The 57671-nt window shown below is 63.9% G+C and carries 48 protein-coding genes, 1 pseudogene and 1 riboswitch (1 of these 50 running past the window's edge); of the genes and pseudogenes, 26 read left to right on the forward strand and 23 right to left on the reverse strand.

The features are described 5' to 3' along the window. Window positions 1–94 precede the first annotated feature (94 nt). Together HV773_RS25280 and HV773_RS25285 are read left to right on the forward strand one after the other, a co-directional pair. Window positions 95–1135: pseudogene (locus tag HV773_RS25280) on the forward strand (helix-turn-helix transcriptional regulator); the annotation flags it as partial. Between the two features lie 197 nt (window positions 1136–1332). Beyond that, complete coding sequence (locus HV773_RS25285) at window positions 1333–2634, forward strand: tyrosine-type recombinase/integrase (protein ID WP_175197033.1); 1302 nt, start codon at window positions 1333–1335, stop codon at window positions 2632–2634. 115 nt (window positions 2635–2749) lie between these two features. Here HV773_RS25285 and HV773_RS25290 read toward each other — a convergent pair whose 3' ends face one another. Then, on the reverse strand, window positions 2750–3532 hold the full coding sequence (locus HV773_RS25290; RefSeq protein ID WP_175197034.1) for an ABC transporter substrate-binding protein: 783 nt from the start codon (window positions 3530–3532) through the stop codon (window positions 2750–2752). A 121-nt stretch (window positions 3533–3653) separates the two neighbouring features. Further along, on the reverse strand, window positions 3654–4457 hold the full coding sequence (locus HV773_RS25295; protein WP_175197035.1) for an aspartate/glutamate racemase family protein: 804 nt from the start codon (window positions 4455–4457) through the stop codon (window positions 3654–3656). A gap of 115 nt (window positions 4458–4572) precedes the next feature. Here HV773_RS25295 and HV773_RS25300 point away from each other — a divergent pair, with 115 nt between their 5' ends. From HV773_RS25300 to HV773_RS25340, 9 genes are all read left to right on the forward strand, one after another. Further along, a complete protein-coding gene (locus tag HV773_RS25300) occupies window positions 4573–5448 on the forward strand; it encodes a MurR/RpiR family transcriptional regulator (RefSeq protein WP_175197101.1) in 876 nt (291 codons plus the stop codon). Beyond that, the gene (locus HV773_RS25305) at window positions 5445–6458 is read left to right on the forward strand and encodes an isoaspartyl peptidase/L-asparaginase family protein (protein ID WP_175197036.1); all 1014 of its coding nucleotides are present in this window, start codon (window positions 5445–5447) and stop codon (window positions 6456–6458) included. The genes HV773_RS25300 and HV773_RS25305 overlap by 4 nt, the downstream gene beginning before the upstream one ends. A gap of 49 nt (window positions 6459–6507) precedes the next feature. Beyond that, complete coding sequence (locus HV773_RS25310; protein WP_175197037.1) at window positions 6508–8397, forward strand: dipeptide ABC transporter ATP-binding protein; 1890 nt, start codon at window positions 6508–6510, stop codon at window positions 8395–8397. A 30-nt stretch (window positions 8398–8427) separates the two neighbouring features. Then, window positions 8428–9975, forward strand: a complete 1548-nt coding sequence (gene gsiB, locus HV773_RS25315) for a glutathione ABC transporter substrate-binding protein GsiB (protein ID WP_175197038.1) — start codon at window positions 8428–8430, stop codon at window positions 9973–9975. A 70-nt stretch (window positions 9976–10045) separates the two neighbouring features. Then, on the forward strand, window positions 10046–10966 hold the full coding sequence (gsiC, locus tag HV773_RS25320; protein ID WP_175197039.1) for a glutathione ABC transporter permease GsiC: 921 nt from the start codon (window positions 10046–10048) through the stop codon (window positions 10964–10966). Between the two features lie 11 nt (window positions 10967–10977). Then, the gene (gsiD, locus tag HV773_RS25325) at window positions 10978–11877 is read left to right on the forward strand and encodes a glutathione ABC transporter permease GsiD (protein WP_175197040.1); all 900 of its coding nucleotides are present in this window, start codon (window positions 10978–10980) and stop codon (window positions 11875–11877) included. Between the two features lie 41 nt (window positions 11878–11918). Continuing rightward, complete coding sequence (locus HV773_RS25330; protein WP_217481937.1) at window positions 11919–13055, forward strand: DmpA family aminopeptidase; 1137 nt, start codon at window positions 11919–11921, stop codon at window positions 13053–13055. Between the two features lie 3 nt (window positions 13056–13058). After that, window positions 13059–13877 carry a M55 family metallopeptidase gene (locus HV773_RS25335; protein WP_175197042.1) on the forward strand — a complete coding sequence of 273 codons (819 nt, stop codon included), beginning with the start codon at window positions 13059–13061 and terminating at the stop codon, window positions 13875–13877. A 72-nt stretch (window positions 13878–13949) separates the two neighbouring features. Beyond that, a complete protein-coding gene (locus HV773_RS25340) occupies window positions 13950–15215 on the forward strand; it encodes a serine hydrolase domain-containing protein (RefSeq protein WP_175197043.1) in 1266 nt (421 codons plus the stop codon). A 112-nt stretch (window positions 15216–15327) separates the two neighbouring features. On the opposite strand, the gene HV773_RS25345 is transcribed toward HV773_RS25340, so the two are convergent. From HV773_RS25345 to HV773_RS25355, 3 genes are all read right to left on the reverse strand, one after another. Continuing rightward, entirely contained in the window at window positions 15328–16581 is a 1254-nt protein-coding gene (locus HV773_RS25345; protein WP_175197044.1) for a porin, read from the reverse strand. Window positions 16582–16662: 81 nt separating this feature from the next. Continuing rightward, the gene (locus HV773_RS25350) at window positions 16663–18174 is read right to left on the reverse strand and encodes a sodium:solute symporter family protein (RefSeq protein WP_175197045.1); all 1512 of its coding nucleotides are present in this window, start codon (window positions 18172–18174) and stop codon (window positions 16663–16665) included. Further along, window positions 18171–18455 carry a DUF3311 domain-containing protein gene (locus tag HV773_RS25355; RefSeq protein ID WP_217481938.1) on the reverse strand — a complete coding sequence of 95 codons (285 nt, stop codon included), beginning with the start codon at window positions 18453–18455 and terminating at the stop codon, window positions 18171–18173. Before HV773_RS25355 ends, HV773_RS25350 begins: the two co-directional genes overlap by 4 nt. Window positions 18456–18689: 234 nt before the next feature. Here HV773_RS25355 and HV773_RS25360 point away from each other — a divergent pair, with 234 nt between their 5' ends. From HV773_RS25360 to HV773_RS25375, 4 genes are all read left to right on the forward strand, one after another. After that, the gene (locus tag HV773_RS25360) at window positions 18690–19226 is read left to right on the forward strand and encodes a cupin domain-containing protein (RefSeq protein ID WP_175197046.1); all 537 of its coding nucleotides are present in this window, start codon (window positions 18690–18692) and stop codon (window positions 19224–19226) included. Between the two features lie 18 nt (window positions 19227–19244). After that, complete coding sequence (locus HV773_RS25365; RefSeq protein WP_175197047.1) at window positions 19245–19610, forward strand: TIGR04076 family protein; 366 nt, start codon at window positions 19245–19247, stop codon at window positions 19608–19610. Beyond that, window positions 19607–20656: an aldo/keto reductase gene (locus HV773_RS25370; RefSeq protein ID WP_175197048.1), complete on the forward strand. Its 1050-nt coding sequence runs from the start codon at window positions 19607–19609 to the stop codon at window positions 20654–20656. The genes HV773_RS25365 and HV773_RS25370 overlap by 4 nt, the downstream gene beginning before the upstream one ends. Window positions 20657–20853: 197 nt before the next feature. After that, window positions 20854–21678 carry a GntR family transcriptional regulator gene (locus HV773_RS25375; protein ID WP_175197049.1) on the forward strand — a complete coding sequence of 275 codons (825 nt, stop codon included), beginning with the start codon at window positions 20854–20856 and terminating at the stop codon, window positions 21676–21678. A gap of 26 nt (window positions 21679–21704) precedes the next feature. Here HV773_RS25375 and HV773_RS25380 read toward each other — a convergent pair whose 3' ends face one another. The 6 genes from HV773_RS25380 to HV773_RS25405 form a co-directional block, all read right to left on the reverse strand. Further along, window positions 21705–23051: an MFS transporter gene (locus HV773_RS25380; protein WP_175197050.1), complete on the reverse strand. Its 1347-nt coding sequence runs from the start codon at window positions 23049–23051 to the stop codon at window positions 21705–21707. Between the two features lie 34 nt (window positions 23052–23085). Continuing rightward, on the reverse strand, window positions 23086–24381 hold the full coding sequence (locus tag HV773_RS25385; protein WP_217481939.1) for an MFS transporter: 1296 nt from the start codon (window positions 24379–24381) through the stop codon (window positions 23086–23088). Between the two features lie 36 nt (window positions 24382–24417). Further along, complete coding sequence (locus HV773_RS25390) at window positions 24418–25176, reverse strand: GntR family transcriptional regulator (RefSeq protein WP_246282391.1); 759 nt, start codon at window positions 25174–25176, stop codon at window positions 24418–24420. An 88-nt stretch (window positions 25177–25264) separates the two neighbouring features. Beyond that, window positions 25265–26110 (reverse strand): TauD/TfdA dioxygenase family protein, encoded by an 846-nt coding sequence (locus HV773_RS25395; RefSeq protein ID WP_377729161.1) that lies wholly within the window; start codon window positions 26108–26110, stop codon window positions 25265–25267. A gap of 196 nt (window positions 26111–26306) precedes the next feature. Further along, a complete protein-coding gene (locus HV773_RS25400) occupies window positions 26307–26681 on the reverse strand; it encodes a BON domain-containing protein (protein ID WP_377729159.1) in 375 nt (124 codons plus the stop codon). A 28-nt stretch (window positions 26682–26709) separates the two neighbouring features. Next, window positions 26710–27831 (reverse strand): porin, encoded by a 1122-nt coding sequence (locus HV773_RS25405; RefSeq protein ID WP_175197052.1) that lies wholly within the window; start codon window positions 27829–27831, stop codon window positions 26710–26712. Between the two features lie 286 nt (window positions 27832–28117). On the opposite strand from HV773_RS25405, the gene HV773_RS25410 reads away from it, so the two are divergent. Next, entirely contained in the window at window positions 28118–29176 is a 1059-nt protein-coding gene (locus HV773_RS25410) for a beta-keto acid cleavage family enzyme (RefSeq protein ID WP_175197053.1), read from the forward strand. A 32-nt stretch (window positions 29177–29208) separates the two neighbouring features. Beyond that, a complete protein-coding gene (locus HV773_RS25415) occupies window positions 29209–30192 on the forward strand; it encodes a quinone oxidoreductase family protein (protein ID WP_175197054.1) in 984 nt (327 codons plus the stop codon). 106 nt (window positions 30193–30298) lie between these two features. Here the strand turns inward: HV773_RS25415 and betA are convergent, their stop codons facing one another. The 4 genes from betA to speB form a co-directional block, all read right to left on the reverse strand. After that, window positions 30299–32011: a choline dehydrogenase gene (betA, locus tag HV773_RS25420; RefSeq protein ID WP_175197055.1), complete on the reverse strand. Its 1713-nt coding sequence runs from the start codon at window positions 32009–32011 to the stop codon at window positions 30299–30301. A 35-nt stretch (window positions 32012–32046) separates the two neighbouring features. Continuing rightward, on the reverse strand, window positions 32047–33579 hold the full coding sequence (locus HV773_RS25425) for a purine-cytosine permease family protein (RefSeq protein WP_175197056.1): 1533 nt from the start codon (window positions 33577–33579) through the stop codon (window positions 32047–32049). 72 nt (window positions 33580–33651) lie between these two features. After that, window positions 33652–35166 (reverse strand): aldehyde dehydrogenase family protein, encoded by a 1515-nt coding sequence (locus HV773_RS25430; protein WP_175197057.1) that lies wholly within the window; start codon window positions 35164–35166, stop codon window positions 33652–33654. A 96-nt stretch (window positions 35167–35262) separates the two neighbouring features. After that, window positions 35263–36237, reverse strand: a complete 975-nt coding sequence (speB, locus tag HV773_RS25435; protein WP_175197058.1) for an agmatinase — start codon at window positions 36235–36237, stop codon at window positions 35263–35265. Between the two features lie 175 nt (window positions 36238–36412). On the opposite strand from speB, the gene HV773_RS25440 reads away from it, so the two are divergent. After that, window positions 36413–37363, forward strand: coding sequence for a LysR family transcriptional regulator (locus HV773_RS25440; protein WP_175197059.1), 951 nt, complete (start codon window positions 36413–36415; stop codon window positions 37361–37363). Between the two features lie 68 nt (window positions 37364–37431). On the opposite strand, the gene HV773_RS25445 is transcribed toward HV773_RS25440, so the two are convergent. The 4 genes from HV773_RS25445 to HV773_RS25460 all read right to left on the reverse strand — a co-directional run bounded on the left by HV773_RS25445 (window position 37432) and on the right by HV773_RS25460 (window position 41664). Next, window positions 37432–38685, reverse strand: a complete 1254-nt coding sequence (locus HV773_RS25445) for a D-amino acid dehydrogenase (protein WP_175197060.1) — start codon at window positions 38683–38685, stop codon at window positions 37432–37434. Between the two features lie 42 nt (window positions 38686–38727). After that, a riboswitch (glycine riboswitch) is annotated at window positions 38728–38840 on the reverse strand. Window positions 38841–38991: 151 nt separating this feature from the next. Continuing rightward, window positions 38992–39729 (reverse strand): ABC transporter ATP-binding protein, encoded by a 738-nt coding sequence (locus HV773_RS25450; protein ID WP_175197061.1) that lies wholly within the window; start codon window positions 39727–39729, stop codon window positions 38992–38994. A gap of 36 nt (window positions 39730–39765) precedes the next feature. Continuing rightward, the gene (locus HV773_RS25455) at window positions 39766–40785 is read right to left on the reverse strand and encodes a taurine ABC transporter substrate-binding protein (RefSeq protein WP_175197062.1); all 1020 of its coding nucleotides are present in this window, start codon (window positions 40783–40785) and stop codon (window positions 39766–39768) included. Window positions 40786–40809: 24 nt separating this feature from the next. Further along, on the reverse strand, window positions 40810–41664 hold the full coding sequence (locus tag HV773_RS25460) for an ABC transporter permease (RefSeq protein WP_175197063.1): 855 nt from the start codon (window positions 41662–41664) through the stop codon (window positions 40810–40812). A 478-nt stretch (window positions 41665–42142) separates the two neighbouring features. Here HV773_RS25460 and pdxR point away from each other — a divergent pair, with 478 nt between their 5' ends. From pdxR to HV773_RS25485, 5 genes are all read left to right on the forward strand, one after another. Beyond that, window positions 42143–43729: a MocR-like pyridoxine biosynthesis transcription factor PdxR gene (gene pdxR / locus HV773_RS25465; protein ID WP_175197064.1), complete on the forward strand. Its 1587-nt coding sequence runs from the start codon at window positions 42143–42145 to the stop codon at window positions 43727–43729. Between the two features lie 145 nt (window positions 43730–43874). Continuing rightward, complete coding sequence (locus HV773_RS25470; RefSeq protein ID WP_175197065.1) at window positions 43875–44279, forward strand: nuclear transport factor 2 family protein; 405 nt, start codon at window positions 43875–43877, stop codon at window positions 44277–44279. A gap of 158 nt (window positions 44280–44437) precedes the next feature. Then, window positions 44438–46249, forward strand: coding sequence for a sulfoacetaldehyde acetyltransferase (gene xsc / locus HV773_RS25475; protein WP_175197066.1), 1812 nt, complete (start codon window positions 44438–44440; stop codon window positions 46247–46249). 127 nt (window positions 46250–46376) lie between these two features. Further along, window positions 46377–47426 (forward strand): phosphate acetyltransferase, encoded by a 1050-nt coding sequence (gene pta, locus HV773_RS25480; RefSeq protein ID WP_175197067.1) that lies wholly within the window; start codon window positions 46377–46379, stop codon window positions 47424–47426. Continuing rightward, window positions 47423–48184, forward strand: a complete 762-nt coding sequence (locus HV773_RS25485; protein ID WP_175197068.1) for a sulfite exporter TauE/SafE family protein — start codon at window positions 47423–47425, stop codon at window positions 48182–48184. Before pta ends, HV773_RS25485 begins: the two co-directional genes overlap by 4 nt. A 25-nt stretch (window positions 48185–48209) precedes the next feature. On the opposite strand, the gene HV773_RS25490 is transcribed toward HV773_RS25485, so the two are convergent. The 4 genes from HV773_RS25490 to HV773_RS25505 all read right to left on the reverse strand — a co-directional run bounded on the left by HV773_RS25490 (window position 48210) and on the right by HV773_RS25505 (window position 53995). Further along, the gene (locus tag HV773_RS25490; protein ID WP_377729151.1) at window positions 48210–49964 is read right to left on the reverse strand and encodes a cobaltochelatase CobT-related protein; all 1755 of its coding nucleotides are present in this window, start codon (window positions 49962–49964) and stop codon (window positions 48210–48212) included. After that, window positions 49961–50929, reverse strand: coding sequence for an AAA family ATPase (locus HV773_RS25495; protein ID WP_175197107.1), 969 nt, complete (start codon window positions 50927–50929; stop codon window positions 49961–49963). The genes HV773_RS25490 and HV773_RS25495 overlap by 4 nt, the downstream gene beginning before the upstream one ends. Window positions 50930–50987: 58 nt before the next feature. Beyond that, the gene (locus tag HV773_RS25500; protein ID WP_175197069.1) at window positions 50988–52427 is read right to left on the reverse strand and encodes an amino acid permease; all 1440 of its coding nucleotides are present in this window, start codon (window positions 52425–52427) and stop codon (window positions 50988–50990) included. Between the two features lie 152 nt (window positions 52428–52579). After that, complete coding sequence (locus HV773_RS25505) at window positions 52580–53995, reverse strand: NAD(P)/FAD-dependent oxidoreductase (RefSeq protein ID WP_175197070.1); 1416 nt, start codon at window positions 53993–53995, stop codon at window positions 52580–52582. Window positions 53996–54308: 313 nt separating this feature from the next. Here HV773_RS25505 and HV773_RS25510 point away from each other — a divergent pair, with 313 nt between their 5' ends. From HV773_RS25510 to HV773_RS25520, 3 genes are all read left to right on the forward strand, one after another. Next, window positions 54309–55160, forward strand: a complete 852-nt coding sequence (locus HV773_RS25510) for an IclR family transcriptional regulator (protein WP_175197071.1) — start codon at window positions 54309–54311, stop codon at window positions 55158–55160. 198 nt (window positions 55161–55358) lie between these two features. Next, window positions 55359–57008, forward strand: a complete 1650-nt coding sequence (locus tag HV773_RS25515; protein WP_175197072.1) for a GMC family oxidoreductase — start codon at window positions 55359–55361, stop codon at window positions 57006–57008. Between the two features lie 118 nt (window positions 57009–57126). Then, a protein-coding gene (locus tag HV773_RS25520) for an MFS transporter (protein WP_175197073.1) crosses the window boundary here: on the forward strand, window positions 57127–57671 show its start. The gene runs 775 nt beyond the window's last position; only the first 545 of its 1320 coding nucleotides appear in the window; it begins with the start codon at window positions 57127–57129; the stop codon falls past the right edge of the window.

The following is a 57671-nucleotide window of genomic DNA, read 5'->3' on the forward strand; positions in this document are numbered from 1 at the left end:
ACCACGAGCTTTCTCAGGTGGGCTTGGGTGGCTCCATCCAGTTTTCGGGCATCAGGTTTTGTCTTCATGCCCATATAACGCACCACGCACTATTTGGTGCACACGTCAGTATGTCACGCTGATTCTGCGCGTGGCCGCGGACGACCGCCGCGCGCCGCTGTCGATCCATGCGTCGGAATTCGGCTCCGCGATGCCGCTCGGCGGCCCCGAGTCCTATAACAATTACTATTACTCGCTCGATCCGTTCATCGGCTTGCCGTCCGACCGGGTTGTGACCGTCGACGAAGTGTTCGGCAGCACCGGTTGGCAGTCGAGCGAGTTGTACAAGCAGTTCCTGAAGCCGCACGACGTCCGGTACATCCTTGGCGCGGACCTGCGCACGTCGTCAATGGTCGAATGCCGTTTCCGCGTGTGCCGCAACCACGCATCGACGCAATTCTCCGAGCACGACAAGGCGTTTTGCGGGCTGTTGCTGTCGCACCTGAAGCGTGCGATCGAATTGCATTCGCGGCTCGACAGCGTCGAAGTCGAACGGTCGATCTACGCGAACGCTGTTAACCGCATGGAGATCGGCACGATCACGCTGGATGAGAGCGGCGTGATCATCGACGCCAATGCGGTCGGCAACGAAATCCTGGGCGATGGCGACGGTCTGCGCATGGCACGCGGCATGATCGAGGCGACAGACGGACAGGAGAACCGCAAACTGCAGAGGCTGATCCGCATGGCGGTGATGGGACATCACGCCGCTGCGGCTGCAATCGTCGAGGCGATGCCGATCACGCGCAGCCATGATCGGCCTCGTCTTGGGCTGCTCGTGCGCACCGTGCTGCTGTCGGACTGGTCGGAAGACAACAAGCGGCGGCCGGCCGTTACGCTGTTTCTGCGCGATCCGGATCGCAAGCCGCAAGGCGCACAGGAAATGCTGCGCAAGCTGTTCGATCTGACGCCCGCGGAGAGTGCAATCGCGTTGCTTTTGATGAACGGACTCACGCTCGAGGAAGCGGCCGAGGAATCGGCGATCAGCAAAAACACCGCACGCTCCCATTTGCGTTCGATCTTCGCGAAGACGGGCGCCACTCGGCAGGCGACGCTCATACGAATCCTGCTAGGCAGCATCGTGCCGCTCGGCTGATGCTTGCCGCGTGATCGTCAGAAATACAACGTAATACGAAAATAATCCAACTTATTCGTTTTTATAATTCACATTATGCATATAATGGGGAATTGACTGGATGGGAGTGAGCGATACACTATCCAGACCGCAGCGCCGCGTGAGGCACCACCAGGCGCATCCCAAAACGCGACCCAAAACACCCATCAGGAAGCTCGATGAGCACGGAAATCTCCCTGCCGGCCCGGTATGCCTCAGCGCTCCAGCTACGCGCAGCCCAGACAGGCGGCGTCGGCGCGAACCAGGGCGACACCGCGCGCCGGCAGATCCGCGCGGAAACCGACCTGGAAGCCGTTTCCCTGTGGCTGGCCAACTATGTCGACAGCCCGGCCACGCACGCGAACTACCGCAAGGAAGCCGACCGTCTGCTGCTCTGGGCACTCGCGGAGGCCCTCAGCGGACCGGGCATGATCGTGCAGGAGGACCTGCGTCTGTTCCGGGCCTTCCTGGCGGCGCCCGACCGGAGCAATCCGATCTGGACGGTGATCGCCGAGCTCAAGCCGGTATCGTCCCTGACGCACGAGGACCTGGCGCGCTACCGGCAATTCCTCGCCGATCCCCAGCCGGCCTCAACGTGGGTCACGGAAGGTGGCGCCCGATACGCCACGGACGATCCGCGCTGGCGCCCGTTCGCGGGCAGGCTCGAGCCGGCCAGCATCAAGCAGGCCGTCGTGATACTCGACAGTATGTTCGGCTGGCTGGTCGAGGCCGGCTACCTGCGCGGCAATCCGCTCGGCCTGCTGCGGCAGCGCCGGCGCCGGCCGGCCCAGCGGGTCACGCGCTATCTGCCGGCCGTCATGTGGCAGCACGTCAAGGACTATGTGGCCGCCATGCCGGAGGAGGATCCGCGGCAACAGCGCGAGAAGGCGCGTGCGCGGTGGCTCACCACCCTGTTCTATCTGCTCGGTCTGCGGATCTCGGAGGTCGCGGCGGGCACGATGGGCAACTTTGTGCGCGAGCTCGGCACCGACGGCACGCCGCGCTGGTGGCTGGAGGTCGTGGGCAAAGGCCTGAAGTACCGGCGTATCCCGGTTTCCCAGGAACTGCTCGCCGAGCTGATGCGTTATCGCCAGGCGCATGGCCTGGGGGCGCTGCCGGCCCGCAATGAACTGACGCCCCTGCTGCTGCCGTTTCGCCAGCGCGCGGGCAATGCCTCAGGCGAAGGCGTCGACCGCAAGACCGTGCATAACGCGATCAAGGCGGTGTTCGCCAAAGCGGCGGACTGGACTGAGGCCCGGGGCGGCGAGTATGCGGATCACGCGGACCACATTCGCCAGGCGTCCGCGCACTGGCTTCGGCATACGGCCGCGTCGCACATGCTGGACAACGATCTGGATCTGCGCACGGTGCGCGACAACCTCGGGCACGATTCGATCAACACCACCAGCCAGTACGCGCATGAAGAGGATGATCGCCGCCACGATGAGACGACCGGAAGTCATCGGATGAACTGGCGTTGATTCCCGGTGAGCGGACAGTCCGGCTCGGCCAGGTACCGGGCGCAGCCGTCACGCGCACGGCGCCCCACTACCCCAGGGTGCGCCGCGCGACAGCAGGACATCGAAAACGCGGAACTTATTTTCCGTAGATGTCGAAATCAAAATACTTTCGGGCGACCTTGTCGTACGTGCCGTCCTTGTGCATGTCGGCAAGCGCCTGATCGATCTTCTCCTGCAGATCGGCATCGTCCTTGCGCATGCCGATGGCTGTGCCGTTGCCAAGAATCTTCGGGTCGTCAAGCGCCGTGCCGACGAACGCGAAGTCCTTGCCACGCGGCGTGTTCAGGAAGCCGAGATTGGCATGCACCTGGTCCTGCACGGACGCGTCGAGCCGGCCCGAAATCAAGTCTGCATAGACCAGATCCTGGTTCTGGTAAGGGACGATCGTAGCGCCAGCCGGCTCCCAGTGCGCACGCGCGTAGGTCTCTTGAATCGAGCCTTGCTCCACGCCAATCCGCTTGCCCTTCACGCCTTCCGGCGTGGGCAGAATCGTTGCGCCCTTTCTCGCGACCATGCGGTCAGGCGAATGTGCGACTTTTGTCGAGAAAGCGATTTGTTGCTCACGTGCGGCGGTTTTCGACATCGTTGACAGAATGGCGTCGAATTTTCGCGCCTTCAGCGCAGGGATCATGCTGTCGAAATCTTGCTCGACCCACACGCACTTTGCGTGCAAATGCTGACAAATTTCGTTGCCGAGATCGATGTCGAAGCCAACGAGTTGGCCATCGGGCGCTTTTGATTCGTAGGGCGGATAGCTCGCGTCAACGCCGAAGCGGATCGTAGACCAGGTTTTCGCCTGTACACCCGTTGCCGACGCAGCGAACAGGGCAACAATCAGGGCTGCAGAAATTCTTTTCACTTCAACTCCTCGTGGAAATAGGGAAATTTAATTTTGTTGTGTGCGCATCGTACGGCGATGCGCGCAAGACTATATAAGTTACTTCGATATCCTTATCAAGCATGGATTATACCAACGGCGCTTATCCATCGAGTCCATAGGCGCGCTGCGCCAGCGCGCGTGCCAGCACGTCAGCCGGATCGACCAGTGTCCACGCTCGCGCCTCCTCCACGAACGGCAGCGCGAGCGGGATTTCCGTGCAGGCCATGACGAGGGGCAGCGCGCCATGCCGCCGATGCAGCGCGCTCGCCACCGCGCCAAAGCGCTCACGGGCGATATCGGGCCTGCCGGCCTTCACGCCTTCGTAGATCCCTTCCATCAGCGCCTGTCGTTCCTCGGGCCGCGGCAGCACGCACTGGATACCGCTTTCATCGAAGGCATCCTGATACAGCCCCATCCGGTAAGTACCCTGGGTAGCCAGCAAGACCGCCGCGTCCACGCCGCCGGCCCGCAGATGGGCGGCCGTTTCCTTCGCGATATGCAGCAGCTCCACGCCACCCCGCCCGCGCTGCAACGCGGCGTGCCAGGCGTGCGCGGTATTGCAGGCAATCGCGATCGTTTGCGCACCCACGGCGGCGAGTTGCGCGATTGCGCGCTCCATGCCTTCGAGGGGCTGCGGCGCGTCGCGCTCCAGCAAGGCGCGGCTGCGGTCCACCACCGGGACCTGCACGAGCCAGTGCTCCGGAAATGCCTGGTCGACGATTGGCGCACCGGCCGCGCGCAGATGCCTTTCGCAAGCCTCGAGGAAAAGCCTGACGAAATCGACGCCGGCAGCAGGCCCCATGCCGCCGAGAATGCCGACCGGATGGCCTTGCGGCCGTGGCGGGTCTTGGCCCGCCGCGGTTGCGGGACAATGGCCTCCGGGTGAAAAGGGAGCGGTATTCATCGGTTGTCTCCGGCTCTGCTCCAGGGTTAGCCCTAGTGAAAATCAATTTTCTATATATATATTCTGGCGAAAATCTACTTACATGCGCAAGCCCCAAACCGAATCATTGCCGCCGATGAGCCAGTCCGACCTTTCCGTAGTCGAGCGCATTTCCGAGATGCTGCCGGTCTTGAGCGACGCTCACCGGCGCCTCGCCGACTATGTGCTCGCCAAGCCGTTCAAGGTCGCCGTCATGACGATCGACGAGTTCGCGAGCGCGTGCGAGGTGTCCAACGCGACGGCGAACCGCTTCGTGCGCCGGCTGGGCCTGCCGGGCTATCCGCAGTTCCGGGCGTTGCTCGCGCAAGGCTTCGAGGACGCGCTCGCGCCCGTCGAGCGTCTGCGCCTGGAGCGTTCCCGAACCGCGTCGGCCGCGGACATTTTTGCGGCTTCGCTGTACGAGGACCAGCGCAATTTCGAGCTCACCCGCATGTCGCTCAGTGCTGAGCAGTGCGAAAGAGCCGTGCAGGCGGTGATTGACGCGCAACGAATCTTCATCATTGGCTTTGGTTCGAGCGGCTATCTCGCGGGCCTCCTGCAGCGCAACCTCGCGGTGCACTGCAATCTGGTCCAGAGCCTGGCCACGCTCGGCGGCGTATCGGAAGCGGCGCGCCAGGCGTCGCGGCTGCGCAAGGGCGATCTCGTCATCGCCATCTGCTTTCCGCGCTATCTGGCCGACACGGTCACGCTGGTGAAAACCGTGCGCGCCAACGGCATCGGCGTGCTTGCGCTGACCGACAAGCCCACCTCGCCGCTCGCCACGCACGCGGACATCTGCCTGTACGCGCGCAGCGAGCGCCAATACCTGTCGAACTCGGAAACGGCCGTGCTCGGCCTGATCGAGGCCTTGTCGGCGGCTGTCGCGCACCGCTGCGCCGATTCACTCAAGGACGTGGCTCAACTGACCGAATCGGTCATGCCATGGCTCACTCATAGGGACGACAAAGCATGACTCATGCGGCACAAGCGGCACAAGCGGTACTCGCGATTCATGGCGGCGCCGGAGCAATGGCGCGCGCCGAAGCCTCGGACGAGGCGCGCAAGGCTTACGAAACGGCGCTGGCCGAGATCCTCACGAATGCCGGACGCATTCTGGAGCAAGGCGGCAGCGCGCTCGATGCGGTGACCGAAGCGGTGCGGCTGCTCGAGGAATGCCCGCTCTTTAACGCTGGCCACGGCGCGGTGTTGACGAGCGCCGGCACGCATGAACTCGACGCCGCGATCATGGACGGCCGCGACCTGAAAAGCGGCGCCGTCGCGGGCCTGAAGACCGTGCGTAATCCGGTGCTCGCCGCGCGCGCGGTCATGGAGCACAGCCAGCACGTGATGTTCGTCGCCGATGGCGCCGAGGCGTTCGCCCAGGCTCAAGGGCTCGAGCGCGTGGCGCCGGAATTCTTCTCGACGCCGCTGCGCCGCGAACAGCTCGAACGCGTGCAACGCGCGGAGTCCGGCCAAACCGCGCTCGATCACGACGCCGGCGCAAGCGGCGGCGTGCCGCTCTCGTTCCCCGCCGACGGCCAGAAGGACGCGCCGCTCGACGAAGACCGCAAGCTCGGCACGGTGGGCGCCGTGGCGCTCGACGCGCACGGCAATCTGGCCGCCGCCACCTCGACCGGCGGCATGACCAACAAGCAGCCCGGCCGCGTGGGCGACTCGCCCATCATCGGCGCGGGCTGTTATGCGAATAACCGCACCTGCGCGGTTTCCACCACCGGCACCGGCGAAATGTTCATCCGCATGGTCGTGGCGCACGACATCTCGGCGCGCATGGAGTACGCGGGCGCCTCGCTCGAAGAAGCCGCACATACGGTGGTACACGAAAAACTCCTGCAAATCGATGGACGCGGCGGCCTCGTCGCGGTCGATGCACAGGGCAATGTCGCCATGCCCTTCAACACCGAGGGCATGTATCGCGGTTTCATCCGCGCCGGGCACGCCCCCGTCGTCGCGATTTACGCATAAATCGAACGCCGACTTTCCTCGATCCCCAGCTTTCCGGCAGAAGCCTACGATGAGACACACAGTCGCCCCATTCGCGGACATGCCGCAAAACCGCGTCGTTCAGGTGAACGAACTGAACGTCGAATTTCGGGGATCCGAACGCACGGTCCACGCGGTCAAGCAACTTTCTTTCCATGTCGATCGCGGCGAGACGCTTGCCGTCGTCGGCGAGTCGGGCTCGGGAAAGTCGGTCACGTCGCTGGCGCTCATGCGGCTCGTGGAATATGGCGGCGGCAGCATCACCGGCGGCCAGATGGCGCTGCGCCGGCGCAACGGCGAGATTGTCGATCTCGCACAATGCCCGGCGCAGCAGATGCGCTCGCTGCGCGGGGCCGATCTCGCGATGATCTTCCAGGAGCCGATGACGTCGCTGAACCCGGTGTTTCCGGTCGGCGAGCAGATTGCCGAGTCGATCCGCCTGCACCAGGGCCGCTCCAGCCGCGAGGCGCGCGCCGAAGCCCTGCGCATGCTCGACCAGGTGCGTATTCCCGACGCGGGCAACGTGCTCGGGCGCTTTCCGCATCAGTTGTCGGGCGGCATGCGCCAGCGCGTGATGATCGCCATGGCGCTGGCCTGCAAGCCCGCGCTGCTGATTGCGGACGAGCCCACCACGGCGCTCGACGTGACGGTGCAGGCGCAGATTCTCCAGCTGATTCGCGAATTGCAGCGCGAGATGAACATGGGCGTGATGTTCATCACGCACGACATGGGCGTCGTGGCCGAGATGGCCGACCGCGTGCTGGTGATGCTGCGCGGCGAACCCGTGGAAGCGGGCGAGGCGCAGCAAGTGTTCGACCAGCCCGCGCACCCCTACACGCGCGCCCTGCTGGCCGCCGTGCCGCGTCTTGGCTCAATGCGCGGCACGGACCAGCCCGCGCGCTTCACCCTGCTCGACAGCGGCAATCCCGCGAGCGAGACGGCGCAGCCCTCCCCCGCGGCCCCTGCGGCCAGCGACGCCCAAGCCGCCGAACCGATTCTGAGCGTGCGCGACCTGACTACGCGCTTCGATATCCGCACCGGCCTGCTCAGCCGCGTGACGCGCCGCGTGCACGCCGTTGAAAAAGTCAGCTTCGATCTGTATCGCGGCGAAACGCTCTCGCTGGTTGGCGAGTCGGGTTGCGGCAAGTCCACCACGGGCCGCTCGCTGCTCCAGCTCGTGCAAAGCCAGGCCGGCCGCATCGTCTTCGAGGGGCAGGAAATCAGCGGCCTGCGCGGCACGCAACTGCGCAACCTGCGCCGCAACATCCAGTTCGTTTTCCAGGACCCGCTGGCCTCGCTGGACCCGCGCCTGAGCGTCGGCTACTCGATCATGGAGCCGATGCGCATCCACGGCGTGTATCCAGGCGACGAGGCCGAAAAGCGCATGCGCTACCTGCTCGAACGCGTGGGCCTGCCCGCGGACTCGGCGCAACGCTATCCGCACGAGTTCTCGGGCGGCCAGCGCCAGCGCATCTGCATCGCGCGCGCGCTCGCCACCCATCCGAAAGTCGTGATCGCCGACGAATCGGTTTCGGCACTTGACGTGTCGATCCAGGCGCAGATCGTGAACCTGCTGATCGACCTGCAACGCGAAATGGGCATGGCCCTGCTCTTCATCTCGCACGATATGGCCGTGGTCGAGCGCATCAGCCACCGCGTGGCCGTCATGTATCTGGGGCAGATCGTCGAAATCGGCTCGCGCCGCGACATCTTCGAAAATCCTCAGCATGCCTACACGAAACGGCTGATGAGCGCCGTGCCGGTTGCGGACCCGCGCCGCCGCCATCTCGATCGCAAGCTGTCGTCGGGCGAGATTCCGAGCCCCATCCGCAAGGTGGGCGACGAGCCCGTCGTCGCGCCGCTCTTGCAGGTCGGCGAGAACCACTATGTCGCGCAGCACGCGATTGCCGCGCAGTTTTGATACACCATCCGGTTACGAGGAGCAAAAACGATGCGAACCTTTCGCGCGAAACAATGGGTCGGGGCCGCTGCGCTGGCCTTCGGTGTTTTCACGGCGCCGCTGGCGATGGCTGCGAAGGACGTGACGGTCGCCGTGCCGATCACCATCGATTCGCTGGACCCCTACAACACCAACTCGACGCTCGCCCAGGCGGTGGGCAAGGCCTACTACGAAGGGCTGTTCGCATTCGACAAGGATCTCAAGGCCCAGCCGCTGCTCGCCGAAAGCTATACCACCAGCCCCGATGGGCTCGTGTACACGTTCAAGCTGCGCCATGACGTGAAGTTCCAGGACGGCACCGATTTCAACGCCGAGGCGGTGAAGGTCAACCTCGACCGGGTGCTCAACAAGTCCAACGGCCTCGCGCGCTATAACCAGTTCAACCGCATCAAGTCCGTGGACGTGGTGGACCCGTACACGGTCAAGATCACGCTGACCGAGCCGTTCTCGGCGCTCATCAACGCGCTCGCGCATCCTTCGGCGATGATGATCTCGCCGGCCGCGCTCAAAAAGTGGGGCAAGGACATTGCCTTCCACCCGGTGGGCACGGGACCGTTCGAGTTCGTCGAGTGGAAGCCTGCTGAATACCTGAAGGTCAAGAAGTTCGCCGGCTACTGGCGCAAGGGCTACCCGAAGGTCGATACGCTCACCTTCCGCACGGTGACCGACAACAATACGCGCGCCGTGGTCGTGCAAACGGGCGAGGCGCAGTTCGCCTTTCCCGTTCCGTATGAGCAGGCCCCGATCCTGAAGGCGAACGCGAAGCTCAATCTGATCGTCAATCCGTCGATCTTTGCGAACTACGTGTCGCTGAACGTGCAGCAAAAGCCGTTCAACGACGTGCGCGTGCGCCAGGCCATCAACTATGCGATCAACAAGGACGCGCTCTCGAAGGTGGCCTTCTCCGGTTACGCATTCCCCTCGCAGGGCGTGGTGCCGCAGGGTGTTGCGTTCGCCGACAAGATGGCGCCGTGGTCCTACGATCCCGCCAAGGCGCGCGCCTTGCTGAAGGAAGCCGGCTACCCGGACGGCTTCACCACCACGCTGTGGTCGGGCTATAACGACGGCACCTCCGCCAAGGTCGTGCAGTTCCTGCAGCAACAGCTCGCGCAGGTCGGCATCAAGACATCGATTGAAATGCTGGAGTCGGGTCAGCGCGTGCAGCGCGTGCAACAGGTGCAGGACGCGAAAACCGCGCCCGTGCGCATGTACTACGGCGCCTGGTCGGCGTCGACGGGCGAGGCCGACTGGGCGCTGCGTCCGCTCCTCACGACCAATGCCTGGCCGCCCGTTTTCTACAACACGGCCTACTACTCCAACCCCGCCGTGGATAAAGACGTGGCCGATGCGTTGCTGACGACCGATACCGGCAAGCGCCAGCAACTCTACGCGGATGCGCAGCAGCGCATCTGGAAGGACGCGCCGTGGGTGTTCCTGACCACCCAGCGCAACCTGTCCGTGGAGAACAAGAACCTGAGCGGCTTCTACGTGATGCCCGACGGCTCGTTCAATTTCGGCGACGTCGATCTGAAGCAATAAGCCGCTCGCCTCCCCTGTCGCGAAGCGCCGCCGGCTCAAACCGCCTGCGCTTCGCCCATACGGTCTTCCCATGCTTGCCTATATCGTCAAACGGACCCTGGGCGCCATCCCCACGCTGGTGCTCGTCACGATCGCCGTTTTCCTGTTCGTCCACGTGCTGCCCGGCGACCCCGCGCGTCTCGCAGCAGGGGCGGAAGCGGACGAAGCGACCGTGACCCTCGTGCGCCATCAGCTCGGCCTGGACCTGCCGCTGCCCGAGCAGTTCGTGCGCTATTTCGACAACATGCTGCATGGCGACCTCGGCGAATCGCTGCGCACCCGGCGCCCCGTGTCGCGCGAAATCGCCGAGCGCTTCATGCCGACCTTCGTGCTCACGCTGACCAGCATGGTGTGGTCCGTGCTGGTTGGACTCGTGATCGGCGTGATCTCGGCGGTCTGGCGCAATCGCCCGCCCGACGCGATCGGCATGACGCTCGCGGTGTCCGGCATTTCGTTTCCGGCGTTCGCGCTCGGCATGGTGCTGATGCAGATCTTCTCGGTGCAGCTCGGCTGGCTGCCTTCGATCGGCGCGGGTTCCTGGCGCAACTACATCCTGCCCTCGATCACGCTCGGCGCCGGCGTGGCGGCCGTGATGGCGCGCTTCACGCGGGCCGCGTTCGTCGAGGTGATGAAAGAAGACTACGTGCGCACCGCGCGGGCCAAGGGGCTTTCGGAGCGCATCGTCGTCGTCAAGCACACCTTCCGCAACGCGCTGATTCCCGTTGTCACGATGATGGGGCTGCAGTTCGGCTTTCTGCTCGGCGGCTCGATTGTCGTCGAATCGGTGTTTGCCTGGCCGGGCATGGGCAGCCTGCTGGTCGACTCCGTGAACATGCGCGATTACCCCGTGATTCAAGGGCTGATCCTGCTCTTCTCGGTCGAATTCATCGTGATCAATATCGTGGTGGATGTGCTGTACGGACTGATCAATCCGGCCATCCATTACAAGTGAAGGATGCGAACATGAGTCAAGTCCAAACCCCGGCGCTTGCCGCGAACGCCGCGCCGGCCGGCCGCGTGCGCACCCCGGCACGCGAATTCTGGCGCAAGTTCCGCAAGCAGAAGCTCGCCCTCCTTGCAGGCGCCTTCGTGTTGTTGCTGCTCGCCATCGCGATCCTCGCGCCCTGGATCGTGCCGTTCGATCCGGAGAACTACTTCGACTACGATGCGCTGAACGCGGCGCCTTCGTGGGTCCACTGGATGGGCGTGGATGCGCTCGGGCGCGACGAGCTGAGCCGCATCATCATGGGCTCGCGCATCTCGCTCGCGGCGGGCTTCGTGTCGGTCGCGCTGGGCGCGGTGGCCGGCACCGTCATGGGTCTGCTGGCCGGCTACTACGAGGGCTGGTGGGACCGCATCGCCATGCGCATCTGCGACGTGCTGCTCGCCTTCCCCGGCATCCTGCTCGCGATCGGGGTGGTGGCCGTGCTGGGCTCCAGCATGGCCAACGTGATCATCGCCGTGGCGGTGTTCAGCGTGCCCGCCTTCGCGCGGCTCGTGCGCGCGAGCACCCTCTCGATCAAGCACATGACCTATATCGAGGCCATGCGCAGTGTGGGCGCGTCCGACTGGGTCATCCTGTTCCGCCACATTCTTCCGGGCACGATCTCGCCGATCGTGGTGTACGGGACCATGCGCATCGGCACGTCGATCATCACGGCGGCGAGCCTCTCGTTTCTCGGCATGGGCGCGCAGCCGCCCACGCCGGAGTGGGGCGCGATGCTCAACGACGCGCGCGCGGATATGATGCTCGCGCCACACGTGGCGATTTTTCCGGCGCTCGCGATTTTCCTGACCGTGCTCGCGTTCAACCTGCTCGGCGACGGCCTGCGCGACGCGCTCGACCCGAAACTCGATCGATGATTCCCCACGACTCCGGCGCGAGTCATCCGCATAACCAACCCATGTCCGTACAACAACCGCCGGCCCACGCGGCTGGCTTTTCCTCCCCTGGCTCCGGCGACGCGCCGCGAGTGGGCGTGCTTCCTTCGGGGCCGCGCGATTCGATCGGCGACGTGGCGGGCGTGCGCGTGGGCCACGCGACACTCCAGGACGGCGCGCATCAGACCGGCGTGACGGTGGTCGTGCCACACGAGCACGACGCCTTCCTCCACAAGACGCCGGCCGCCGCCGCGATCATCAACGGCTTTGGCAAGAGTGTCGGGCTCGTGCAGCTGGACGAGCTTGGCGTGCTCGAAACGCCCATTGCGCTGACCAACACGTTCTCCGTCGGCACGCTGGCCACCGCACAAATCCGCGCCGCCGTGAGCCGCCATGGCGAGATCGGTCGCAGTTGGCCGACGTTGAACCCGCTCGTGTTCGAGTGCAACGACGGCTACCTCAACGACATTCAGGCGATGGCGGTCGGCGCGGAGCACTACGCACAGGCCTGCGACGCCGCCGCGCCGGAGTTCGCGCAAGGCTCGGTGGGCGCGGGGCGCGGCATGAGCTGCTTCGGCCACAAAGGCGGCATAGGCTCGGCGTCGCGCGTCGCCACGCTCGCAGACGGGCGCGCCTTCGTTCTTGGCGCACTCGTGCTCGCCAACTTCGGCCGCCTGGAAAACCTCACCATTGCCGGTCAGCCGCTGGGCCGCAAACTCGCCGCCCTCGAAAGCGAAACCAAGGGCGAAACCGAGGGCGATCACCGCGGGCCGGAGAAAGGCTCGATCATCATGATCCTCGCCACCGATGCGCCGCTCGATGTGCGCCAGCTTGCTCGCGTGGCGAAGCGCAGCGCCGCCGGGCTGGCCCGCATGGGCTCGGTCTACGGCCACGGCAGCGGGGACATCGCGCTTGCCTTCAGTACGGCCTACCAGATTCCGCATTTTCCCGACACGCCGATGCCGGCGATGAGCATGCTCCACGAAACGCACCTGGACGCGCTGTTCGAGGCGTGCGCCGAGGCCGTGGAGCAGGCCATCGTGCATGCCATGTGGCGCGCCGCTTCGGTGACGGGCCGCGACGGCCACCACCGCCGCTCAATAACGGAGGCCGTGCCCGACTGGCGCCGCCTCTTCGACACGAACTCCAGCGAGAACTGAGCTTTGAAGATTCTGATTTCCACCGATATCGAAGGCGTGGCGGGCGTCACGCACGCCGAGCAAACGCACAGCGGCAACCCCGAATACGAACGCGCGCGCGCGTGGATGACCGAAGAAGCCAACGCCGCCATCCGCGGCGCGTTCGAGGGCGGCGCGACGCAGGTGCTCGTCAACGACTCGCACGGCAGCTTTCGCAACCTGCTGCTGGACCGGCTCGATGCCCGCGCGCAAACCATCACCGGCAAGCCGCGTTATCTCAGCATGATGACCGGCGTGGATCTCGGTTGCGACGCCGTCTACATGGTTGGCTATCATTCGCGCGCGCAAACGCAGGGCGTGCTCGCACACACGATCAATAGCTTTGCATTCCGAAATGTATCGGTGAACGGCCAGGCATTCAGCGAGGCGCATCTGTATGGCGCACTGGCCGGCGAATTCGGCGTGCCGGTGGCGCTGCTCAGCGGCGACGACGTATTCCTCGCGGAGACGGCCCCGGCGTTTCCCGGCGCAATCGGCGTGCAGACCAAGCGCGCGCTGGGCAACGGCGTGTGCCTGAGTCTCGCGCCGGAACGCGCCTGCACCCTGATCCACGAGGCCGCGAAGGCAGCCGTCGCGAACATCGCGAACCTGCGGCCGTTCAAAGTCGCGGGCCCGATCGAGTGCGAGCTGACGACGCAAACGCCGGCGTTGGCTGACCTGTTCTGTCAATGGCCGCAGTTGCAGCGCACCGAGGCCAGCGCACTGCGCTTTAGCGCCGAGAGCATGCAGTCCGCGGTGCGGATGCTCAACTCCCTCTCGGCCATGTCGTTCATGTTGCGATAAGACCGCCCTCACCCATTGCGCAACGCCTCAAAAGGCGCAACCATTGCACATACACTCGGCAATGGAGGGGATATGGGTTGGGAGGGCAAGGAAATTCAAGGGCTGTCGTGTGAACGTCTCGCGCGAATCGAGCGTTTCCTCGACGACAACTACGTTGCCGCCGGCAAGCTGGCCGGCACCGTTACGCAGGTGTGGCGGCGTGGCGAGCTTGCCGTGAACTCGGTGCTGGGCCTCGCAGACCGCGAGCGGCAGACGCCGATGGCCGAAGATTCGATCTTTCGCATCTACTCGATGACCAAGCCCATCACGTCGGTGGCAGTCATGATGCTGGTCGAGGAGTGCAAGATCGCGCTCGACGATCCCGTTAGCAAGTACATCCCCGCTTGGGAAAAGCTAGGCGTTCACGCGGGCGGTTTCATGGAGAGTTTCCAGACCCGTGCCCCCGCGCGCCCGATGCGCGTGGTCGATCTGCTGCGCCATACCTCCGGCTTGACCTATGGGTTCCAGCAAAACACCAACGTCGACGCCGCCTATCGCAAGTTGAAGCTGGGCGATATTGCGACGGCAGGCACGCTGGAAGACATGATCGAGAAACTGGCCACGTTGCCGCTCGAGTTTTCGCCGGGCGAAGCGTGGAACTATTCTGTTTCTACGGACGTGCTCGGCTATATCGTCGGCAAAGTCAGTGGTATCGCGTTCGAGGATTTTTTGAAAACGCGCATATTCGATCCGCTCGGCATGGTCGACACGGCCTTTTACGTTCCGCCGGAGAAGCTGTCCCGCTTCTGCGCCTGCTACGCCATTGGCACGCTCGGCTCGAAGGTCGTATCGGCGCAAGCTCCGACGCTGCAGGACGATCCACGCACCAGTTCGTATCGCGAGCCGCCGGCCTTTGTGTCGGGCGGTGGCGGCCTCGTTTCGACGGCGGCGGACTACATGCGTTTTTCGCGCATGCTGCTGCGGGGTGGCGAGCTCGACGGCGTGCGGCTGCTCGGACCGAAGACCGTGGAATTGATGACCGCCAACCACCTGCCAGGCGATGTCGATCTGCCGCGCCTGTCGCGCTCGATGTTCAGCGAAGCCAACTACGAAGGCGTGGGCTTTGGCCTGGGTTTCGCTACGACCCTCAAGCCGGCGTCCACGCTGACGCCAGGCAGCGCGGGCGACTTCTTCTGGGGCGGCGCGGCCAGCACGTTCTTCTGGGTCGACCCGCGCGAAGACCTGATCGTGCTGTTCCTTACGCAACTCTTGCCGTCGTCTGCGTACCCGGTGCGGCGGCAATTGCGCACGCTGGTCTATAGCGCGATTACCGAGTGCGGCGCGAGGGGTGCGCGATAAATCATCGGACCGTGCAACGTGGCGCAACGCCAGGTTTGACTCTGTGCTCGTCGAGCGGTCGTACGAGGCAGACTGGCCGAAGAGAGCATGTGCGGTCCCCGGCCGCGCTTGCTCAGAATGAGTGATACATCCCCACCGTAATCAGCAGTTGCCGCGACGAACTTGAATCGACCCCGGCGCCGGGAATCTCCGCAATCGCCGTACGCCCCACCACCTGGCCGCTCGCGTTCAGCACCGGCGCGATACCGTCTCCACCCGCCTTCTGAAAAACCGCCACGCCGTACAGACTCGTGCGCTTCGACAGCGAATAGGTCAGCCCGAGATTGATCTGCTGGAAATTCGGTTTGAGGTCCTGATAATCTGCTTTGCCCGCGTTATAGATATAGGCGGCGCCGCCGAGCAATGCCGGCGTGAACTGATACGTGACGCTCGCCTCGTAGCTGTTCATCGTGAAGTCGCTGCCGGTGCCCGCATTCGCGAAGCCGTTGGCCACAAAGTACTGGCTCTGGTCGAGCGCCGTGTGTGCGAAGTTCAGTGCGAGCGTTGCATGACCGAGCGCGTACGAGCCGCCGGCCGTAAACGACTTCATCGATTTCGCGTCCTGTAGCGCAACGTAGCGTCCGAGCGAGCCGACGTAATTGCCGTTCGACGTGTACACGCCGCCGGTTCCGTCGGGCGAGGTCGCCGGGTTGCGGATGTCCAGGTAGCCTGCCGCCAACGCGAACGGCCCATGCGTGTACATCGCCGCGAGCGACCACACCTGGTTGGTCGACATGCTGCCCGGAACGCCGCCGAAGCTGTACAGGCCCGACACCTGCAAGCCGCTCCACGTCGGGCTCACGTACTTGACCGAGTTGTTGATGCGGATCGACTGGTTCAGGTTGTCGAGATCGCCGAAGTGGGAGCCGTAGCCCGTCGCGAAGTTATTGCTGGACGGGAAATAGCCGACCGTCTCGGACGGCGTATCGTATTGACGCCCGAGCGTCAGCGTGCCCCATTGCGGGTTCGTCAGACCGGCAAACGCTTGCCGGCCGAACATCACGCCGCCCTGCCCCAGATGGCCGTTCTGGATGTTGAAACCGTTCTCCAGGGTAAAGATCGCCGCGCTGCCGCCACCCAGATCCTCGCGCCCTTTCAAACCCCACATATTGCAGCCCGGCGGCCCGCAGGTATCGCCTTCCCACACGTGACCGTTGCCGGTGTTGTTGACCATCGTGATGCCGGCGTCCACGCGGCCATACAACGTGACGCTGCTTTGTGCGTGGGCGGAAATGGACAACGCGGGCAACGCGGCCAGCACGGCAGCGCAGAGTCCGGTTAGCTTGATGGCTTTTCCAGGGCGGTGACGTTTAATGCTTTTTCCCACGGATATCTCCACTGTGTCGTTGTTGGTTCTGTGCGACTGTTTGAGCCGGATCCATTCCGGTGACGCGCCGTTCCAGCCTGCTCACGGTTGCGTTGCGTTGAGCCCGTTCACGGCCTGGGCGGACGAGCCGGCGGACGGGAACGCCACCCGCACCGCGCTGTGCGACGGCTGCGGCGTCAGCAAGCTCACACCGAAGGTCACCACAGCATTGATCGCCATCGCGATCAGCCCTGGCTCCCATTGCGGCACGGCGCTGGACCAGAACTGCGCGGCGAACGGCGCGAGCAGTGCGACGAAGCCGGCGACGAGCCCCGCGAGTACGCCCAGCGCCGTCGTGCGCCGCCACAGGAAGCCGAGGAACACACCGGGCGCCAGCATGCCGATTGCCGAATAGGCATCGAGCAGGATCTTCACGAGCGAGCCCTTCTGGCTGATCGACAGCCACACCGCGATCGCCGCGAATGCCACTAGCGAGAAGCGCGACAGGCGCAGGGACGTCCGCTCGTCGAGCCGCTCGCGAAACGGCCCGACCACGTTGCGGGTGAAGATCGAACCGGCGGTCAGCAACAGCAACGCGCCGGGGGCCAGCGCGAGCAGAAAGCCGGTGCCCGCGACAAAGCCGACGACGGGCGCCGAATAGTGATCGGAAACGAATTGCAGCAAGGCGGCGTTCAGGTTGTTGCCAGGCGGCTTGGTACCGGCAAGCAGCGCCGCGAAGCCGAGCAGGATGATGCAGAAGTACGCGAGCGAATAAAGCGGTTGCCAGATCGCGTTGCGGCGGATCGCGGTGCCGCTCGCCGAGGTATAGGAGATCTGGAACAAGTGCGGGAACACCCAGTTGCCAAGCGCGATGTTCAGCGACGACGTCAGCAGCCAGATGGCGGTGGTCGGCGAAGTGTGATCGAGTCCCGGCAGCCGGCCGATGCCCGGATGCAACTGCTCCGCGCGCCTGAAGATATCGGCGATCGACAACGCACCGACTTTGCTCGCCACCGTCGCGCACAACAGCACCACGACCGCGATCATCAGCACGTCCTTGACGCCGGCCGCGAACGCCGCCGAGCGCACGCCGGCAACGAACACGAAGGCCACCATCAGCAGGCCGGCGATGATGGTCGCGGTCTGCGTCGAGACGAGTCCGTCGAGCGTCAACTGCACGATCAGCCCGAGGCTGACGAGCTGGATTTGCACATAGACGATGAGCGACGCAATGCCAATCACGCCAGTCAGGACGCCGAGCCAGCGCGCGTCGTAGCGTGCCGCAAAGAAGTCCGCCTGGGTCACGAGCCGCCGTGCGCGCCCGGCCCGCCAGATCTTCGGCATCAGCCAATAGCCGAGCGCGTAACTGAGCGACACCGAACAGAACGCGAGATACGCGGGTGCGCCAAGCGCCCACGCATAGCCCGAAATGCCGAGCACCGCAAAGGTCGTGTAGACCTCGCCGGCATTCATGAACCAGAAAATCAGGGTGCCGAGGCTGCGGCCACCGACTGCCCAGTCGGCCAGCGTATGGCCTTTGCGCGTCACGCGGCCGTAGCAGAGCGCGCCGCTCACAGTGGCTAGCAGGATAGCCAGGACGATGGCCAGTTTCATTGGGCATCCTCCGTCAGCTGGGCAGCGGATGTCGCCGCGATGAATGCCGCCTCTTCGTCCTCGACGCCCCGGCTACGATCGAGGCGGAACACGAGCGCGATGACCGCGCTGGTCAGCACGATGCCGGCCATCTGCCACAACATTGGAAAAGGCAAGCCGAACGGCGTCCACGCGACATCGTTGATCGCAGGCGCCAGGCCGGCCTGCCAGATGAACGGGATGGCCAGCAGCCAGCGATAGGTGCGACGCGCCGGAACGGCCGTTATCTGCATCTGACTCATCACATACCCCATGTAGAGTTTTACTGCACAACACTGCGCGAAGTGTCTACTGGTAATGCACAAACCGCAAGCAGAAAAAAACAAAACCCGCGTGCTACAGGATATGTTTACCCCTATGAATAGGGGTTATGGTTGGAGCCATAAGAATTTCACCAGCAACGTTGACGTCAGGTTTGTGTGCACTTAGACTGCACATAACCGTAAGACGGCACTACACAGCATCGAGGTGAAAAGATGATCGGCGAACGCCTTAAGGAATTGCGCACGCTGCACGGCATGTCATTGCGCCAACTCGCGGCGCAGGCGGACGTGTCGGCCACGCTGCTGAGTCAGATCGAGCGATCGGTCACCGATCCGAGTCTCGACACCATGCGGCGTCTCGCAGCCGTGTTCGGCGAATCGGTGTCGTCGCTATTCGCGGCGGCGACGGTGTCGTCGGTGTCGATCAGCCGTCCCGGCAACCGCTCGATGCTGATCGCCCCGCAAGGCCGCGTCAGCTACGAACGCCTGACGCCTGGCAACGGCCAGCTCGAAGTGCTGCGCGCGGTGCTGCAGCCCGGCGAAATGTCCGCCGACGAGCCGCGCGGCCATCCCTCGTCCGAATGCGTGTACGTCATCGCCGGCAGCCTGATCGCGCAAATCGACGGCGTCGACTACACGATCGCGGCCGGAGAAAGCGTTTCTTTCGACGCTCGCCTGCCTCACCGGTACCGCAATGCGTCGGCGTCGGCGACCGAAATCATCCTGTCGGTAACGCCCCCCAACCCCTGATCGATCGGACCTAACGTCATGTCTCAAGCCGACTCGCCATCCGGCGAATTCAATCTGTACGACCTGCGCGTCGAAGTGGTCGCCCCCGAGGGCGCGAAGCTGTACTGCGGCGCGAAGGTCGGCGACTTTTTCGAGCTGCGCGGAGAGATGCTGCATCTGCCGCCCGGCCAGGGTTTTTCGCTTTACTCGCTCGCGGCACTGCTGCCGCTCTTGCCCGCCAAGCAGCGCAGCACCGACCCGAGCGACTGGATGTCGACCGACGCCGAGGTCGCCTGCCCCGATCCGAACTGCCCGTCGCGCTTCCGGATATCCCGTGTCGGCACCCGCAAGTTCAAACACGCGGATACCACCGCGGTCAGGCTGAGCAACGAGGAAAACCCATGACCCAGATTCAGACTACCGAACTCGCGCCCGGCTATTCGATCTCGAGACTGATCAAGGGGGGCTGGCAACTGGCGGGCGATCACGGCGATGTCGACCAGGCCGGCGCACGCGACGACATGGCCGCTTACTACGAGGCAGGCATCACCGCGTTCGATTGCGCAGACATCTACACCGGCGTCGAGGAGATGATCGGCGCGTTTCGCCGCGACTATCAGCAGCGCCACGGCACGGCCAGTTTGCAGAAGCTGAAGGTGCACACCAAGTTCGTGCCCGACCTGTCGCTGCTGGCGACCATCGACCGCGAGCAGGTCGAGCAGATCATCGACCGTTCTCTCGCGCGGCTGCACACGGATCGGCTCGACCTGGTGCAGTTTCATTGGTGGGATTATTCGGCGCCACGTTATCTGGAGGTTGCCGGCTGGCTCAAGGATCTACAGCAAGCCGGCAAGATCGATCGCCTTGCCGCGACCAATTTCGACACCGCGCGTACCGCGCAACTCGTGGATGCCGGCATTGCGCTTGTCAGCATGCAGGTGCAGTACTCGCTGCTCGACCAGCGGCCCGCGCGGCAACTCGCCCAGTACGCACGAGAGCATGGCATCCGCTTGCTGTGCTATGGCACCGTGGCCGGCGGCTTCCTGTCGAAGCGCTGGCTCGGCGTGGCCGAGCCCGTTGAGATCGCGAACCGCTCGCTCGTCAAATACAAACTGATCATCGATGACTTTGGCGGGTGGGACCTGTTCCAGGCACTCCTGCAAACGCTCGACAAGATCGCGCTGAAGCACGGTGTATCGATCGCGACTATTGCAACCCGCTGGGTGCTTGATCAGGATAACGTAGCAGCGGCGATCGTCGGCGTGCGCCGCGGCGATCACCTTGCCGAGCACACCCGCGTGTTCGGCGTCTCCCTCGACGACGAAGACTGGCGCGCGATTGCTGCGATCCATGCGCGGAGCCCGGGGCTCGAAGGCGATGTGTATGGGCTCGAGCGTGACATCCACGGACGTCACGGCCGGATCATGAAGTATGAGTTGAACAAGGGCTAGGCGCTCGGCTGCGTCTGGGGCGGTACGCGCCGCCCGCAGCAGCTCGCGGCGCCGATTGATCAGCATGCCGAAGCGCTTGCGTGGAGCTTGCCTGCTGTATCCAGACGGAGCGCCAGGAAATTTTTGTCGACACTACTATGCCGCCGACTATAATGCCGGGTGGGTAAATTCGACGAATATCGCTTCCGCTTTGCGCCATGGCCCGAAATAAAACACAAAACCTGCCCGATCTTTCCGCACTTCTTACGCCAAAGAATTCACTCATGCTGGCCGTCGAGCGAGCTGTACTGCGCGGGCAGGATTGGGCGGCCGCATCGGTGCCGATTGCGGAGCAGATCGCTGCCCGGCTGGCCGGGGTCATTACGCTTGATTTGGTGAAATCCGGGCAACGCCTGCTGGAAGCGGATATCAGCGAAGTGTTGCACGTGAGCCGCGCGCCCGTTCGCGAAGCGCTGCGCATACTCGAGCGGGATCGCCTGGTGGAGTTTCAGGCCCGGCGCGGGGCGATCGTGACGGCGCCCGACGAGAACGAGCTTCGGGATATTTTCCGCGTGCGCAGCGTCCTTTACATCACGATGCTCGAACAGGTCGCACGCGAGAATCCCTCGGAGCTCGAGGCATTGTTGACCGAATATGTACCGAGGCTAGCCAAGGCGGCCGACGAATCGGTGGACGCCTATGCCGTGGAAAGCTTCCAGTTGAATTTCGCCACCATCAGTCTGTGCAATAACCGGCTGCTGGTCGATATCCTGCACTCCATCTCGTTGCGCACGTTCCGTTATGTCCGGCTGGGACTGGTGGCGGCGCCTCAATCGATGCGCGCATCCCTGAAAGTCTGGCGCGCGCTTCAGAAGGCCGCCGTCAAGCGAGACAGCGAGCTACTGCTGGGTCTAGCCGCCTCGCGCCTGGACGAGGCACGGGATGCGGCTGTTAGTGCGATTGCCGCAAGATCGGCTGGCGGCCGAAGCACGCGTGCTTCAAAAACCCCGCTTGCCAAGGGGAAAGCCGTTCCTGCGCAATAGGCGGCTCTCTTGGGTAATACCTTGGCTCAGGCCGCAGTACCGGTGCCCACGGTATCGGCAAGGGCGGGCGCCGCATCCAGTTGGACATCGGAGATTTTGGCCGCGTCAATGTCGTAACTGCGCATTGCAACGACAAAAAAGCCCGCGGCCAATACGCTGCACAGTGGAATGAAGGTGAGCGCGTGCTGCAAACCCCAGCGGTCCGATAAGGCCCCCGCGAGGACTGGACCCACGGCCAGGCCAAACACGTTTTGGAACAGGGAAAGCACGGCGGCGCCGGTGGAGCGCACGCCGGGGTGAACGACGTCCATGGCGACGCCCGCAACCACGCCGACGGTGCAGTTCATGAAAAAGCCGCCAAGCACGATCAGCTTGAACTGAATAGCGGCCGTGTAAGTGCCGCCGAACGCCGCTACGAAGATCACAGACGTGACGAGGCATAGCACGGAGAGCGCGGGCAACTTGTTGCGCGGATTGCGACGTGTCAGGCGCCCCACCACAAAGCCCCAGAGCGTGCAGCTAAAGGCGCCGACCAATACCACCACCGCCGCTGCCTTGCCCGCGGCCTCCGGGGTCATGCCGTGAAAGCGGTTCAGGTAGCTGGGCAGCCACGACCACATGGCCGACACGGTGATCAGTTGAGCCGACGCGCCAGCGCACACCCACAGCAGCGTGCGCGTGCGCGCCAGCGCGCCGAAGATGCGCTTGAGCGTCTCCCCCAGCGGCTGGCTCTCCGGATTCGAGTCCGGCGTTAGCGCTACCGTCTTGTAGTCGCGCACCAGCAGATAGAACAACGCCAGCACGAGCCCCGGTACACCGACCACCCCAAAGGCGGCTTTCCAGCCCCACCTGGCCGCGATCATCCCGCCCAGCACGACGCCCAGCACCGAGCCCAGCGATGGAGCGGCATAGAATGCGCCGAGCGCGGCACTGCGCAAGGACTTGGGAAACAGTGTCGAGATCAAGGCGACACCCACCGAACCATAGCCGGTTTCACCCAGCCCAACCACCGCGCGCGCCATGAACAATTGGCTGAAGTTGGCCGTGAACATACATGAGATCGTCGCCAGGCTCCAGGTGACGGCCATGACCACGATGCTCTTTACCCGGCCCATGCGGTCCGCCACCAGCGCTACCGGCAATCCCCCCGCGCCCACCACGATCGAGACGACCGAGACCAGCGAGCCCAGTTGCTTGTCGCTCAGATGCCATTCGCTCTTGATGTGAGGAAATAGCGAAACGATTACCTGGCGGTCGATAAAATCGAAGAACATGAGTGCGAAGGTCATCGCAAAGGCAAACCAGACCTGCGGCCTGCTCGCCAGATAGCCGCTGTTGCTGGCGGCCTCGGAGTCATTGGGTATCACGTTCATGTTTGTCTCTCGAGATTGATGAAATACGCGACGCCTACCCGCGTCGTGCTTCCGCGATATGGCACCGCCGGCCAATGAGGTACACCGTAAGCGGCAGAACGGCCGCGAGCGGAAGCCAGCGCAATGCGCCTTGCAGCCCCACCGCATCCGCTACCACACCCGTGACAAACGGACCCGCAGCGAGACCCAGGATATTGTTGAAAAGCGTGAGCGTTGCAAATGCCGACCCATGGATACCCGGCGGCGTCGCCCCAGCAATGATTGCGCTACAGGTGCCGAACGAACTGGCGAGAAATAACACTGCAGGTGCGAGGAGTGCGAACTGCAGATTGCCCGGCGGCAACCGGAATGCGATTGCCAGCAGAATGCCCAGCATGAGGCAATAAGCAATCGCCATGTTCCAGCGCTTGAGCGAAGAGTCGCCGCTGATCCGGTCGGTCACCACACCGCACAGAAACTGTCCCAGGCCGCTGACAAGGACAAGGCCCGCCGCCGCCACGGCCGCCTTGCCGACCGGCATGCCCCAGTAGCGATTCAGGTAGCTGGGCAGCCACACGAAAAGCGTGCCCTGGATGAAGATCTGCAGTGCACTGCCGAGGTACGCGCAAAAAACCGAGCGCGAAGGAAACAGTCCGGCAAACAGCGCTCGGGGCGTCAGTTTCACCTGTTCATGCTCGGACATTGCTTTCGCCTCGACCGGATGTGCATGAGCGAGCCTCTTTTCCGTCACTGCAAAGCAATAAATAATCACCAGTGCAAAACCGAGAATCGCCATTAGCGCCATCGAAAAACGCCAGCCAAAGCGGGTCGCAATGATGCCGGAAATCGAAACGCCGAGCACCGACCCAAAAGCAGCAGCAGAGGTAAAGCCGCCGGCAACGGTCGAGCGCAGTTTCCTCGGGAAGATGCTCATGAGCATCGCGAGTCCGACACTTCCGTACGCCGCCTCGCCAACACCCACGAAAATGCGCGCGACAAGCATCTCGTGGTAGCTGCTCGCCATCGCACACCCAAGCGTGGCAAGACTCCAGAGCGCAGCCATCAGGGCGATGCTTTTGACACGTCCCCAGCGGTCCGCAATCAGCGAAAACGGGAGGGTCAGCACGCCGACCGCCAACGGCACCACGCCGCTGATCGAACCGAGCTGAGTGTCAGAAAGCTGCCACTGAACTTTCAATATCGGAAACAAGGCATTGAGCGCCTGCCGCGACATGTAGTCGGATAGCAAGAGACAAAACATCAATGCAAATACCACCCACGCGTAGGCCCGCGCATTACGGCCAACCGTACTTGACTCAGCCGCTACTGAGTTAGCTGTATAAAGAGTCATTTTGTCTCCTCCGGCCGTGAATTATTTATTACGGCATTAGTTGAAAGGCACGTGCAAACGCTCAGGGAGGCTCGGTCTTTCGCGCACAACGCGCCCGCTTTCAGCCGGCAATCCGGCAATTGCGCGTATCGCAGCGTCCCTGGCGGTATCCAGACGCGAGGCCGCAAGGCAAAGCAGTTGTTGGTTGTCCCGCTTGACCGCAGCCCTGTGCAGATCATTCCAGTCACTTAACGACGCGAAGATCGACTGAGGCGCAGCCACGAATCCCAGTCGGACATAACGCAGGATTCGCAATGAGAGTGAATGCAGAAGGTCGACCAGGAGCCGGTTTCCGCACAAACTCACCGTGGCGAAATTCAGAAGAAAGCTTTCTACTGCGTAGGCGTCGGCAGACTCTGCGGCTGCCCTGGTTAGTCTGGGCATATGCATGGTCAGCAACGCTTCGAACCCGGCCGGGCTTTCGCGCGCCACCTGTTCGAGCATCGTGATGTAAAGCACGCTGCGCACGCGGAAAATATCCCTAAGCTCGTCCTCGTCGGGGGCCGTCACGATCGCCCCGCGTCTGGCCTGAAACTCGATCAAGCGGTCCCGCTCGAGCATGCGCATCGCTTCGCGCACTGGAGCGCGGCTGACTTGCAGCACTTCGCTGATATCGTTCTCCAGCAAGCGCTGCCCCGCTTTCACCAGGTCCAGCGTAATGACTCCAGCCAGCCGGACGGCAATCTGCTGTGCAATCGGCGCTGCGGCGTATACGCCATCCTGACCGCGCAACACCGCCCGCTCGACGGCCAGCATCAGGGAATTTTTCGGCGTGAGAAGCGTGGAAAGGTCGGGGAGGTTTGGGGTTCTGTTTCGGGCCATGGCGTAGATACACACAAATTGCTCAATATGGCCTGTCGCCCTCAATGCCCGCTCGCTCCATTTTGCGAGGCGCCGGCCAGTAATCCATGACCGCATAGTGCTGCGTGGAGCGGTTGTCCCACACCGCAACACTGTTCGGCTTCCAACGGAAACGCACCTGATACTCCGGGATCGATGCCTGGCTTTGCAGATAATTCAGCAGAAGGCTCGCGCCTGGCGTCTTGTCCAGGCCGTAACGCACGTTGTCGGCGGTGTGGTAGTTGACGAAATGCGTTGTGAAGCTACTGACGTACAGGATCTTCTCGCCAGTTTCCGGGTGCGTACGCACGACAGGATGCTCCACCTCCGGATTCTGCGCCGCGAGTTTCCTTCGTTCTTCGGGATCCATTGCCGCGCCAAACGAGTGTTCAATGCTGCTTTTCGCTCTCAATCCCTCAATGCGCTTTTTGACTTCTTCGGGGAGCTGCTTATAAGCCTCGACCATGTTGACCCAGATGGTGTCGCCGCCCACTTCCGGGCACTCGACACAGCGGAGCACGGCCCCCATGGATGGGTTAGGCCGCCAAAGCCCGTCGGTATGGTAATTGTTCTCGTAAGGGTTTTTGGCTTCCGACCGATAGATGCGCACGAGCCCCGGGTGTTCCGGATCGCTTCCCGCAACGGGATGATCCTCGAGTTTTCCGAATCTGCTCGCAAACGCGACATGCTCCTCGCGCGAGAGATCCTGGTCCCGGAAAAACAGGACCCGGTGCTTGAGCAACAGCGCCTTGACTTCCGCAAACAGCGCCGCATCCCGCGATGCGTCGCCCAGGCTTACGCCAGCCACCTCGGCGCCAATGGACGCGGTCAATCTTTCTACTTTAATCATGAACGATGTCTCCTTATATCTGGCGGGGATTTCACCCAAACCCCCGCGGTCGCGGCCACGTGCCGGGAGGCCGGTTTGCCCCGCGAAACCGTGAAGTTTTTTGCCCTTGTTGCTGAACAAGATAGCAGCAATATTTATTTATGTCGACATAAATTGGCTGGAACGCGTGCGTATCAACCCGGGTAGTTCCGGCTCCCTACTGACCGAATGGACGCTGCACCGTGAGCTTGCTCGTCACCGAGGTCACACCCGCGACGCCCTTCACGATCTCGACAACGGTGTTGATCTGCGAAGCGTCCGAAACGGTTCCGCTGATCGCCACGGCGCCTCCTTTCGCGGTGACGCCGATGTCGCCCGCATCAATCTCCTTGTGCTTCGCGAGCGCTGCGTACACCTTGCGCTTTAGCGCGCGATTTGCCTGGCGTGCGGTCCTGGCTGTCGTGCCGCCAGATGCGTTGAGCGCCGCGCCCGACGATGCGCCTGCCGGCGTCCCCTCCTGTGCCCAGGCGCTGATCAACACCGCTGCGATCGCGACGCCGAGCGCCGCCCTGAGTCCGTTCATCATCTTCATGGTGGTTCTCCTTTTCGCGGTCAAGTCATCAAAAGCTATGGCGCAGACCAATCATCGCTGCCGTGGTCGAGACGCCCGGTGCGACGGGTTGGCCGTACATGATCGTCTGGTTCATGGCGCCGCGGTTCGCGACATATCCGACCTGCGCGGAGATGATCGTCCGCTTGGACAGGCTGTAATCCGCGCCCACTGCATATTCACTCGAGTGGTTCGCCGAGTTGTTGCGGTCCTTCAGGTAATAGAAACCGGACGTGATCCTGAAGGCCGGGGTGAACTGATAGCCGAGACCTCCGGATATCATTTCGTAATCCGATAGTTTTGTGTTCGAAGGATTTTTGCCAATGCCGTATGACGCCGACACCGATATCCCCCGAAACGTGTACTTCGCGCCGAAATAGTAGAAGCGATTGTTGTCGAGCCCCGTCGGGTTGGCTGCCGCGAGGTTCGTGTCGTGGGCGTTGTAGTAGACGGCGGACAAATTGAGGCCGTAGTTCGAGTACTTGAGCACCGCCGATTCGCGCGTGCCGCCCTGAATCTGGCCCGGCACTCCGCCCGGTGCGTACTCGAGCGCGGCCGACGCGCCATGGAACTTCGGCGACTGGTAGACCAGCGCGTTGCTGTCGTACAGCGCGCCGATCGGCACGTTCGTGTTCGTTCCGGGCCAGCCAGCGGCCTGGTTCAGCCCGAGCCAAGCCCCGAGGATGCTGCCGAAGTATTCCGCCGCACGGACGTCGGTATCGGCCATCGCATAGATCATGGGCGTGTACTGCCGTCCGGCGTCGAAGGTGCCGAACGGCCCGGAGACGCCAACCGTTGCCTGCTGGTTGAACACCGCGGTCGCCCCCGTCGTGTCGGCCAGTCCGAGCTTGCCGTTGCTGCTGTTGAACACGCCCTGCAATCTGAAGTTGACCTTGTAGCCGTTGCCGATGTCTTCGGTCCCCTTGATACCCCAAAAGCTCCCGTAGAGGCTGCCGTCCTTGACCCCGAACACATGCCCGTTGTTGCGCGCGTTCGGCGCGAACGACGACGCGGACGTGCTTTGATAAAAAAGTCCCGAATCAATCGCGCCGTACAACGTGACCGACGATTGCGCATGCGACGTGCTGGCGAATACCGCGAGCACCGCTGCACCGTGCCACTTCAATTTCATTGACGTCTCCTCTGCCTTTTTGTGATGACCGGGCAAGCCCGACCGGTTGCTGACGACGCCGATCATCATCTAAATTTAATGATGTCGACATTAATGTTTATACCGAGTCGACCGGTAGACAGTGCAAGACGTGGCTTCCTGGCAACAAGTCTCCTTTTGATATTTATGTCGACATTATTGTTTTCGAGGGATACACTCCGACCCACAGTGACCTCGCAACTGTCGCGCTCGTCCTGCGAGACCCAACGTTCTGACGATTTCCCATCTCACCCGGAGCTCCATCACCATGAACTTCCTTGACGGCCACCTGTATCCCGAGAACCAGCAGCCTTTGATCATCACCGCCGCGCCCTATGCGCCGGGCTGGATTCCCTCGGACTTTCCGGAGGACATCCCTGTCACGATGGAGGAGCAGATCCAGAAGGCGGTGGATTGCTATGAAGCGGGCGCGACCGTGCTGCATCTGCACGTGCGCGAACCGGACGGCAAAGGCAGCAAGCGCCTGTCCATGTTCAATGAGTTGATCGCCGGGGTGCGCGAGCGGGTGCCTGAAATGGTCATTCAGGTGGGCGGCTCGATCAGCTTCGCGCCCGAGTCCGAAGGCGAATCCGCCAAATGGCTTAGCGACGACACGCGCCACATGCTGGCCGAACTCGATCCCAAGCCCGACCAGGTGACGGTGACCGTCAACACAACCCAAATGAATGTGACGGAGCACGCCGGGATCGACGATTTCAAGGGTGTTTCGCGTGGATTCCCGAATCTCTACGCCACCTACAAGGACATGATCGTTCCTTCGAATCCCAGCTGGGCCGAGGAACACATTCGGCGACTGTCGGCGGCCGGAATCCAGAGCGAGTTTCAGGTCTACAACATCAACAGCTTTGAGACGATCGAGCGGATGATCCGGCGTGGTGTCTACAAAGGACCGTTGGTGATGAACTGGGTGGCGATCAGCGGCGGCATGGATCAGGCGAACATCTTCAACCTCGCCAACATGCTGCGTGCGGTGCCCGATGGCGCGGTGGTCACGGTGGAAAGTTCGGTGCTCAATGTGCTGCCCGTGAATGTGATCGGGATCGCGCTGGGTCTTCACGTGCGCTGCGGCATCGAGGATGTGCTCTGGAACCAGAAGCGCACGGGCAAGATGAGCTCAGTCGAGCAGATCAAGCAATTGGTGCGTATCGCCGGCGAACTCGGCCGCCCCATCGCGACAGCGCAACAAGCACGCGAAATCATGAAAATCGGCGTGTTCTACGACACGGCCGAAGAGACGCTTCAGGCCAATGGCTTCGCGCCCAACCGCAACGGCGGCAACCAGGGCTTCCTGCGCAAGCCGGACTGAAGCCTTCAAGAACACACGGAACAGGAGACATCATGGCAACAGCCGTCAAGTTCTACGAAACGGGCGGTCCCGAGGTTCTGCGTTTCGAAGACGTGGACGTGAGAGAGCCGGGACCGGGCGAAGTACGCATCCGCCACGTGGCGGTGGGTCTGAACTTTGCCGATACGTACTTTCGCGGCGGTACGTATGTGGTCCCGCTGCCTGCCGGCCTCGGCAATGAGGCCGCAGGCGTGGTCGAGGCCATCGGCGCTGGCGTGACCCATCTCGCGGTCGGCGACCGTGTGAGCTATACGGGCTTTATCAACACGCTGGGCGCCTACAGCACGGAGCGGCTGATTTCCGCCGACCTGTTGATCAAGCTGCCGCAGGCCATCAGTTGCGAAACGGCGGCGGCCATGACCATGCGAGGCCTGTCCGCCGCCTACCTGGTGCGCCGCATCTACCCTTTCAAGGCCGGCGACGCCGTGCTGCTGCACGCGGCCGCAGGCGGGGTTGGCCTGATCGTTTCGCAGTGGGCCAAACTGCTCGGGCTAACGGTGATCGGCACCGTTTCCACCGACGCCAAGGCCGAAGTCGCGCGCGCCCACGGCTGCGATCACACGATCAACTACAGCCACGAAGATGTGGCCAAACGCGTGCGGGAATTGACGGGCGGCGTGGGCGTGTCGGTGGTCTTCGACAGCGTCGGCAAAGACACCTTCATGTCCTCGCTCGACTCGCTCAAACGCCGCGGCCTGATGGTCTGCGTCGGCACCGCATCTGGCAAGATTCCGCCATTCGATCCGCAGATTCTGGCGCGCAAGGGCTCGGTGTACATGACTCGCCCAGGACTCGCCGATTACATCGCCGATCCGGCCGAAAAGGCGGAACTGGTCGACGAGCTATTCGGCCACGTGGCGGCCGGCCGCATTCGCATCGAGATCAACCAGCGATATGCGTTGCGGGATGCGGTGCAGGCGCATCGGGACCTCGAAGCAAGAAAAACCACGGGCTCCTCCATTTTCGTGGTGGAGTGACGGTTATTCCTGAACCGCGAACCCCAGGGTCGATGCAAGGACGCCCGTCGCCGGCCTGGAACGCGGCGGCCTTGCCTCGATCGTCAGGTCCCGCGGTTCGTCGTCCTTACGAATGCGTATCGCTGTACTCCGCGCGATACATCGGCCGCTTGGGCGCACGCGTACGCTGCTGCGTCTCCCAGCCTTCGGCGAGCCCCACCTCGGCATTCGATGGAGGCAGCATCGGCTTGCCGCGCACGAGATCGGATGCGCGCTCGGCGAGCATGATGGTCGGCGCGTTGAGGTTGCCGTTGGGCTCGGTCGGGAACACCGACGAGTCGATCACGCGCAGGCCCGTCATGCCACGCACCCGCAACTCGGAGTCAACTACGGCCATGTCGTCCTCGCCCATCCGGCATGAGCCGCACGGATGCATCGTGCTTTCCAGATTCGCCCGCACGAACGCGTCGATCTCGTCGTCGGTCTGCACGCCGGGGCCGGGCGCGAGCTCGACATCGCGGAAGCGGTCCATCGCCGGCTGCCCGATGATCTCGCGCGTGAGCCGCACGCAGCGCCGGAAGCCCTCGCGGTCCTCTTCGCGGTCCAGATAATTAAAGCGGATTTCCGGGTGCACGTAGGGGTCCCCCGACGTGAGCCGTACGTGACCCCGGCTTTTGGGCTTGTTCGGGCCGGTGAGCACCATGAAGCCGTGCCCCTTGAACGGCTTGTCGCCGTCGTAGCGCATCGCGGCAGGCAAAAAATGGAACTGGATATCCGGCCAGCGCAGCCCGGCCTCGGAACGGATGAAACCGCCGGCCTCGAAATGGTTACTGGCGCCAAGGCCATCCTTGAACAACAACCAGCGCAAACCGATCAGGAACTTGTGCCAGGGGTCCATCTGGCCGTTGAGCGTGACCGGTTCCTTGCAGCCGTACTGGATGTAGATCTCGGCATGATCTTGCAGATTCATGCCAACGCCGGGCAGCGCGTGCTTGACTTCCACGCCCGCCGCGCGCAATGCGTCCGCGGGTCCGATGCCCGAGCGCTGCAGCAGATGCGGCGAGCCGATCGGCCCCGATGAAATCAGCACTTCGGCGCGGCAGCGCGCCGTGTGCGTGACGCCGCCCCGGTCGTAGACCACACCGACCGCGCGCTTGCCTTCGACGATCACCTGCCGCGTCATCGCATTCGTGACCACGTGCAGATTGGGACGGTTCATTGCGGGGCGCAGATAGGCATTCGCGGTGGACCAGCGCACGCCGTCCTTCACCGTCATGTGCATCGCGCCGAAGCCTTCCTGCATGTGTCCGTTGCAGTCGTCCGTCTGGATGTAGCCCGCTTGCACGCCCGCTTCGATCCATGCGCCGTACAACGGGTTTTTCATGTTATTGCCGTTGTTGGTGGAGAGCGGCCCATTCGATCCGCGATACTCGTCGCCACCGAACTTGTAGGTTTCGGCCCGGCGGAAGTACGGCAGGCAGTTGCGGTAGCCCCAGCCGCGCGCGCCCAGCTCCTCCCATTCGTCGAAGTCGTAAGCATGGCCGCGAATATAGACCAGGCCGTTGATCGACGACGATCCGCCCAGCACCTTGCCGCGCGGGCAATGCAGTTGGCGTCCGTTCAGATGCGGCTCCGGCGCGGTCTGATATTTCCAGTTGAACTTGCGCGTGTTCATCGGCATTGAAAAGGCGCTCGGCATCTGGATGATGATGCTGCGGTCGCTGCCGCCGTACTCGAGCACCAGCACGCTCACGGATGGATTCTCGGTGAGGCGGTTGGCCAGCACGCAACCCGCCGATCCCGCACCCACGATGATGTAGTCGTATTCCCGGCTTTCCATGATGAATTCCTGATTCGTTATCCTGACAATTAGCTTTAGAAGCGCTGTTCGCCGGTGGTGTACTGAGGCATGGTCTTTTCGATGTGCGAGATAAGCGCTTCCTCGCCGCGCAGATCGAGCGAGCGGCTCAGCAGGTAATACGCGATGCCCGAGACGAACAACCCGACCAGCCACGCGAGGTCCACGCTACCCATCGCCCGTGCGAACGGGCCGACATAGACTTCGTTGGCGCCGTCGAAGATGCAGAAGAACGGAACCATTGCAGCGAAGCCAATCGCATACGACATCAAACCGCGCGCGCCCCACATACCGTAGATGTTGTTATGCGGCAGGAAGAAGTGCGGGATGGCATAACGGCCCTTGCGCACGAAGAAGTAGTCCGTGAGGTTGACGGCTGTCCAAGGCACGAGGAAGTAAAGCATTACGACGAGATAGATGTTCAGGACCGAGAGCCCCTTGCCCGACGAATAGATGCTGAGCGCGACGCCAAGCTGCAGCACCACGACAAAGAGAATCGCCAGCACGCGCACACGGGGCGTAGGCTCGATCTTCCTGAACGAATCGAGGCCGGTGATCGCCGTGAGCTTCGCGCTGTAAATATTCATCGCAATCACGGGAAGGAACGCCACGATTGTGACCGCCACCACCACGCTCCCGAGGCGCGGCGACAGATCGCTGCCCACCTGGTTGAGCGCCACCAGCACGTCGGTGGCATGCAGGTGGTCGCCGAGCCAGCCGCCCACTGCGATCATCCACGCACCCGAGAGCGAGGCCCCGAGGAATACGGCGGCGATCAGCCGGCCGCTCGGCGTGTTCTTCGGCAGATAGCGCGAATAGTCGGACACATAGGGCGCGTAGGCGATGTTGTAGCTCGCGGCAGCGGCAAACTGCGTGATGAACCCAGTCAAGGTGAAGCCAAGCGGCGCGGGCGGCGGCGTGCCGGGCAGCGCCGCCGGCAGCGGCAGATCGGGCACCCAGTGCATGAGCACCGCCAGTGTGACGAGGCCATACAGCGGTAGCGAGAGATACAGCGCCCACTTGAAGCTGCGATGCATCCAGTCGTGGCCGAGAATCGCCAGAAGCGCCGCAGGCACGGTGACGACGAGCGCCACCTTGAGCGGGTCCCAGCCGAACAGCGCCTTGAGCCCTTGCATCATCAGCACGAGGTTCACGATGTTAAAGCCCGCGAACACAAACAACGTGGCGAGCAGCACGAGCACCACGCCGCGATAGCCGAATTGCGCGCGCGACTGGATCATCTGCGGCAGACCCAGATGCGGGCCCTGCGAGCCGTGAAACGCCATGAACAACGTACCGAACATGATGCCCAGTGTGCCCGCGACCGTTGTCCATAGCGCACTCAGCCCGACGCTCGGCCCGACGAAGCCAATCGTCATCGTGAAGAACGTGAAGTTGCCGAGAAACCAGAACGGTCCCTGGCGCGATAGCCGGTCGGTGCGCTCGCTCTCCGGAATGAAATCGATCGAATGCCCCTCGATCGCGCCATGCTCGCCGGCGGCGGCCGCTGGTGCTGCGATCGTTGCTGCGACTCTGTCGTGTGCTTCCATCGTGTGCCCCATGTCGTAATGGACGATGCTGCGTAAAGATAAATCCCGGTAAGACGTCAGGGAGACGCCGCCCTATGCGTCGTTCAGCGTGATCCAGACGGCTTTTGTCTCCATCAGCGAGTCGAGTTGCTCGGAGCCGAGGTCCTTGCCGAAGCCCGACGCCTTGAAGCCGCCGAACGGCATCGCCGGATCGATCGTGCTGTGCGCGTTCACGTAGACGCTGCCTGCGCGCAGCTTCGGCACCAGCGCATGCACGCGGTTCAGATCGCGCGAATAGATCGCGGCGGCAAGTCCATAGGGCGTATCGTTGGCGAGCGCGACCGCCTCGTTCAAATCGTCGAACGGCGCGCTCACGAGCACGGGGCCGAAGATCTCCTCCTTCACGATCCGCATGTCCGGGCGGCAATGCGCGAAAATCGTCGGTTGAACGAAATAACCCGAGCCTTCCACATTGCGCCCGCCATACACGAGTTCCGCGCCTTCGCGCCGGCCTGTCTCGATCCATGACGTCACGCGCGCCTTCTGCTGCGCCGAAACCAGCGGGCTGATGAAGCAGTCGCGATCGAGACCCGGCGCGATCTTGAGCGTGCGCGTGTAGTCGATCAGCGCGGCGAGAAAGCGCTCGTGCACGCCGCGCTGCACGTAGAGGCGGCTACCGGCGTCGCACACCTGCCCCGAGTTGAAGAACATGCCATTGGCCACCGCGCGTGCGGCGGCCTCGACGTCCGCGTCGTCGAGCACGAGCACCGGGGACTTGCCGCCCAGTTCCAGCGTGACGCGCTTGACGCCGTCGACCGCCGCACTGCCGACGTCGCGCCCCACCGCCGTCGAGCCGGTGAACGTCACTTTGTCGATGCCGGGGTGGCGCGCCATCGCCGCGCCAATCACGTCGCCGCGCCCGGTCACAACGTTCACCACGCCATCGGGAATGCCGGCCTCCTGCACGAGCTGCGCGAAGCGCAAGGTCGAGAGCGAGGTCAGTTCCGCGGGCTTGATCACCGCCGTGCAGCCCACCGCGAGCGCGGCAGCGAGCTTCCACGCCAGGGTTTGCAGCGGAAAATTCCACGGCACGATGATGCCGACCACGCCCACCGGCTCCTTGCGCGTATAGGCGAGGTAGTGGCCCGGCAGCGAAGGCTCGACGGTGCGACCGTGCAGCTTGGAAGCCCAGCCCGCGAAATAGCGATACGTATCGATGGTGCCCTGGATGTCCACGTCGCGCGCATTCGCCACCGACTTGCCGACGTCGATGGATTCGATCTCGGCGAGTTCGTCGGCGTGGGCCTCGACGAGATCGGCGAGGCGGTGCAGCAGGCGCTCGCGTTCGAGCGGCTTCAGACGCCGCCACGCGCCGCCATCGAATTGCGCGCGCGCCGCCGCGACCGCGCGATCGAGGTCGCCGGTCGTGGCGAGCGGAATCTGCGTGATGACGCCTTCGGTGGAGGGCTCGATCACGTCGAGCCCCTCGCCCTCGCCGCCCGCAACGAACGCCCCGCCAATCAACATGCGCTGCGGCTGCTCGAGAAAGCGCCGCGTCTCCTCGCGCACGCCGAACTGCTCCAGATAGTTTCGTACGATGGAGTCCATCGTTGTCTCCTGATATTGCGCGGCGCCGTGCGGGCGCATCGCGCTTTCATGTTGGGTGCCGTTGCCGGCGCAAAGGCTGCAGATGCCGTCGATGCCTTAGCGCGACCGCTGGCTGCGCGCGTGAAAAATGAAGCCGATGGAATTCAGCAGCAGTTGCGCCGCGAGAATCGGCGTGACGCCCGCCGGATCGTAGGCCGGGGCCACCTCGACGAGGTCCATGCCCACGACGTTGCCGTGACTGCGGCGCGCAAGCCCCTGGATGATTTCCAGCACCTCGTAGTAGGTGAAGCCGCCGTGGCTCGGCGTGCCCGTGCCCGGCGCGATGGACGGGTCGAAGCCGTCGATGTCGATCGTGATGTAGTAGGCGCGGCCCTCGGGAATGCGTTCGAGCACGCCTTGCGTGCCGAGCCGGCGCACATCGCGCACCGACATAATGTCCGAGCCCGCTGCGCGTGCCGCATCGTAGTCGCTGCGATTCGACGAAGAAACATTGCGGATGCCGAGTTGCGTCATGCCGCTGATATGCTGCATTTCCGAGGCACGCCGCAGCGGATTGCCGTGCCCATAGCGCACGCCATGGCGCTCGTCGACGAAGTCCAGATGCGCGTCGAAGTGCACGATGTGAATGGGGCCGCGGCCTTCGAACGCCTGAATCACGGGTGCGTGAATCGAATGATCGCCGCCCAGCGTGATGGGCATCGCGCCGTTCTCGAGAATCTTGCGCACCGCGCTTTCGATGTTGGCGTTGCTCGCGGCCATGTCGGTATGGACAATGTCGGCGTCGCCCACGTCCACCATGCGGACCTGGTCGCGCGTCAGATACAGCGCGTCGTCTTCGTGGTCGTAAGCACCCGCATGGCCGAACGAGAACAGCGTAGACGCTTCGCGGATGCTGCGCGGCCCGAAGCGCGCGCCCGAGCGCCATTGCGTGCCCATGTCGTTGGGGGCGCCAAGAATCGCCACATCGGCGTCGATACGGTCCCAGTCGAGGCAGACCGGCGATTTCGCGAAGGTGCAATGTCCCACGAACGGCAAGTCCAGCCGCCCGCTTTCATACGTATTGCCCGGCATGAGTGTCTCCGTGTGTGATCCGCTGGCTAATCCAGTCGGTAATCGGTGAACGACCCGGTTTATGTCGGGCCGCCGCTTTGAGACACTATGTCGGTATTATTTTTGACCAAAAATCCCGGGTATCAGATGTTCATATCGGAATATCCGAAGCAAGCGATCATGGAGAACGCGGGCAATGATGCAACTGCAGGACGTCGATCTCAAACTACTCAGGGTTTTCATGCATGTCGTGCGCTGTGGCGGCTTCTCCGCGGCCCAAGCCACCCTGAACGTAAGCCAGTCGACCATCAGCGAGCAGATGACCACGCTCGAAACGCGCCTCGGCCTCAAGCTGTGCGAGCGCGGCCGCGGCGGCTTTCGCCTGACCGAGCACGGGCTCGCGACCTATGAGGCGGCCCAGCGCCTGCAGGTGGCCGTGGAGGCGTTCTGCATGGACACGGATGCGCTCAAGCAGCACATCGCGGGCAGGCTCTATCTTGGGATCATCGACAACACGGTGACGGACAGCGCCTCGCCGCTGCCGCGGGCCTTGCAGAAGTTCGTCTCGCGCGGCGACGACGTGCATGTCGACGTCTACGTCGGCACGCCGGCGGAACTCGAAGAGCGCGTGCTCGACGGCCGGCTCCATGTCGCGATCGGCCACTTCCCGATCCACGTGCCGGGTCTCACCTACACCGAGCTCTATCTAGAGCCCGACGGGCTCTATTGCGGCAAAGGGAATCCGCTCTTTGAAGGTGCTCGGGATAACGGCATTCAGACCGAAGCCATCGCCACGAGCCGCATTGCCGCGCGCGGCTACCTGCAACAGCACGACCTGAAGATGCTGAGTGCGAGCAAGGCCGCGGCGACCGTCGACAACGTCGAGGCGCAGGCGATCCTGATTCTCTCGGGCGCGTATATAGGATTCCTGCCTAACCATTACGCGGCGCGCTGGGTCCAACGCGACGAGATGCGGCGCATTGGTCCCGAGCAGTTCGGCATGCAGTCGCCCTTTTGCGCGGCGACGCGCCGGGCAGCCGCCGTCCCCTCGATTTTGCAGGCCTTTATGGTGGACCTGCAGGAAGCCTGGCAGCATGAACACGCGGGCGAAGCCGCAACTGAAAAGCGGCCCGCACGCCGCAAATAGGCGTACGCCCGCGTGCTCACGCGGGCGGCCATGGTGTGCTGCAGTGGAATGCCGCTATGGCGCTGCGCTCAGGAGGTGGCGAAGCGAACGCCCTGGGCACTGTCCGCCATGCCTTCGATCAACGCGGCGACGTTCTCCGCTGTTACCGCCGACAAAGTCCAGCCGAGGTGCCCGTGCCCGGTGTTGTAGAACACGCCCGGCATGCGTCCCCGGCCGACCTTCGGCAGCATGCTCGGCAGCATGGGCCGCAGTCCCGCCCATGGGATCACGCGCGAGGTACTGACCTGCGGGAACAGCCGCCGCGTCCACTCGACAAGCGGCGCGACACGGTCCGCGCGAATGTCCCGGTTAAAGCCATTGATCTCGGCCGTGCCGGCCACGCGGAACCGGTCGGCCCCCAGCCGGCTCGTGACGATCTTGGCGCTTTCATCTAGCAGGCTGACCCACGGCGCCGCGCGCTGGCTCGTTTCGTCGTCGAGGCAAACCGTGATCGAATAGCCCTTCACCGGATAAACGTTCACGTGGTCGCCCAGCATCGACGCGAATACGCGGCTGTTGACGCCAGCGCAAACGACGATGCGGTCGAACCTTTCGTTATCCGAAGCACCCTGCTCTGCAGCCGATACGGTAAAAGCGCCATCCGAATCGCGCCGGATCGCCGTGATCTGCGTGTCGTGGCGAAACTCCACGCCATGCCGCACGCACGCCTGCGTCAGTCCGCGCGTGAACTTGTGGATGTCGCCGGTCGAATCCGAGGGCGTGAAAAAGCCGCCGAAAAACGCTCCGTCCAGCGTCGGCTCGATCTGCCGGATCTCGGCCGCCGTCACAGGCCTGCGATCGAGACCGCCTTCGGTCAAAATGGCATTGACCTTCGAGGAAGCGTCGAAGCTCTTGCGGTCCCTGAAGATATGCAGGATGCCGCGCTGCTCCAGATCGAATTCGATCCCCTCCTTGCGCGCGGTCTCGAACAAGTGCTCGCGGGCCGCGATGGCGAGGCGCACCGTTTCTAGCGTGTTCGCCCGATAGTTCGGAATCTGCCGCAGGAACTCGGCCATCCACGAGTATTTGTGCCAGCCCGGCAGCGGATTCACCAGCAGAGGCGCGTCGCGCGTGAGCATCCAGCGCAGGCCTTTGAGAACGGTGGCGGTGCTGTTCCAGACTTCGGCGTTGCATGCGGAGAGTTGACCGCCGTTCGCGAACGAAGTCTCCATCGCGCTATAGCGGTGGCGTTCGAACACGGTAACGCGAAAACCGCGCTTTGCGAGGGCGTAAGCGGTCGTGACGCCGGTAATCCCGGCGCCAATAATGGCGATTCGTGACATGACATGGTCCAGATTAGATTGAGCACTGTCGTTTCCGACACCTGTGCCCCATCTGTCCATGTACCTGAGAGTTTCTTTCCGTGCCGGCGCTGGACGCGCCGGCACGGAAATCTCCTTCGGTGGGCGCGTGCGCGCCGCTCTCCAGATGTTCTCGCTGCAGGGTCCTTGTGCCTGAGAGTTTCCGGGGCGGTTGCTCCGTCGGCGCCGTCAAGTGCTTTCGCAGTGACAGTCTCTCCCGCTGCAGCTGGTCGAACAGTGCAACGATAGCGGGCCGTTATTGCCGGTGCAAGCGTTTTTTCGCACGCATCAATGCGCAAGAATCCCCATCGCCGTTTTCTTCAATTCCAGAAAATTCGGCTCGAACGCCACATTCGGCGTGCGCGGGCGGTCCAGTTCGATGGGCACGTCGAGTGCAACGCGCCCCGGGCGCGCCGAAAGCACCACAAGCCGTGTACCGAGAAGGATCGCTTCGTCAATGTCGTGAGTAATGAACACGATCGTGCAGTGAAGCTGGTCCCACAGTGACGTCAAGAACGTCTGCATGGAGCTGCGCGTCTGCGCATCGAGTGCGCCGAAGGGCTCGTCCATCAGCAGCACCTTCGGCTTCATGACGAGCGCGCGCGCGATTGCCACGCGTTGCTGCATGCCGCCCGACAACTCATAGGGCTTGTGCTTGGCAAAGGACTCCAGGCCGATGATCTTCAAAATCTCCGCGGAATCCTTGCGCCGCTGCGCCTTGGGCACCGAGTGCAGCGACGGGCCGAACTCGATGTTTTCTTCCACGCTGAGCCACGGATACAAGCCGGCCTGCTGGAACACCACGACACGGTCGGCGCCCGGCTCGTCCTTGACCTCGCCATCGATGTAGATGTTGCCCCGCGAGGGGGAAGTCAGACCGGCGAGCAGGTGCAGCAAGGTCGTCTTTCCGCAGCCGGAAGAGCCGAGCACGGTGATGAATTCGCCGCCCCGGAACTGCAGATTGATGTTTTCCAGTGCCGTGGTGGCGCCGAAGGTCTTGTACAGGGAATCGATGACGATGTTCAAGTTCGTCTCCTCGTCGACGGTCAGACTGTCAATGGGTCAATGCGCCAATGATTTCGAATACTGCGGAGCGACATTCGCGTCGAAGTTCGCCGGCACGGACGTAATGCGCCCTATCTTGTTGAGCACCTTGGCGGTATTCACAAGCGTCTGGTACGTCGCCGAGGTCTTGACGCCGGCGTCGATGCCCATCACCTTGGGCGTCGTCTGGTCCGCGCCGGAGAACAGTTCGTAACCGGCGAGTTCGCTCGTCGCCACCGGCACGGTCACGCCCGTCGCCTTCGCCATTTCGGCGATGGCCTGGTCGCGATTCTTCATGGTCACCTGATAGCCCGCGTCGAGCGCCGTGACGAAGCCGGTAACCAGGTCCGGGTGCGCTTTCGCCCAATCCGCGTTGGCGATGCACACGTTGTAGCTCGACGCTTCGCGCGGCAGGTCGCCGTCGGTCTTGATGGCCTTGCCGCCGGCGGCGCGCAGCGCGCTGAAGACCGGATCCCAGACGATGGCCGCGTCGATCGCGCCGGTCACCCACGAGGTGCGCATCTGCGGCGGCGCCATGTTGACCTGGGTGACCGACTCATACGGCACATGCGCTTGCGCCAGGAAGGTCGCCAGTTCGAAGGAAGCCTGGGAGCCCGCCACGATCGCGATCTTCTTGCCTTTCAGCCCCGCAACGTCGTGGATGCCGCTATCGGGCTTGACCACGATGCCAGCCGCATTGGTATAGCGCTCCTGGTTGTACACGATGGCCATCGGCAGGCCCTGGGCGATGGCCGTGACGAGCGGCGGCACGCCAAGCCCGCACATGAACGTGAGGCTGTTCGACGCCAGCGCGCTCATGGCCGCCGGGCCAGAGCTGAAGAGCTTGTACTGGACATCGGCGTTCATATGCTTTTCGAACAGATGCTCGGCCATCGACACCATGTACGGATCGGCGCCGTTGTCCTCGTAGCCGATGATGACTTCGGGCTTGCCCTGGGCGTAAGCCGCGCCCGGCATCAGGCAACTGCTCGCAAGTAGCGCCGCGCTTACGCCAAAGATCCATTGCATCTTTTTCATTTTTCGTCTCCTCGGATGACCCGATCAGTTATGTCCGCGCCACGGAACGACTATGTTTTCGATCTTGCGAATCGCCAGCTCCATCGCATACCCAATCAACCCGATGATCACGATGCCGACAATCACGATGGCAACCTGCAAGGCTTGTCCTGCGAACTGCACGAGCCAACCCAGCCCGCTACTCGCCGCGATCAGTTCCGCGGCCACGAGACAGGTCCACGCCACGCCGATGCCCACGCGCATCGAGGTGAAGATTTCCGGCATTGCCGAGGGCAGCACGACCTTGCGGAAGATCTGCGCGTTGGTCGCGCCGAGCGTGCGCGCCACCGAGATGCGCAGCGCCGGCGTGCTTTTCACGCCCGACATGGTGCCGATGATGATGACCGGAATGGTGCCGACCAGAATAAGAATGGCTTTGGGCAATTCGCCGATGCCGAACCACACCACCAGCAGCGGAATATAGGCAAGCGGCGGAACCGGCCTCACGAACTGCAGCAGCGGGTCGATGATGTCGAACACAAACTTGTTCCGCGACATCAGCAAACCCACGGGAACGCCGATCAGAATTGCGCCGACAAAGCCAATAACGATGCGGAAGCAACTAACCAGGATGTCGCTGAGGAGCGACTGTCCGCCATAGCCGTTATGGATGATGTCGACGAAGGCTTGCCACACCGCCACCGGCGAAGGGAGCGCGAAGGACGGGAAAATGCCTGCTTTCGATACCGCCTGCCAAAGTAAGACGCATACCACGAGAACGGCCGTCGTCAGGGTCCAGGAATTGAGCTTTCCGTGGCCGCGGCGAATCTTGATCACAGGCTCGATTGGCGAGTCCGCGGGATGCTTCATCATTTTCGTCAGTCTGGGTAAGGCTTTCACCGCCGTCTCCTCAAGTTGAAATGCAATCAGCACGCCACGGAACGCTTTTTTTTATTCGCTACGCTTTTAGCCAGCGTTTCGCCCGTTAAGCCAAGGATTCTCAATCAATAAAGCGGCGGGTAGTACCACGCGGGAAGATCCGATGGAGCCAGTGCCAGATGAGCGTGGTTTTCCCGATTCCTTCGATTATTCAAACGGCGGGCGCGCAACCCGCGCGCCCGCCCGCCGGCCACGCTGCGCCGCAGCAGCGGCGGGCGTTCGACCGCCCGCACCCGTGGCGAGGGGCTTCCCGAAAACCGCCAGGTTCGTTGGAAGGCAGGTTCATTGCAAACCGTCGCTCCGAAATTTACCTAATCGACTCGGAAGACCACTCTTGAATATTGTGGGCCGATAATGGCCGAATGTCAGGTCGATTTACGGGCCTTACAAATGAACGTTCACTGCCCTCTCACCGCCCTCACCCATCACAGGAGCAAGCATGCCGACCCGTACCCCGTCCGCCCTTTGGGCCCAGCAGTTTCGACGGTCACCGGAGTCGAAGACAAGCCTGCAGCATCAGATTCGCGAGATGCTGGTGGCCTCCATTCTCGACGGACAACTGCCGCCTGACGCCGCGCTGCCATCGAGCCGCGAGTTGGCCGAGCAGCTTGGCGTCGCCCGCAATACCGTTGTGCTCGCCTATCAGATGCTCGTCGAAGAAGGTTATCTGGTCTCGCGCGAGCGCAGCGGCCACTTCGTCAACCCCGACATGCTGAAGGGTCTGCACGGCGTAACGGTGCAAAAGCGCGTGCAACAACAGCTGCAACAGCGCGTGCAGCAACGGGAGCAACTGCGCGCGGATCAAGCCGGCGCGGCCGAGCCCCATGGCGCGGCGCCCCCCTTCGCACCCTCCTGGAAGTCGCGCATCGTGCGCCCGCCCTCGGCCCAGCGCAACATCGTCAAACCCGCCAATTGGCAGAACTATGCATATCCGTTCATTTACGGGCAATTCGATCAATCGCTGTTTCCCACCAACGACTGGCGCGAGTGCTGCCTCAAGGCGCTGTCGATCATGGAGATCCGCAACTGGGCGCCCGACCTGATCGAACGCGACGACGAGTCGTTGATCCAGCAGATCCGCACGCGTGTGCTGCCGCGGCGCGGCGTGTTCGCGAAGCCCGAGGAGATCATCGTGACGAACGGCTGCCAGCAGGCGCTCTATCTCGTCGCGGATTTGCTCTGCGGAAAGAACACGACGGTCGGCTTCGAGAATCCGGGGTATCCCGATGCCCGCAACATCTTCGTGAACCGCAACGCGAACCTGCTCGAACTGCCGATCGACGGCGAAGGGATCGATCCGGTGCGCCTTGCCGGCTCGCTCGCGCGCTGCGACTACGTGTTCGTCACGCCGAGCCACCAGTGCCCGACCACGGCCACCATGCCCGTCGCGCGCCGCCGCGCGCTGCTGGAGCTCGCCCAGCAGCACGACTTCGTCATCATCGAAGACGACTACGAGAGCGAGAACACCTTCTCCGGCACGCCGCATCCGGCCTTGAAGAGCCTCGACACGGCGGATCGGGTGATCTACGTCGGCAGCCTTTCGAAGACCTTCGCGCCGGGCCTGCGCCTCGGCTATGTGGTCGGGCCGCCCGAGCTCGTGCGCGAGTTGCGCTCGGCGCGCCGCTTGATGGTGCGCCACCCGGTGGCCTATATCCAGCGCGCGTTCGCGACCTTCCTCGCACTCGGGCACCACGACGCGCTGCTGCGCCGGCTCGCCCATGCCTACAAGGAGCGGGCCCGCGCGCTGATGGCGGCGCTCGACACGCATTTGCCGGAGGTGCGCTACGTGCCGATCGGCGGCGGCGCGTCGTGCTGGGTGCAAGGCCCGCCCTGGCTCGACTCCGCGCGCCTTGCCGACGACGCGCGCGAAGCCGGCATCCTGATCGAGCCCGGCGGCGTGTTCTTCGCCGACGAGGTCGAACACAGCCCGTGGTTCCGCATGGGTTTCTCCGCCATCGAACTCGACAAGATCGAACCCGGCGTGCGCGCGCTCGCGCAAGTCGTGCGTCTGCAGCGTCCCGCCTGAGCGTTCCCGCGGCTGTCCGCGCCCTGGCCCAGGCGAAAGCTTCGCACTGGTGCTACCGCCCCCCATGAGCAAACCCTAATGTGTCGATATACGGTGCCGCACGCGACTTCTCGCGCAAGGCACCGGCTTCCAACTGGAGACACGTATGGCAGATACGCTCAGCGCCCAATCCACCGTCACGGCCGACACGCTCGCCGCCTTTTCCGATGCCTTCAACCGTCATGACGCCAATGCGCTGATGGAATTCATGACTGAAGACTGCGTATTCGACGCGGCTGGCGGACCGGAGGTCCACGGCACCCGCTTCGTCGGACGCGAAGCGGTGCGCGCCGCTTTCGAAGCCGTCTTTCGCACCTTCCCCGACGCTCACTGGGGCTCGGGCCGCCACTACGTCGTGGGCGATCGCGGCGTGTCCGAGTGGGTGTTCACGGGCACGCATGCCGAAGGCTGGCGCATCGAAGCCGAAGGCTGCGATCTCTTCGAGTTTCGCGATGGACGGATTGCCGTGAAGCGCGCATTCCGCAAAGAACGCCCGAAGCTGCAGGCGTGAGCCCGCGCATAGGCCCGATATCGAGCCAGGTGTTTTGAAACAAAACGTTCCATTCCATTCCAGATTTATCCATCGAACACAGATTTCCTTGACCCTCACGGGGCGCCGAATAGCATCGAATACACGGCATCCCGTCAAACGACAACCGGAGACAGTTGATGAGCGAAAAGACCTCGACCCAGGCGGCCAGCGGCCCGCAGGACATGACCCCGTCCGAAGCCTTTGTTGAAACCATGGCGGCCAACGGCGTGACCGACATGTTCGGCATCATGGGCTCCGCGTTCATGGACGCGATGGACATCTTCGCGCCCGCCGGCATCCGCCTCATTCCCGTCGTTCACGAGCAAGGCGCGGCGCACATGGCCGACGGCTACTCGCGCGTGTCGGGCCGCCACGGCGTGGTGATCGGCCAGAACGGCCCCGGCATCAGCAATTGCGTGACCGCCATTGCGGCGGCTTACTGGGCCCATAGCCCGGTCGTGATGATCACGCCCGAGGCCGGCACCATGGGCATCGGCCTCGGCGGCTTCCAGGAAGCGAATCAACTGCCGATGTTCCAGGAGTTCACGAAGTACCAGGGCCACGTGACCCACCCCGCGCGCATGGCCGAATACACCGCGCGCTGCTTCGACCGGGCGATGTCCGAAATGGGCCCGACCCAGCTGAACATTCCGCGCGATTACTTCTACGGCAAGATCAAGGCCGAGATTCCGCAGCCGCGCCGCCTCGACCGCGGCGCCGGCGGCGACGAAAGCCTGAACGAAGCGGCGGATCTGATCGCTTCCGCCAAGTTCCCGGTCATCATCTCGGGCGGCGGCGTCGTGATGGGCGATGCGATCGAGGAATGCAAGGCGCTCGCCGAACGCCTCGGCGCGCCGGTCGTGAACAGCTACCTGCACAACGACTCGTTCCCGGCCAACCATCCGCTCTGGTGCGGCCCGCTCGGCTATCAGGGATCGAAGGCCGCGATGAAGCTGATCTCGCGCGCCGACGTCGTGATCGCGCTGGGCTCGCGTCTCGGACCGTTCGGCACGCTGCCGCAACATGGTATGGACTACTGGCCAAAAGACGCGAAGATCATCCAGATCGACGCCGATCACAAGATGCTCGGCCTCGTGAAGAAGATCTCGGTGGGCATTTGCGGCGACGCCAAGGCCGCCGCACAGGCGCTCACCGCGCGCCTCGCGAACCGCACCCTCGTGAGCGACGCCACGCGTGGCGAACGCGCCGACCAGATCGCCAGCGAAAAGGCCGCGTGGGAAAAAGAACTCGATTCGTGGACGCACGAGCGCGACGCTTACAGCCTCGACATGATCGAAGAGCAGAAGCACGAGCGCACGCCCACCGGCGGCGAGTATCTGCACCCGCGCCAGGTGCTGCGCGAGCTGGAAAAGGCGATGCCCGAGGACGTCATGGTGTCCACCGACATCGGCAACATCAACTCGGTCGCCAACAGCTATCTGCGCTTCAACAAGCCGCGCAGCTTCTTCGCCGCGATGAGCTGGGGCAATTGCGGCTACGCGTTCCCGACCATCATCGGCGCGAAGGTCGCCGCGCCTCACCGCCCCGCGATCTCGTATGCGGGTGACGGCGCCTGGGGCATGAGCCTGATGGAAACGCTCACCTGCGTGCGCCACAACATTCCGGTGACGGCTGTGGTGTTCCATAACCGCCAGTGGGGTGCGGAGAAGAAGAACCAGGTGGACTTCTATGACCGCCGCTTCGTGGCGGGCGAGCTGGATAGCCCGAGTTTCGCCGGCATCGCGAAGGCCATGGGCGCGGAAGGCATCGTGGTGGACAAGCTCGAGGACGTGGGCCCGGCGCTCAAGCGCGCGATCGATCTGCAGATGAATCACGGCAAGACGACCATTGTCGAGATCATGTGCACGCGCGAACTCGGCGATCCGTTCCGCCGCGACGCACTGTCGAAGCCCGTGCGCATGCTCGACAAGTACAAGGACTTCGTCTAAAGGGCCCGGGCCTGTTCACACTAATAACAGGCCTTGGCAGCGGCCCGCGCGCGTCAACCCGGCGCGCGCGGGTTTTTGCGCCTGTGCATGAAGTCCATGAAGCGCATTTCTTTGAACCGATGAAATTATGAAAGCCCTGAACCGCATTGTCGAAAACGCCCGCCTGGCGCCCATGCGCATCGTGCTTTGCGAGGCCGAGGACGCGCGCGTGCTCGCCGCCGCGGCCCGGGCGAGCCAGGAGGGCATGGCCCGCGTCATGCTGGTGGGCGCGCCGGACGCGATCCGCGCCGCCGCCGCGCGCGAGTCGGTCGACCTCGGCGAGATCGCGCTGATCGATCCGCAAACCAGCGCATGGCGTACCGCCTTCGCCGACGAACTCGTCGCGTTGCGCGGCGCGAAAGGCATGACGCCCGCGCTCGCATGGGAAGAAGCCGCAAAGCCGCTTGTTTTCGCCAACCTGATGGTGCGCCTCGGCCACGCGGACGGCTCGGTGGCCGGCGCCGTTCACACGAGCGCCGACGTCGTGCGCGCGGCCATTCAGCTGATCGGCGTCGAGCCGTCTTTCAAGCTCGTGTCGAGCTTCTTCCTGATGATGCTGTGCGAGCCGTTTCACCGCTACAAAGGCGGGCTGATCTTCTCCGACTGCGCGCTCGTGGTGGACCCCGACGCCGCGCAGCTCGCCGAGATCGCGATGGCCGCCGCGGACAGCGCGCGCAGCCTCCTGATGGAGGAGCCGCGCGTCGCGATGCTGTCGTTCTCGACCAGCGGCAGCGCTCACCACGCTAGCGTGGACAAGGTGATCGAAGCGACGCGCCGCGTGCACGAGCAGCGCCCCACGCTGTGCGTGGACGGCGACGTGCAGCTCGACGCCGCGCTGGTGGCCGAAATCGCCGAGCGCAAGATCGAGCATTCGCAGTGCGGCGGCCATGCGAACGTGCTGGTGTTTCCGAATCTCGACGCGGGCAATATCGGCTACAAGCTCGCGGAGCGCCTCGGCGGCGCGAAGGCCATCGGCCCGCTGATGCAGGGCCTCAACCGGCCCGCCAACGACCTTTCGCGCGGCTGCTCGCCCGAAGACATTTATTACGTGATCGCCACCACGGCGGTCCAGGCGCAAACGGCCCAAGCGGCCCGCCCCCGCGCCGTCACCCACTCGCAGGAACCGCACGCAGCATGACGCATGAGAAGGTTTTGGTGCTGATCGCCGTGATCGGCGCCGCCAGTTATTTTCAGACGATTACCGGCTTCGGCCTGAGCATGATCGTCATGGGCGCGACCAGCGGCTTCAGCCTCGCGCCGCTCGCCAGCATCGCCACGCTGATGAGTCTCGTCACGCTCGCCAACAGCGCGACCGCGCTGCCCGGCAAGCTCCACCATATCGACTGGCGCGCGGTGGGCGCCGCGACGCTCGGCGTGCTGCCCTCGGTCGTGGTGGGCGTGCTGACGCTCAACTATCTGAGCACGGCGGCCTCGGGCGTGCTGCAATTGCTGCTTGGCGTGGTCGTGCTGTACGGCGGCCTGAGCGCGGCGTTGCAGCCCGCGCCGCTTGCGCAGCGTTCAGGAGACCGCAGCTTTTTCGTGAGCGGTGTGTTCGGCGGTCTTTTGAGCGGCATGTTCGGCCTGTCGGGGCCGCCGCTGATCTTCCAGTTCTATCGGCAGCCGCTCAAGCTGGTCGAGATTCGCTGCGCGCTGATCGTGATCTTCACGGTGAGTTCGCTCACGCGTGTGCTGTTCAACGCATGGGAAGGCGCGCTGCCCGCTTCGATCTGCATCCAGGCCGCGCTCGCCGCGCCGGTCGTCATGCTGATGACGCTCGCCGCACGCCATTACCCGCCACCGCTCTCCTCGGTCGCGATGCGCAGGCTCGCGTTCGGCGTGCTGATGGTGATTGGGGTTTCGCTCATACTCACCGCAGTGAAGGAAATGGTCGGCTGAATCAGGCCGTCCGACCATCAGACCATCAGACCGCGTGGGCTGCCTGGCAGCGCCCGATCCATCGCGCGAGGCCGATCAGCCGCGCCATGTCTAGCGCCTCGCCGGAGTCGATCGCGACGCAGTACTGATAATACGGGCTGAGATCCAGCCCGACGCCCAGCCCGATCACATCGACGTCGCGCATGGCCTCGTGCTGCGCCACCACTTCCTTCAGGTGATTGTCGAGGTAGAAGGCGTCGTTCATCTGTGCCGTTGCCGTGTCCATCGGGCTGCCATCGGAGACCACCACGAGAATGCGGCGCGCCTCGGTGCGGCTCGCGAGCCGCGCGCACGCCCATTCGACCGCTTCGCCGTCCACGCCTTCGCGAAACAGGTCGGGCTTGAGCAGCGCGGCGATGGCCGGGCGAGCGCGTCGCCAGCTTTCGTCTGCGGATTTGAACACCATGTGGCAGGTCTCGTTCAGGCGTCCCGGATGCGGCGGCCGCCCGTTCGCGAGCCAGTCCGCACGCGCGCGTCCGCCGTTCCAGGCCTGAGTCGTGAAGCCGAGCACCTCGGTTGCAATGCCCGCCTGCTCGCACGCGCGCGCAAACAGATCGACCATCATCGCCACGGGCTCGATATGCGCCTTCATGGACCCCGAGCAATCGATCAAGAAGCCCACCACGCAATCGCTGCGCGGCTCGTAGCGTTCACGCCGGAACACGCGCCGCTCGGCGGGCGAGCTGACGACTTGCGCGAGGCGTCTGCCGTCGATGCGGCCGTCTTCCTCGCCAAACAGCCAGCCGTCGCGCTGCGGCACCGCAATCGCCATTTGCAGCACGCGCGCGAGCCGCGCGACGTTGATGCCGCGAGCGGCGATGCGCTCGTCGAGCCGTTCGCGGTACTCGCCCAGCAGCGCCTCGCGGATGCGCGTTGCGGGCCGGATCTCGCGGTCGTACTGCGTCGTGTATGCGCGATAGCCGTCCTCCGCCTCGGCCAGCACGCGGCTCGTGCCGGTGGTCGCGAGCGCGGGCAGCTCGGCGCTGGTTTCGTCGAAGTCGACCCAGAGCGAGAACGACGTCAGCGCGTCGTCGGGCGCGCGGGCTTCGGCGTCGTCGTCCAGAGCGCGCGCCGCGCGCGCGTCGTCGAGCATCGACGCGATGCGTCGCGCCAGTTCCAGTGCATGCGCCGCGTAGGCGCGCTGGTCGGTGCGATGCGCGCGCAGCCCGGCCAGCTGCATGCCGATTGCCGGCACGATGCCGGCGCGCGTCGCTTCGATCAGGTCCTCGGTTTCTTCGAGCACGGGCCAGCCGGTCACGCGCGACCACACGATCTGCGCGACCGTATAAAGCAGGATGCCGAGGTGGCCTTCGCTCAATCCCGAGCGGCACCAGGCGCGCGACCAGGTTTCGAAGCGGTGCCGCAAGTTCTGTGCGAGGCCCGGCATGCCTGGCGGCAGGCACGCCTCGCAGCGCACCTGCTCGAATAGCTCGAACAGCAGGCGCTCGATGGCGTCCTCGGGACACAGTTGCCGGTGCAGCGCGGCATCGGAATGGAGCAGCCGCAGCGCCGCGCCGTCGGCGGCGCCGCGCTGCGAGGGGAAGTCGTCTTCGTAGGCGTTGCTGCGCAAATGCGGGGCGTGGAGCGGCAGCGGCCGCAACTCGCGGCAAAGGCGCCCACCGCGATAGTGGAGCGCGGCGTCGCCGGTCAGCGCGCGCACGGCGGCCGCGCACAGCGCCTCGTGCCGCAGCGCGGCGCGCACGGCTTCAGGCGTGGGCGTCGTTGTGGGCTCGATCGTCACGTACGCGGCTCCGGCTCGTCGCCACCCACGCCGCCGAGCTCAATATCAAAGCAGCGCTGGTAATACTCGGCGACGATGGGCCGTTCCGCCTCGTCGCACTTGTTCAGGAACGTGAGCCGGAAGGCCAGCGCGGGGTCGTGGAAAATCTGGCAGTTCTCGGCCCAGTCGATGACCGTGCGCGGCGACATCAGCGTAGAAAGGTCGCCGCTCGCGAAGCCTTTGCGCGTGAGCGCCGCCATGCTGATCATCGAATCGACGAGCTGGCGGCCCGCTTCGTCGGCCATCTCCGGCACGCGGGCGAGCACGATGCCGGCCTCTTCCTCGCGCGGCAGGTAATTGAGCGTGGCGACCACGTTCCAGCGATCCATCTGCGCGTGATTGAGCATCTGCGTGCCGTGATACAGGCCGTTGAGATTGCCGAGGCCGATCGTGTTGGTGGTCGCGAACAGGCGGAAGTGCGCATGCGGACGAATCACGCGATTCTGGTCGAGCAGCGTGAAGCTGCCATCGCGTTCGAGAATGCGCTGGATCACGAACATCACGTCGGGGCGGCCTGCATCGTATTCGTCGAAGATCAGCGCGACCGGGCGCTGGAGCGCCCACGGCACGATGCCCTCCTGAAACTCCGTGACCTGGCGGCCGTCGCGCACCACGATGGCGTCCTTGCCGACCAGATCGAGGCGGCTGATATGGCCGTCGAGATTCACGCGCACGCACGGCCAGTTCAGCCGTGCCGCAACCTGCTCGATATGCGTGGACTTGCCCGTGCCGTGCAAGCCCTGCACCATCACGCGCCGGTTGCGCGTGAAGCCGGCCAGAATCGCGAGCGTCACTTCGGGGTTGAAGCGGTAGGCTTCGTCGACGTCCGGCACATGGGCGTCGCGCTCGCTGAACGCGGGCACCATCAGGTTCGAGTCGAAGCCGAAGTGCTCGCGTACCGACACGATACGGTCCGGCCCCTCCATCGCGCGTTCTGTTGTCATTGCGTTCTCCCTTTCGCTTTCATGCTTTCGCGGCGTGCGTTCACGCGGCGTGCGATCCGTTTGCAAAACCCGGGGCGTATTCGAGCGCACGCTCACGCTTGCGCGCCCGGCGTTGCAGCCACGCATAGGTCACGAGCAGCACGGCGAGGCTCGCGACGCCAAGCCAGAGCGGCTTGCGCTGTTCCGGGATGAACGCCATCGCCACCAGAATGCCCACCATGCCGATGATCGCAACCCACGTGAGGTACGGGAAGCACCACATCCGCACGCGCAACTCGCCGACTGCCGTCGGATCGAGGCGCTTGCGCAGGCGCAGTTGCGACATGGCGATCAGCAGATAGACAAAAATCGCGACCGTGCCATACGAGTTGACGAGAAAGGCGAACACCGTATCGGGCGACACATACGACATCACGACCGAGATATAGCCGAACACGGTGCCAAGCAGGATCGCGCGCACCGGCACGCCGCGGCGGTTCACCTTGGCGAGCGCGGCGGGCGCATCGCCGTGGCGGGTCAGCGCGAACAGCATGCGCGAGGCCGCATAGAGTCCCGAGTTGAGCGCCGAAAGCACGGCGGTCAGCACGATCGCGTTCATGATGTTCGCGGCGGCCGGCAGGCCCATGACTTCCAGCGCGCTCACATAAGGCGTGGCCATGCGCGCCGAATTCCACGGCACGAGCGCGACCACCAGCAGCACGGAACCCACGTAGAACACGAGCACCCGCGTAATGACCGAGTTGGTGGCCTTCGCGACGGCCTTGGCCGGCTCGCGCGCTTCGGCTGCCGCAATCGTGACGATCTCCGCGCCGAAGTAAAAGCCCGTTGCCGCGACGGCGCCGCTCAACACTGGCCCGATGCCCTTCGGCATGAGTCCGCCATGGCCGAGCAACGTCGGCAACACGGCGGTCGTGTGCAGCGACGACGGCCACAGCCCGAGCACATAAAGCCCGCCAAGAAACAGGAAGACGATGATGGCCGCCACCTTGATCGAGGAGAACCAGAACTCGAATTCACCATAGCTGCCCACCGAGATCAGGTTCGTCGCGCTCAGCAGTACGAGCAGCACGAGACTGATGATCCAGGCGGGCGCATCGGGCAGCCAGAACTGCACGAGCTTCGCGCCCGCCACTGCCTCCACGGCGACCACGATCACCCAGAAATACCAGTACATCCAGCCCGTGAGGAAGCCCGCGAGCCTGCCCGGCCCGCGCCAGGTGGCAAACGCGAGCCGCGCATATTCGTAGAACGAGCCGACCGCGGGCATCGCGCAGGCCATTTCGCCAAGCATGCGCATCACCAGCACCACGAGGCCGCCGGTGATGAGAAACGACAGTACGGCGGCGGGTCCGGTCTGCTGGATTACAACGCCGCTGCCAACGAACAGGCCCGCGCCGATGACGCCGCCTAGCGCGATCATCGTCATGTGGCGCTGCTTGAGGCCGCATTTCAGTTCCTGGTTATCCATCTGGGATTGCATGTCGTCTCCTGAGATTCAACTCCGGGTTTGCATGAATACGGTGCGGCGCGCTTTGCGCGCCGCCCGGAGTGAGGTCATCGGTGATTATTTGATTCGCGATCCGAAGGGGGCTTCGGATGATTGACAGCGTGGTCGCTGTTCAGGCCCGCTGTTCAGGCCTTCTCGTCGCGCCTGAAGTACTGCAGATAAAGCATGCGCTGGCCGATGCGCCTGAACGGCGCAAACGGGTGGCCAGGCAGTGGCGTGGTGAAAATCGGCAAGGTTTGCTGCGCGCCCTTGCCCGCTATGCGCTCGGCCAGCCGCCGACCCGCCTGCTGCGAATAGGACACGCCATTGCCGCCGTAGCCAAGTGCGTAAAACACCGATTGCCGGGGATCGGGCTGGCACACGCGAGGCATCATGTCGTGGCTCACGTCGACCCAGCCCCACCACGAGTAGTCGATCTCCACGCCGCGCAGCGCCGGGAATTTGCGGGCCATGCCTTCCTTGAGCAGATCGAGGTGGCGCGGGTTCGGCGCGTCCTCGCCGGTGATCGCGCTGCGGCTGCCGATCTGCAGCCGGCGATCGGGCAGGAAGCGATAGTAAAAGCGCAGCGTGCGCGTGTCGGTGAGCACCTGGGTCGTACGGAAATTGCAGGCCGCGATCTCGGCATCGGTGAGCACGCGCGTGACCATCGAGTTCGAGAGGATCGGCATGATCTTGCTATGCAGCGTGGGATGCAGCGTCTGCGCCGTGTACGCGCCCGTCGCAATGCCCACCGCGCGCGCCCGCACGATGCCGCCCGGCGTGCGCAGATGATGCACGCCGTTGATGGTTTCCCACCCCAACACCGGACTGCTGGTATGGACCTTGGCGCCCGCAGCGCGCGCGAGGCGCAGATAGCCGAACGCGAGCTTCAACGCATGGATGCCGATCCCTTCAGGCTCGTGCAGCGCGCCGCACGCCTCGTGATCGTTGATGAATTCGCGGCGGAAGGTCTCGGCGCTCAACAGCTCCGACGGGTAGCCGAACACGTCCTTCCAGACCTTCGCCTCGGCGGCGAGCTTGGCCATGATGCGGGGCCGGTGCGCGATCAGGAAGTGGCCGCCCGGCTGCGGATCGCAGTCGATTTCGGCGACGAGTTCCTTGAAATGATTGAAGCCCTGCTGGATCTCATCGTGCATTTTCAGCGCGACGTCCTTGCCCCAGCGCTCGACCCACTGCGAGCGCGAGAGGCGTCCCGAGGCGTTCTGCCCCTGTCCGCCATTGCGGCTGCTGCAGCCCCAGCTAGTGCGGTTCGCTTCCAGCACCACGGCCTTGATGCCGTGCTCGCGTGCAAGGCACAGCGCGGTGGCGAGACCCGTATACCCCGCGCCGATGATCGCGACGTCCACGTCGAGATCCTTGGTGACGGGGCCGTCGTCGGGCGGCGGGCTGCCTGCCGTCCCGACCCAGTAGGTCGGCGCATAGTCCTTGCCGATTCCCGGACCCGGCGACACGAGCGGGTCGTAAGTGGGGTCGTACTTGGTGGAAGCGGAGTTTCGTGCAACGAAACCCGCCGAGGCGGGATCGACGGTGCTGTATCCCATGATCAACCCACCACATTTATGAAGGTTGCGGGAGCGGGTGCTGCCGACTGCTTGTTCGTCATGCTTTGTCTCCTGTCTTCATTTTTTCGCTCTGTTGGAAAAATTCTAGGCAGACGCGCTTGGCCCAGGTAGAGCCAGTGGCCTGGTATCGCTTGGTACAGCGCGAGAAAACTGCACGACGTATTCGGGTAATCCGCTACATAACGGCTTGAACTTTTTGTCGATACTGAAAAAAGGCTGGAAAACTCGAACAATTCGTTTCATTTTCGCGCATGCCGCTGGTCGCGGCGGGCGCGCCTCAAGGAGGAGACCGATGCGCAGCACAGCGCCAGAGAGCGCACAAAACAGCGCACAAAGCAGCGCCCCTGCTCTGCGCGAAGAATCGGCGACCGACGACGCTCGTGTGCTGCGCGCGCTCGTGGTGCTCGAGCAACTGGCGTCCGCGGGCCAGCCGTACACGCTCTCGCAGTTGTCCGCGCGGCTGCATATTCCGAAGGCGACGCTGCTGCGGCTCATCGATTCGCTGGAAGCGCGCGGCTACGTGATCCACATGCCCGATTCGCGCGGGCACGACCGCAGCATCGCGCTGGGCCCACGCGCGGCGCAGCTCGCGCTCGCCACGCTCGCCAACAACACCTTCACGCGCTCGTGCCGCGTGCTGCTGCGCGCACTGGTGGAAACGCTCGGCGAAACCTGCAATCTGACCGCGCTCGACGGCGACCGCGTGCTCTACATCGAGCGCGTCGAAACGGCGGAGCCGTTGCGCATGGAGATGCGTCCAGGCATGCACGTGCCGCTGCACTGCACTGCGAGCGGCAAGCTGTTTCTCTCGCAGATGACGGTGCTCGAGCGCAACACGCTGCTCGAACGCCTCGTGCTGACCAAGATGACGCATCGCACCCTGACGACCCCGAAGGCGCTCGCGGCCGAGCTCGAACAACTGGCGGTGCGCGGCATCGGCATCGACAACGAAGAGTTCGTGCGTGGCATGGTCGCGATTGCGGTGCCGGTGCGCGAGCCCGGCAGCAAGCGCGTGCTCGCCGCGCTCGCGGTGCATGCGCCCACCGCGCGCGCGACGCTTGAAGAACTGCTGGAGTCCGTGGAGTACATGAAGCAAACGGCGAGCAAGCTCGCACCGCTGCTCCAGGGCCTGTCGCTGCCATGAGCGGGCGTTGGCGCGCTGCCACTTCGGCGGCGAAGCATCCGTCCCGCGCAATGGACTTCTGATTCCGTTTCGGCAATTTCCGTTTCACTTTCGCCCTGCGCGCACGATCGGCGCTTGCGGTCGTCCTTCCCATCCCCGACATTGATCCGAAAACAGCGGCGCATCATGCCGCTCCGGGATTTCGAGGAGACGGGATTCATGGACCACGAGGTCGACTACCTGATCGTCGGCGCCGGATCGGCCGGGTGCGTGCTTGCCAACCGGCTCAGCGCCGACCCGCGCAACGCCGTGCTGCTGCTCGAAGCGGGCGGCGAGGACAACAATCCGTGGATTCACGTGCCGGTCGGCTATTTCAAGACCATGCACGACCCCAAGCTCGACTGGTGCTATCGCACGGAAGCGGACGAAGCCGTGGCCGGCCGCCAGATCGACTGGCCGCGCGGCAAGGTGCTGGGCGGATCGAGCTCGCTCAATGGCCTGCTCTATGTGCGCGGCCAGCGCGAGGACTACGATCGATGGGCGGCGCTGGGCAATCGCGGCTGGAGTTACGCCGAAATCCTCCCTTACTTCAAGAAGTCCGAAGATCAGGAGCGCGGAGCGAACGCCTGGCACGGCGTGGGCGGCCCGCTCAAGGTGTCCGACCTGCGCTTGCGCCGGCCCATCGCCGATCATTTCATCGCGGCCGCGCAGGAAACCGGCATCCCGTTCAACGACGACTACAACGGCGCGGTCCAGGAGGGCGTGGGCTACTTCCAGCAGACGGCGTACAAGGGCTTTCGATGGAGCACCGCGAAGGGCTTTCTCAAGCCCGCGCGCAAACGCAGCAATCTGATCGTCGAAACGCGCGCGCAAGCGTGCCGGATTCTGTTCGAAGGACGCCGCGCGGTGGGCGTGGAGTATTTGCAGGGCGGCTGCGCCAAGCGCGCGCGGGCGCGCGTCGAGGTCATTCTCGCCTCCGGTGCGATCGGCTCGCCGCAGCTTCTTCAGCAGTCGGGCGTTGGCCCCTCGCGCGTGCTGAACAAGGCGGGCGTGCCCGTGCTGCACGACCTGGCCGGCGTGGGCCAGAACCTCCAGGACCATCTGCAGGTGCGGCTCGTGTTCCGCACGCGCGAACGCACGCTCAACGACGAGGTCAACAACCCGCTGCGCAAGGCGTGGATCGGCTTGCAGTACGCACTCTGGCGCACTGGGCCGCTCACGCTGGCCGCGAGCCAGGTGGCGATTTTCACGCGCTCGAATCCCACGGTCGAGCGCCCGGACATCCAGTTCCACATGCAGCCGCTGAGCGCCGACAAGCCGGGCCAGGGCGCACACCCCTTCTCGGCGTTCACGGCGTCGGTCTGCCAGCTTCGGCCCCATAGCCGGGGCAGCGTGGAAATCGCCTCGGCCGACCCACTCCAGTACCCCGCGATTCGCGCCAACTATTTGTCCGATCCGCGCGACCACCCGGTCGTGATCGGCGGCATTCGGGTGGCGCGCCGCATCGCCGCCGCGCCTTCGCTCGCGCCTCAGATCATCTCCGAGTTCGTGCCGGGCGAGCAGTACCAGAGCGATGACGAATTGCTGGACGCCGCGCGCCGCTTCAGCCAGTCGATCTATCACCCCGCCGGCACCTGCAAGATGGGCCGCGACGCGATGGCGGTCGTGGACGAACGACTGCGCGTGCATGGCATCGCCGCGCTGCGGGTGGTCGACGCATCGATCATGCCAGAGCTTGTGTCCGGCAACACCAACGCCCCCGTGATCATGATCGCGGAGAAAGCCGCGGACATGATTCTCGAAGACCACCCAGCCCTCGCCGTGCCGCAACACGAGTACGCCGAAGCCCATCACGAATCACATCATTGAAGCAAGCAGGTGCAGTAGAACCACGCAAGCCAAGCCATAAATAAAGGATCACTAACGAATAAGCCGGCATTTCAAGGAACCGCACCGCACCCGGTGCGCCCACAAAGGAGATAGCCTTATGAACGCATTGCCCCGCACCGACGCCAGGCAGATGAGGCGCGTGGTCGTCGCGAGCCTGATTGGCGCGACGATCGAGTGGTACGACTTTTTCCTCTACGGCGTGGTCGCCGGCATCGTGTTCAACAAGCTGTATTTCCCGAGCGGCGATCCGCTCATTTCGACCATGCTCGCGTACGGCACCTTCGCGGTGGGCTTCCTGAGCCGCCCGCTCGGCGGCATCGTGTTCGGCCACTTCGGCGACCGGCTCGGGCGCAAGAGCATGCTGATCCTGACGCTTTCGATCATGGGCGTCGCGACAGTGCTGATCGGCGCCGTGCCGACCTTCGCGCAGATCGGCCTGTGGGCGCCCGCGCTGCTGCTGATTCTGCGCGTCGCGCAGGGGCTCGGTCTTGGCGGCGAATGGGGCGGCGCGGTGCTGATGTCGTTCGAGTACGCGCCCGAGGGCAAGCGCGGCTTCTATGCGAGCATTCCGCAAATCGGCCTCGCGATCGGGCTGTGCCTGGCCTCCGGCGTGGTCGCGCTGCTTTCGTCGACGCTCAGCAA

The organism is Paraburkholderia caffeinitolerans, from assembly GCF_902859945.1.
Lineage (GTDB): Bacteria > Pseudomonadota > Gammaproteobacteria > Burkholderiales > Burkholderiaceae > Paraburkholderia > Paraburkholderia caffeinitolerans.

What these genes read in the sequence shown, in the direction of transcription:
- HV773_RS25370 (WP_175197048.1), top strand. Translation starts at nt 19,607, where the DNA reads ATGACCCAGATTCAGACTACCGAACTCGCGCCCGGCTATTCGATCTCG.
- HV773_RS25300 (WP_175197101.1), top strand. Translation starts at nt 4,573, where the DNA reads ATGAGCCAGTCCGACCTTTCCGTAGTCGAGCGCATTTCCGAGATGCTG.
- HV773_RS25375 (WP_175197049.1), top strand. Translation starts at nt 20,854, where the DNA reads ATGGCCCGAAATAAAACACAAAACCTGCCCGATCTTTCCGCACTTCTT.
- HV773_RS25510 (WP_175197071.1), top strand. Translation starts at nt 54,309, where the DNA reads ATGCGCAGCACAGCGCCAGAGAGCGCACAAAACAGCGCACAAAGCAGC.
- HV773_RS25405 (WP_175197052.1), bottom strand. Translation starts at nt 27,831, where the DNA reads ATGAAATTGAAGTGGCACGGTGCAGCGGTGCTCGCGGTATTCGCCAGC.
- HV773_RS25425 (WP_175197056.1), bottom strand. Translation starts at nt 33,579, where the DNA reads ATGGAAGCACACGACAGAGTCGCAGCAACGATCGCAGCACCAGCGGCC.
- HV773_RS25395 (WP_377729161.1), bottom strand. Translation starts at nt 26,110, where the DNA reads ATGATTAAAGTAGAAAGATTGACCGCGTCCATTGGCGCCGAGGTGGCT.
- HV773_RS25365 (WP_175197047.1), top strand. Translation starts at nt 19,245, where the DNA reads ATGTCTCAAGCCGACTCGCCATCCGGCGAATTCAATCTGTACGACCTG.
- HV773_RS25305 (WP_175197036.1), top strand. Translation starts at nt 5,445, where the DNA reads ATGACTCATGCGGCACAAGCGGCACAAGCGGTACTCGCGATTCATGGC.
- HV773_RS25495 (WP_175197107.1), bottom strand. Translation starts at nt 50,929, where the DNA reads ATGGAGGGGCCGGACCGTATCGTGTCGGTACGCGAGCACTTCGGCTTC.
- pta (WP_175197067.1), top strand. Translation starts at nt 46,377, where the DNA reads ATGAAAGCCCTGAACCGCATTGTCGAAAACGCCCGCCTGGCGCCCATG.
- gsiB (WP_175197038.1), top strand. Translation starts at nt 8,428, where the DNA reads ATGCGAACCTTTCGCGCGAAACAATGGGTCGGGGCCGCTGCGCTGGCC.
- HV773_RS25340 (WP_175197043.1), top strand. Translation starts at nt 13,950, where the DNA reads ATGGGTTGGGAGGGCAAGGAAATTCAAGGGCTGTCGTGTGAACGTCTC.
- HV773_RS25455 (WP_175197062.1), bottom strand. Translation starts at nt 40,785, where the DNA reads ATGAAAAAGATGCAATGGATCTTTGGCGTAAGCGCGGCGCTACTTGCG.
- HV773_RS25415 (WP_175197054.1), top strand. Translation starts at nt 29,209, where the DNA reads ATGGCAACAGCCGTCAAGTTCTACGAAACGGGCGGTCCCGAGGTTCTG.
- HV773_RS25485 (WP_175197068.1), top strand. Translation starts at nt 47,423, where the DNA reads ATGACGCATGAGAAGGTTTTGGTGCTGATCGCCGTGATCGGCGCCGCC.
- HV773_RS25515 (WP_175197072.1), top strand. Translation starts at nt 55,359, where the DNA reads ATGGACCACGAGGTCGACTACCTGATCGTCGGCGCCGGATCGGCCGGG.
- HV773_RS25360 (WP_175197046.1), top strand. Translation starts at nt 18,690, where the DNA reads ATGATCGGCGAACGCCTTAAGGAATTGCGCACGCTGCACGGCATGTCA.
- HV773_RS25400 (WP_377729159.1), bottom strand. Translation starts at nt 26,681, where the DNA reads ATGAAGATGATGAACGGACTCAGGGCGGCGCTCGGCGTCGCGATCGCA.
- HV773_RS25380 (WP_175197050.1), bottom strand. Translation starts at nt 23,051, where the DNA reads ATGAACGTGATACCCAATGACTCCGAGGCCGCCAGCAACAGCGGCTAT.
- HV773_RS25410 (WP_175197053.1), top strand. Translation starts at nt 28,118, where the DNA reads ATGAACTTCCTTGACGGCCACCTGTATCCCGAGAACCAGCAGCCTTTG.
- HV773_RS25295 (WP_175197035.1), bottom strand. Translation starts at nt 4,457, where the DNA reads ATGAATACCGCTCCCTTTTCACCCGGAGGCCATTGTCCCGCAACCGCG.
- HV773_RS25355 (WP_217481938.1), bottom strand. Translation starts at nt 18,455, where the DNA reads ATGAGTCAGATGCAGATAACGGCCGTTCCGGCGCGTCGCACCTATCGC.
- gsiC (WP_175197039.1), top strand. Translation starts at nt 10,046, where the DNA reads ATGCTTGCCTATATCGTCAAACGGACCCTGGGCGCCATCCCCACGCTG.
- HV773_RS25500 (WP_175197069.1), bottom strand. Translation starts at nt 52,427, where the DNA reads ATGCAATCCCAGATGGATAACCAGGAACTGAAATGCGGCCTCAAGCAG.
- xsc (WP_175197066.1), top strand. Translation starts at nt 44,438, where the DNA reads ATGAGCGAAAAGACCTCGACCCAGGCGGCCAGCGGCCCGCAGGACATG.
- HV773_RS25445 (WP_175197060.1), bottom strand. Translation starts at nt 38,685, where the DNA reads ATGTCACGAATCGCCATTATTGGCGCCGGGATTACCGGCGTCACGACC.
- speB (WP_175197058.1), bottom strand. Translation starts at nt 36,237, where the DNA reads ATGCCGGGCAATACGTATGAAAGCGGGCGGCTGGACTTGCCGTTCGTG.
- pdxR (WP_175197064.1), top strand. Translation starts at nt 42,143, where the DNA reads ATGCCGACCCGTACCCCGTCCGCCCTTTGGGCCCAGCAGTTTCGACGG.
- HV773_RS25505 (WP_175197070.1), bottom strand. Translation starts at nt 53,995, where the DNA reads ATGGGATACAGCACCGTCGATCCCGCCTCGGCGGGTTTCGTTGCACGA.
- HV773_RS25350 (WP_175197045.1), bottom strand. Translation starts at nt 18,174, where the DNA reads ATGAAACTGGCCATCGTCCTGGCTATCCTGCTAGCCACTGTGAGCGGC.
- HV773_RS25470 (WP_175197065.1), top strand. Translation starts at nt 43,875, where the DNA reads ATGGCAGATACGCTCAGCGCCCAATCCACCGTCACGGCCGACACGCTC.
- HV773_RS25385 (WP_217481939.1), bottom strand. Translation starts at nt 24,381, where the DNA reads ATGACTCTTTATACAGCTAACTCAGTAGCGGCTGAGTCAAGTACGGTT.
- HV773_RS25390 (WP_246282391.1), bottom strand. Translation starts at nt 25,176, where the DNA reads ATGCTGGCCGTCGAGCGGGCGGTGTTGCGCGGTCAGGATGGCGTATAC.
- HV773_RS25330 (WP_217481937.1), top strand. Translation starts at nt 11,919, where the DNA reads ATGTCCGTACAACAACCGCCGGCCCACGCGGCTGGCTTTTCCTCCCCT.
- HV773_RS25285 (WP_175197033.1), top strand. Translation starts at nt 1,333, where the DNA reads ATGAGCACGGAAATCTCCCTGCCGGCCCGGTATGCCTCAGCGCTCCAG.
- gsiD (WP_175197040.1), top strand. Translation starts at nt 10,978, where the DNA reads ATGAGTCAAGTCCAAACCCCGGCGCTTGCCGCGAACGCCGCGCCGGCC.
- betA (WP_175197055.1), bottom strand. Translation starts at nt 32,011, where the DNA reads ATGGAAAGCCGGGAATACGACTACATCATCGTGGGTGCGGGATCGGCG.
- HV773_RS25310 (WP_175197037.1), top strand. Translation starts at nt 6,508, where the DNA reads ATGAGACACACAGTCGCCCCATTCGCGGACATGCCGCAAAACCGCGTC.
- HV773_RS25430 (WP_175197057.1), bottom strand. Translation starts at nt 35,166, where the DNA reads ATGGACTCCATCGTACGAAACTATCTGGAGCAGTTCGGCGTGCGCGAG.
- HV773_RS25440 (WP_175197059.1), top strand. Translation starts at nt 36,413, where the DNA reads ATGATGCAACTGCAGGACGTCGATCTCAAACTACTCAGGGTTTTCATG.